Raw genomic sequence first — 57671 nt, 5'->3', positions numbered from 1 at the left:
GAACGCATCTACTTCCCCGTATCGGACAACAAAGAGCCGTTGGTTTATATCGGCAAGGACAAAGAAGTGGACGATCCCAGCTTCATGATTTTCTTCAAGCAAGACGCTACGCCGGATTCCATCAAAGGAAACATGATGTATATGTTGCAGGACTATCTGTTGGACATGTCTATGGATATGTTGAATAACCGCCTGAACGAACTGCGCCAATCGGCCAACCCTCCTTTCATATACGCCAGTGCCGGATATGACGACTTCTTCCTATCTAAGACCAAAGAAGCCTTTACGCTAAGCGCCGGCAGTAAAGCCGAGGGCATAGGCGAAGCCTTGAAAGCCGTATTGACGGAAGTGGAACGTGTCCGCCGTTTCGGTTTCACGGAATCGGAATACGAGCGGGCCCGCGCCAACTACCTGCAACGTCTGGAGTCGGCCTACACCGAACGCGAGAAGAACAAGAACGACGTTTACGTAAGGCAATATGTGCAGCATTTCTTGAATGCCGAGCCCATTCCCGGCATCGAGTTCGAGTACAACACCATGAACCAAGTGGCTCCCAACATCCCGGTAGCTGCAATCAATCAGATAGTTCAGACTCAGTTGGTGGCAGACACCAATCAAGTGGTATTCATTGCCACTCCTGAGAAAGAAGGCATTAAGTATCCTACCAAAGAGGAAGTTGTGGCCCTGCTGAAAGGAATGAAGGATTTCGATGTCACAGCGTATGTGGACAAGGTTTCGAACGAACCGCTTATGAAAGAAGCTCCCAAAGGCGGAAAGATTGTTTCGGAAAAGCAGGATGCCATCTACGGCACTACCGAGCTGACGCTCTCCAACGGAGTGAAAGTGTACGTCAAGAAGACCGATTTCAAGGCTGACGAAATCCGTATGAAAGGATACAGTGCCGGCGGAAACAGCTTGTTTGAAACCAAAGATGCGCTGAACTTCAACCAGCATGTGATGAATGGTGTACTTTCTGCCGGAGGTATCGGCAACTTCAGCAAGGTAGAGCTGACCAAGATGCTTGCCGGAAAGAAGGTTTCCGTCAATGCCGGCGTGGGTGGTACGCAGGAATATGTAAACGGTAACTGTTCGCCTAAAGATTTCGAGACGTTGATGCAGCTCACCTATCTGACTTTCACGGCCCCGCGTAAGGACGAAGAAGCGTTCGCTTCCTTCAAGAGCCGCCTGAAAGCGCAATTGGAAAGTGCGGAAGCCAACCCTTTGTCTTCCATAGGCGACACCCTTAGCAAAGTGATGTACAACAACCATCCGCGCATCATCAACCTGAAACCGGATATGGTGGACAAGATCGACTACGACCGTGTCATCGAGCTTTACAAGGAACGCTTTGCCAATGCAGGCGACTTCAACTTCTACTTTGTGGGCAACATCGACCTTGAAAAGGACAAACCGCTGATTGAACAGTATCTCGGCGCGCTGCCCGCTACCGGTGCCGCAAAAGAGAGCATCCGCGACAACCATGTAGACATACAGAAGGGCAACATCGTAAAAGAGTATGCCAAAGAGCAACAGACGCCCATGGCCACCATCATCATGCTATACAGCGGCCAATGCAAATACAATCTGCGGAACAGCATCCTGATGAGTTTCCTCACGCAGGCCCTCGACCTTGTCTATACGGAGGAAGTGCGCGAGAAGGAAGGCGGTACGTACGGTGTAAACACTCACGGATCGCTGACCAAAGCCCCGAAAGAGCAATTGGTTCTGCAAATCGTCTACCAGACCGACCCTGCCAAGAAAGACCACCTGAACGGCATCATCGACCAGCAACTGCAAAAGGTGGCTGCCGAAGGTCCTACTGCCGAGCATCTGCAAAAGATTAAGGAATATATGCTGAAGAAGTATAAAGACAACCAGAAAGAGAACGGCTACTGGCTGGGCAATCTGGACGAATACTTCAGCACCGGCATAGACAACACCAAGGATTATGAGGCTACGATAAGCGCTGTTACCGCCAAAGACATACAGCAGTTTGCCGCCGACATTCTGAAGCAAGGCAACAAAATCACAGTTATCCTGACTGTGCCCGAAACCAAATAAGCACAGGCAGAGTGTCATAATCCGACTTACGGAAAAGGGTGTATCAAAAAAAAGAATGCCTATGTGATTTCTTTCAGGCACGGATTGCACGGAGACCACGGGTTTAGCTCATAAAACCGCATCAATCAGTGAAGCCCGTGCCTGAATCATATCATGGCAATGCCGGCCATTCAGCCTTTGTCACATCCTCTTTTTACATACCAACTAAATACATATCCCACAATGAACCTCTTTTTAGTATTGCGAAAACACGGAAGGCTGGCCGACAAGCGCAACCCGATGTACGAGAAGAGCCGTTTCGCTAAGTTCTGGATATATCTGATGACCGCTTTCTGGGCAGGCTATCTCATCTTTTTCGGCACGATGCTTGCCTTTGCCATGCAAGGCGAATCCACGGAGCCTTATCACATTCTGAATTCCGGTCTGATGTTCATTCTTGCACTCGACTTTGTCACCCGCATGCCTTTCCAGAAGACACCCACTCAAGAAGTAAAGCCCTACATGCTGTTGCCCATCAAGCGCCGCCGGCTCATCGACTGTCTGCTGCTCCGTTCGGGGCTGGACTTGTTCAATCTCTTCTGGTTCTTTTTCTTCGTACCGTTTGCCGTCATCACCGTCACCCGCTTCTATGGAGTTGCGGGAGTCATCACCTATTTATCAGGTATCTGGCTGCTGATGCTTGTCAACAACTACTGGTACTTGCTCTGCCGCACGCTGATGGGGCAGCGTTTCTGGTGGCTGTTGCTTCCGGTGGGTGTTTACGGAGCCATTGCCGCCGTCATGTTCATACCTGACAATAGCCCGGTGTTCAGCTTCTCCACCGACGTGGGGGAGGGATTCATTCAGGGCAATCCGCTCACTTTTGCCGGTACATTGGCCGTCATAACATGCTTCTACCTGATAAATCGCTACGTGATAGGCCGCATGGTGTACAACGAAATAAACAAGGTGGAAGACACCACCGTGCAAGTGAAGCGTGTATCGGAATATCGCTTCCTCGAACGTTACGGACAAGTGGGCGAATACATGAAACTGGAACTGAAACTACTGCTGCGCAACAAGATATGCAGACGCGCAATCTATTCAGCCGGAGGCGTGGTCATCATGTTCAGCCTGCTTATTGCCTTTACCAATACCTATCAGGGAGGGATGAAAAGTTTCCTCGTGATGTACAACTTCGTCCTTTTCGGCATCCTCTTCCTGAGCACCATCATGGGCTATGAGGGCAACTACATAGACGGGCTGATGAGCCGCAAGGAGAGCATTTACGCTTTGTTGCAGGCCAAATATACCATCTACACCTGCGGGCAGGTTATCCCGCTCCTGCTGATGATACCGGCCATCGTGATGGGAAAGGTCACGCTGCTGACCTGCCTTTCGTGGTTCTTCTTCATCCCGGGGTTTGTCTACTTCTGCATGTTCCAGATGGCTGTCTACAATAATAAGACGGTGGACTTGAACAATAAAATGACTCAACGCAACATAGGAACAGGAATGCAGAACCTCATCTCGTTTGCTGCTTTCGGTGTACCTCTGCTCTTGCTATACACGTTGCAGGCGCTGTTCGACGAAAGCACCGTGGCCGTCATCTTCATCTTTATCGGCATCGCATTCATCGCCACCTCGCGCCTCTGGCTGCGAAACGTCTACCATCGCTTCATGAAACGCCGCTACCGGAATATGGAAGGATTCAGAGACAGCAGACAGAAATAGAAATTCAAGCAAACAAGAACGTTAAAACCCAATAGACCAAATGATACAGATTACAGACCTTCAGAAACGCTTCGGCAGCAAGGTTGCCGTCGACATTAAGAATTATACCATCCATCAGGGCGACATGCTGGGGCTGGTGGGCAACAACGGTGCCGGAAAGACCACCCTCTTCCGCCTCATCCTCGACCTGCTGAAAGCCGACAGAGGAAACGTCACCATCGACGGCACCGACGTAAGCCGGAGCGAAGAGTGGAAAAAAGGCACGGGCGCCTTCATCGACGACGGTTTCCTGATAGACTACCTGACGCCCGAAGAGTATTTCCACTTCATCGGCAAGATGTACGGACTGAAGAAAGAAGAGGTGGACGAACGTCTCCTTCCCTTCGAGCGATTCATGAACGGCGAGGTGCTGGGACAGAAAAAGTTCATCCGCAACTTCTCCATGGGAAACAAACAGAAGGTGGGCATCATCTCGGCCATGCTTCATCATCCGCAACTGCTGATTCTGGATGAGCCGTTCAACTTCCTCGACCCAAGCTCGCAGTCCATCATCAAGCACCTGCTGAAGAAGTATAACGAAGAACATGGTGCCACCGTCATCATCTCCAGCCACAACCTCAACCATACGGTAGACGTGTGTCCGCGCATCGCCCTGCTGGAAAACGGCGTCATCATCCGCGACATCAAGAACGAGCATAACTCTGCCGAAAAGGAACTGGAAGACTACTTCAACATCCGTGTGGAAGAGGAAACCGCCGGGGAAGCGGCGGAGACGACCGGACAGGCGCCGACGCAGGAAACGCAGGCAACGACCGAACAAGCAGATTAAACAATTCACACTCTTAAGACAAAAGAACAAATGAAGAAAATCATCAGCCTCCTCCTGCTCATCTGCCTTGTGCAGAGCGCCCATGCGCAACTCTTGTGGAAAATCTCCGGCAATGGATTGGAAAAGCCGTCGTACATCTTCGGCACCTACCACCTCTCGCCCCTCGGCATCAAAGACAGCATTGCCGCCCTGCCGCAAGCCGTGAACGAAACCACGCAGGTTTACGGCGAAGTAGTGATGAGCGAAATGATGTCGCCCGCTTTCATGCAAAGCATGCAACAGCAGATGATGATGCCCGAGGACAGTACGCTGCAAAGCCTCTTCACGCCCGAACAGTATGAAGAAGTGGGCAAAGTGATTAAAGAGAACATGATGGCGGACATCGCCATGCTGGCGCAGCTGAAGCCGGCCGCCATCAGCCAACAGCTTGCCGTGATACTCTACATGAGACATACGCCGGGCTTCAACCCGCAGGAGCAGCTCGACGCCTACTTTCAGCGACAGGCACAGCAGCAGGGCAAGAAAGTGGGCGGACTGGAAACAGCCCAATCGCAAGTGGACATCCTGTTCAATAGTCAGACATTGAAACGTCAGGCAGAACTTCTGCACTGCATGGCGAGTGACATCGACAGAACCGTGGGACAGGTCAAACGTGTGATTGCAGCCTATCAGAAGCAGGATTTGAATATCGTGCAGCAACTGCTGGCCGAACGTCGCGGCGACGCTTGCGACCCTCTGCCCGGAGAAATGGAAGCATTGATTGACAACCGCAACAAAGCATGGGCAGAGAAGATGCCCGCCATCATGAGCGAGGCCCCCACCCTTTTCGTAGTAGGTGCCGGACACCTGCCCGGCGACAACGGCCTGTTGAACCTGCTGCAACAGCAAGGCTACACGTTGGAGGCGCTGAAGTAATGCGGTGACCTCCCATAACCACCATCCACCAGCCTCGCCGTCGCCTCCACCAACCGGTACTTGCGGCACACCTCGAGTATGATTCTCTGCGGGATGTCCGTCACCATCGGCCGTGTCCTTCCGTCTTCGCCGGTCATGTGCCGAAACGGCAGTTGCGGGTATATGGCGTGCAATATCAGCGCCGAGCGGTCGTAGGCTGTGGGCAATGCACCCCTCATGTCGATGTTTATAAGGCAACTCTTGCGGAATTTCGCCGCACGTATTCTTTTGATAGTTCGATAGGGGGCCATGGTAGTAGTGTTTAACGGTTAGTCGATGAGCGGTTAACGATGGGTGATGAACGGTTAACGATGAGTGGTGAACGGTGAGCGGTGAGTGATAAGTGGTGAGCGGCAAGTGATGAGTGCTTTCTGTTTTTCACTCACCACTCACTAATCGCTCACCACTGACAACTAACCACTAACCGCTAACAACCGCTAACCAAGCGGATTCTCTCCTTGGCCGCCCGAGCCGCCGGGAGTACCGCCGCCCGTGCCGCTACCGCCCGTGCCGCCGGGCGTAGGTTCGGGAATCCCTTTCGCTTTGCGGTAGTCGGCCAGCGAGGCGTAGTTGATTTTGTTTTCCAGTACGCCGCCGTTCTCGTAGCTGATGCCTTGCAGAGTTCTCTCACGCAGTTCTTTGGCGGGGGTGAAGACGATGCGGGGCGATTTTATCATCTGCCCGGCATTGAACTTGTCGATGTCTTCCACGCCCTCACTCTTGAAGGTGAGGCGGAATGTACCCATACCGGGCACGTTCACCGTGTGCCCCTGCTGAAGCTGTTGCGGGATAAAGGCCGCCAGCAGCTCCATGGCTGATTCCAATTCGATGGGTGCCGTGGTGGTGTTTGCCGTTGCGGCACGGGTCAGGGCTTTCTGCGCCAACGGCTTGTCACTGTTGGGGATGGCATACCACTTGGCAGGATCGTTCTTCTTCATCGGGTTCTTTTTCTGTAACAATTTATACTTTACACTCATAATCTGATTCGTTTATTTGGTTGATAATAAAAGGATTGTCTCTTCCCCCGGTGTCCTCACCGGGGACTTGCCGGGCTGTTGTCAAGGCTCGCATATTCGGGGCTGATTGTTTCGTATATTCGAGGCTGCCTGTCTCGCATATACGACGTTGCTTGTCTCGTATATGCGACGTTGACAGTCTCGCATATGCGAGCTTATCGGCCTCGTATATGCGGCATTTCCCGCTTCGCATACTCCTTCCTTTAACATCTGCATGCGCACCTCTTTTCGGTGGAGGCAGGTAGGTTTCAGGCAGGATGCTTGCTTGCAAGAAGCCGGCGCTCGGATTTGTTCTCTTTTCATGAATGTTCGTTTTGTTTGATTAATATTATATGAAAAGTAGGGGAAGCCCACGCGGTCGCTTCGCTCCCTTTATTCTTCTTGGGCCGCCCTCACCCCGAAGCCGAGGCTCCGATGGTTGCCGCTCAGCGGGAACATGTGGCCCGTGGGGAAGCCCAGGTTCCACCCGCCGCCCGTGTAGTACGGCCCCGACCAACAGGTGCCGTCGTAGCCCACCAAGCTCGGCACTGAGCTGCCGTTCCGCCAGCCCGTCCCCGGGAAAAATACGGTTTGGGTCTTACTCGGGTCGCAATAGAAGTTCCAACCGTTGTTCCAAGGTCCTTGCACATTGAACTGAGATGAGTTACTCGTGTTTTGTCCCGTTGTGGTAAAACCTGTAAAGACATTGCTCGGAGGCATTTTATATCCTGCGGGGCAAGGGTCGTAGATGGTCTTTACAACAGGGTTGTCGTTAGCTGTGTAAACAGTGTTGTTCGCACTCCAAAGGTTGGCGTATTTATAATCCATGTAATTATTAGTACAGAACGTGTTAGGCTGGGTGATACCGGAAGTGATGCAGACATCTTCGTATGGGAAGCTGCTTGTTGCAGGAAGCTCGTCGGTGTGGGTTGCCCCCGATGCATCATACCAAGTCTTGTTGATGTTTCCCGCATGCGCCCCCACGAATGGGTCTTTACGTCCCCACTGGAAATAGGTATTATCACCTAAAATAATATTAGTATGTGCTTTCTGTTTCACCGTCACCGTCTCTGTCGTTCCTGCATACCCTTGGGTAGTTTGTTGTTTGAAGCGTACTTTCACCTCCCGTCCGGCATAGTTCTCCCTTCTCTCGTCGCACCAGCCTATGTTCACGGGCAGGATGGTGTAATTATAGTTTTGGAAGTTGGTAATGGTCTTCAAGCCTGTCCCCGGCACATAGTCCGTCACCCAGATGTGCCAGCTCCAGAGTATGGTGTTGGATGCGTCACGCACCGCCACCACAGCATTGCCCTGCTTGATGGTGCTTTGCGCCACCGTGAACGTCAGGAATCCCCCCGACAGCCCCACACCGGTCACAAGGTCCTGCTCGTCCTGCCACACGAGTGTGGCATTGGCAGGCGTGCAGCCCGCATTGCTGCCTATATAAGGATTGGTAATGGCATTTCCCAGATGGTTGATGAAGTTCACCAGCACGTTGGTTCCGGTTGCCGCGGAGGTATAGGCCGAAGGGTTAGGATTGCCATTTTTGATGGCGTTCCCGTACACCAGCGGCAGGCGGTACGTTCCCGGCGCGTTCACTACGTAGCAGTTCGCCGTGTTCTGCACGGCGTCCGCACCGGTGGCGTTCGAGAGGTTCCAGTTCGTCTTCGGCGATGCAGCCCGCAGGTTGTCGTTGTTAGGCTCATACATCACCTTCACCTGTGCCGCGGCCGTGGCCTGGTGCGCCGCCGGGGTGTTACCCCCGGGCCCGCTCTCGGTGAACGTCGTCAGCCACGTCGGTTTAGTATTGCTCCAGTTCAGCCCGTTGTCCGTGGAGTACTCCACCGTCCACGCCATGGGCAGCGTCTTCGTTGCGTCTCCCAGACGTGTCACCTCCAGATAGCTGGATACGGTGTAGTTCTGCGTGCCTCCCGTATGCTCGAAGTCACCCGGGGCGATGACGTTCAGCCTCGGCACCACCGAGATGCTCGACGTGCTGATGCGGTAGGTCACCGTCTTGCCCATAGGCCATGCCTTACCCGCTATGCTTGCCGTGAGCGTGCGCTGCGTGTTCGTAAGCTTGTCGGTGTAGACAACTTCCAGTTGCGCACCTGCGGGCAGCGTCTGCGGGATCATCATGAACGTCGCCGCCGGCTGCGTGATCGGAGCACCGAGCACGTTGGGGTCGGGCGTGGTCACGTTCAGCACCTGCGCAAAGTTGCGTGTGTTGGAGTATGCGCTCCATGTGCTTTCCCCTATGCGGTGCGTCGCCGTGCCGTACACTCCCTTCAGCGTTATCTTCGTCACCGTACCCGGCAGCAGCGGGTTGCCCGTCTCGAAGCGCACGGCCGTCAGCGCGTGCCTGAATGCCAGCGGCGCAGGCGCGTGCAGCACCCCCGCCACGTCCACCGACGAGGCCGTCAGCAGGTCGGTCTGGGCGGCCACGGCCGCCGGAACGGTGTAGCTGAACGCCGGTGCTCCGGGTGTGGTGAAGCCCGTGGTCAGGGTAACGCCCGCGCAGTGGTGAGGGGCGTAGGCGAAGAAAGCCACCCGCTTGTTCGTGCCCGGCCAGTAGTAGGCAGTCGTCCAGCTTTCCGACTTCTTCACCTGCGTGTCGAAGAAGTAGTTAGGCGCAACGGTGTTGTTCCACGTGTCGGCGGACGGATATACGGCGGCGAACACCGTGGCGTCGGCATGCATGGTGGCGGTTGTCACCGGGGCGCCCTTGGTGGTTGCGCCGCCGCTTTCTTCGGAAGCGCCGGCACCGGCTTCCCGTGCCTCATCCGTGGCGATGCCCTCTTCCGTCAGGGTGTGCAGGTACAATTCCTGCCCGCCGTCCGACGTCTCCCCACCGATGGGGGTTATCTCCAAGTGCGGAACGCTGTCGGCAGCGGCACGCGTGGTTGAGGGGGCGTCCCCCGCCCCCTGCGGCGCGGTCACGGCAAACCCGATGGACGTCCCCGCGCGGTGTCCGGTTTCATGTTCGTCCGAGCACGCCGCAAACAGCAGGGCGGACAGCAGCACGACGCCCGGAAGCAACCGGAAGGTCGTGGCCGGGCGGATAATTCTCATTGTTACAATAGTTCTCATAAGCAAGCGTTTATTAGTGGTTAGCGTTTATTAGTGGTTAGCGTTTATCAGTGGTTAGCGTTTATCAGTGGTTAGTGGTTGGCGTTAATTGGCGGCCAGTGGTATTAAGCGGACTGCGGGGGACAGAGGGATTGCGCCCTCCCCGGCCGGATGTATGGGGCCGGTCCAACCCCCGCAGTCCTGTTGATGTGGGTCATATGCCCGTGGAGGGCATCCTCTTACAGGCTAACTTCCTCCTCGGCCAGCTCGTCCCACTCGTCAACCGTAACGGTGAACTTGATCGGGCCGCCCAATACGGGGTCGCCGCCGTTGTTCTGCGTGGGGTCCACGTTCGGGTCGCTCGGGTCGTCGGGGTTGGTCTGGTTAGGGTCTACCTCACCCGCGCCGCCGCTGCCAAGGAACTTCAGCTTGTAGGTGTACTTCTTGCCCGGAAGCCAGTTGGTGCTGACAGGAACGGCGGCGTAGGCATACTTGCCAGACACCTTGGGGAAGATCTGCGTGGTGTTGCCCCCGCTCTTGCTCGAGATCTGGCAGAGCACGGCGATATAAGCGCCATTGGCGGTGCTGCCTCCGTCCCACGCCGTAAGCTGCTGCGGGATCATCAGGAAGTTGTCCTTGGTCACCTTCTTGGCAGAGCCGTCCAGCGTAACCTCGGCATCCAGCTTCGTGCCGTAGTCGGCCGGCGTGGCGGCTGCAGACCATTGGGTCTGGGGCAGCGTGCCCGTCGCAACAGACGTCGGGAAGGTGAAGTTGGCCGTGGAGGGGATGCGGCCCAGCTTGGTGCCCAGCACCTTGATCTCATAGCTTGCCACGGCGGAGGCGTCAATCTCGGCCTTCACCTCGATCTGCGAGAGGATGTGCTTGAAGGTAAGCGCCACGCCCGATGCCTCGTTGGCGGCTTTCGTGCCGGTGTTGTAGGCCACCACGACGTCCTTCTGGTTGGCAACGGCCTGTACGGGCGAGAAGTTGTTGATGGTCTGTGCCGTCGGAGTCACCGACACCGTGGCCACGTCCACCGGCGAGTAGGCGAAGAAGCGCAGCGTGCCGGTGCCCGGCCAGTAGTAGGTCTGTGCCGTGTTCCACTGCGAGCCGGCCTTGTTCACCTGGAGGTCGGTGAAGAAGTTGGCGGGCGCGGCAGCGATGGAGGCGCTCACCTTGAACGAGGCGATGTTGCTCGTGGTGAGGATGGGGCCGCGCGTCACGCTCCCCACGTTGGGGCGGAACTTGATGGCGCCGCCGTTGTCCAGACCGGTGGTCTCGTCCTGCGAGCAGGAGGCAAACGCCAGCAGGCCCGCAGCTAAAAACAATACATTCTTTTTCATGTCGTTGATAATTTAAAATAGTTAATAAAACAATTGATAAAAGGGTTAATAAAACAGTTGATAAACAATCGGCAAGGCAGCCGGTATCCGGCGGCCCCGGCCCATATAATAGGGAACCACATCACATAAGGTCACATCTCCATCTCTATCGTCTCGCCCACCCAGTCGTCCACCGTGGGTTGGAAGCCCCCGCCGCCCGGCTCCACTATGGGGTGCGGCAGCTTCAGCCCGTCGATGACGATGCGCACCTCCATGGGGTTCGGGGCATCGTTCACCTGGCCGCTCACGTCGAACGGGTAAAACTGCTTGCTCCCGTCCGTGAGGATGACGTATATCACCAGCGTGCGGAGCCTGTTGCCCGAGGCCGAAAGCCCGAAGGCGTGGAAGCTTCCCGTGGCCGTGCCGGCGTCGGCATCCGTGCGCCCCTCGAAGGGGATGGTGGTGCGCAGCGCGTCGCGGGTGCCGGAGGCCACCGCCAGGCTGCCCGAGAGTCCCGACAGGGAGAAGCTCATGGCCGAGACGTAGCGCAGGTTCTCGGCGTTACGCACCTCAACCGTGTAGCGCGGGGTCTCCCGCTCGGGGAAGAAGGTCAGCTCCTGGTCGTAAGCGGAGTTGGGTGAGGCTTTCGCGGCAAGCACCTCCACCGCGTTGTCCCTGCCGGCCCAGAGGGGGTCGGCGGGCAGCGCAACGGCCTCGCCCGTGGGGTTGGCATCCGCCGGGCTGCCTTGCAAGCCAAGCGGCTCGAGCAGGTGGGCCTGCCGGGTGTAGGCCTCGAAAGTGCCGTAGCCCCCGGTGCCCCGGAAGAGCACGTTCTCCGTGTCGTTGTTCAGGAACAAGGCCTTGTAGGTGCCGGGGGGGATCTCCACCACGCCGCCAAGGGCGTTGTCGAAGTCGTAGCGCAGCGCCTCGCCACCGCTTTCGGGGTAGAGGTACAGGCTCATGCCGGTGACGGCGGCACCCGGCGCCTTGCGCCAGTCGAAGATGACGCGAACCCTCGACACCGCCGGGTCGGGGTCGCAGAACCCTTTGTGCTCGCAGGATGAGAGCGTGCCGGCGATGAGCGCGGCTACTAAGGCCGCGCAGAGTGCCAGCAACGTGGCGGCCGCCGTGGCGCCGAGCGCCCGCAGGGTGCGGGAAGGGAACGGGTGCTTTCCCGTTTTCATCGTATTATAGGTTTTCATCTCTTGCCTCCTTTCTTTTTGTTTACGTTATCGTGGCCCAGCAGCCACACGAGCGACACCTCGGCCTTCGTGGGGCCGAACCACCGCCGCTGCTTCGTGGCCTGCCACAGGTAGCACTCCCTTTGGTGGGTCTCGCACCAACCCTTGGGCACGTACTCGAAGTACTCGCCGCCAAGGTAGCCGACGCCTATGGTGAAGTCGAGGTTAAGCCTGCGCCCTACCGGAGCGGAGTAGCCGTAGGAGATGCCGCCCCCGTAGCTCCAGCGGTCGCCGAGGTACCCCTTGCCGCCCCACTCGAGGTCGTAGGTAAGCAGCTGCCCGTACACCCCTATGTGGTGCCCCGTCAGCGGCTTGCGCCCGTAGCTCAGCCAGCGCCGCACCTCGAGGTCGCCGCCGTAGATGCGGTGGTAGCGGTGGCGGCGGTCGCTCTTGAGCCACGTGTACATCCAGTTGCCGGCTACGGACCAGCCGCGGCCTAAGTAGAACTCCAGCCCGAGGTTGGGGAGCGCCACGGCGTCGTAGAGCAGGTTGGTCTTCACGGCCATGTAGAAAGGCCTGCGCTCCAGGGGCGCGGGTACGGACTCCGCAGGTTCGGGGGGCAGGATGTAGACGGTGTCCTTGGCGGCTTCCCGAACCTCCTCCGACTCGTACCACACGCGCAGGGTGGAGGCGCGAAGCTCGGGGAAGAAACGGCTCTCCATGTAGCGCCAGGCGTAGCCCCCGCCGAGCATGCCCAGCCGGCGCTTGCGGCCGTCGCCCACCTGGCCGTTGTGCGTGATCCATTCGGGGGTGTGGCGCAGGATGTCGAGCACCTCGTGGCGGTAGGGCATGTACTCGTCGGAGAGCACGAGGCGTTCAAGCCCCTGCCAGTCGATGCCTTGCGGGACGGTGGAGAGCCAGCCGAACTCGTGCGGGAAATAGCCGGAGACCATCCGGCGGATGGCCTCGGCACGACGCTCGGAGAGGCGTTGGTTGAGGGCGGTGCTCCCCTCGGGGGAGGCGCCTGCGGTGACCCGCAGGCCCCGTATGCGCCGTGAGGGGTCTTGCAGCAGGGTTCTGAAACGCTCGGTGAAGGCGCGCACGCGCGCGCCGTTCTCACGGAAATAGGGGTCGAGGCGCGATTCGCCCTGACGGAAATAGACGCGCACGGAATCCGTGCCGCGGCGGATGCCGGGATCCTGCGCCCGGGAATGCCCGGACAGGAGCAGCAGCAACAGGAGGAGGATAAAGGGTCTTTTCATTGCCTGTGAATAAGGGTTATACATCTTTTTCATCTTGCTTGCCCTTGTGCACGGAAAGGGGGAGGAAGCCTGACGGAATCTCCCGAAAAGGCCGTGGGCAAAGGGGCTCAGGGCAGGCCGCCTCTTGCGAAGAGGTGGGAAGGAAAGAGGGAGGGGGCATGGAAGGGGCTTTCCGGGGAGGATTAAAAACAGAAAACCATGCCGTCCGCCTCCGGGGAATGTCCTTCTTACTGGGGGCGGCGGGGAAACTTTTTACCGGCAGGTGCGGGACTTTGCCGGGAGGGGTACGGCGGACGCAAACGTTTGTGTAAACGATATTTGTAAAATATTCGTCCTAAAGCTTGTTAATATGGGATAAAAGTGGTTTATTTGCAGGGACTTACGGGCAAGGCAACACCTCTTCGCAAGAGGTGGGATGTAAAACGTTGTCGGTAAGGCGAATGCCTTGGGGGCTCATGCCCCGATCCTCTCCAGCAGCCCGCGGTTGGCCTCCGCCAGCCGTTCGTCCTTTATCCCTTCGATATATATGAGCGTGGTCTTGGTATCGGTATGACCCAGCGCCTTGGAGATGACGGGCAGGTCGACGCCTTGTTCGTAGGCGATGCTCGCCCAGGAGTGGCGCGCCACGTAGGAGGTGAGGTTCACCCCGATACCCGCCTGCCGGGCAAGCTGCTTCAACGAGCGGTTGTAGCGGCGCAGGGCGCAGGGATAGGAGACAGGGCATATCCGTCCATCCTTCACCTTATATAGTATAGGAAAGAGATAGTCAGTGCCCTCCGCCTTATACTTGGCAAGTATATGGAGCATGCAGGGCTCCAGCGTCACCCTGACCTGCCGGCCAGTTTTGCGGCGTTGGTAGGTCAGCACCCCGTCCTTTACCTGCCGTTTCCTCAAGTGCGCCAGGTCCGTGAAGGGCATGCCCATGGCGTAGAAGGAGAAGAGGAAGAGGTCGAGGGCGGAAGCACCCGGAGCCGATGCGGCCCCTTTCCCGGAGCCTCCCCCGCAGGGAGGGGGAAAGGAGGAAAGGACCAGCCTGCGCATCTCCTCCGCCCCGATGCTACGCTTCACGGTGCGCTCGTTGCCCGTGAACACGCCCTTGAACGGCGCCCTGTCCTTCACGAGCCGCTTTGCCGCCGCCTTGTTGTAGATGGCGCGCAGGGAGCGCAGGTAGCACGAGGAGGTGTTGGGGCATACGCCACCTTCGCGAAGCCAACGCTCGTAGCGGCGCAGGGTCTCGGCATCGAGCGCCGAAAGCGGCACGTCCCTGCCGGAGTTGAAGCGGACGAAAGAGCGCACCGCCGTGCGGTAGTTCTCGGCCGTGGAGCGGCTTAAGCCACGGGATGCCGCACCGGTGAAAACCGAAAGCGTGGGGACGGCGTTCCGCTCTTTACTTGCTCTTGACTTCTTTGTACTGCTCTCCTTTGCAATGCCTGCTCTCTTGAATTTGAATAGGAATCCTAACATCTGTATTATGATTTATGTGATTAGCAGGCAAAAATACGGGGTAGGCCTTGAATAAAAAAGAAACCCGTCGTTGATGTGAGTCACATAAACGACGGGCAACCATGATGTATGGGTATTATATCGGTATCCTCTTCCGTGCTTATCGAAGCTTGAAACGCAAGTGCCCTCCCTGCACCAATTCTTCGTGAGAGATGCGATAGCGCAGCAGCTTCTTGCCGCCCAACTCCATCTCACGGATATAAAGAGAGGTTTCCGAGGGACGCTCGGTTTCTATTACCAACCGGTCGCGCCCACAGAACTTCGGGTCGAGCCGGATGGTCACCTTATCGAATATCGGCGTTGAAAGCGTATAAGCCGGCTCGCCGGGACAGTCGGGATAGAAGCCCATCATGTTGAAAACAGCCCAAGCAGACATCGTGCCTGTATCGTCGTTGCCGGGAATGCCGTCGGGGGCATTCTTGAAATGCTTCTGAAGCAAGCGATGCAACTCCTTCTGCGTGCGCCACTCTTCGCCCTTGAAGTAAGAGAACAGATGGGCGTAGGCAATGTCCGGCTCGTTGGCGGGGTCATAAAGCCCCTCATCGAACACACGTTGCAGCTTGTCGACAAACGGCTTCTTTCCTCCCATGAGCCGTGCCAGCCCTTTGACATCGTGGGGCACATAGAACGTGTAGTTCCAGGCGCATCCTTCGTGGAAACCGGGATTAGGTTCGAAGTTCTCGCCTTGCTTCGGGTCGAAAGGAGCATAAAACTCACCGTCCGGCAAGATGGGGCGGAATGTGCCTGACTGCTTGCTGTAATAGTGCTTGTAGCCCAACGAACGCTCATGAAACAGGCGGGCATCGGCCTGATACCGGCGTGCCTTCTCTTTCTCTCCACGCGCTGCCGCCTCCTTGCCAAGTGCGGTGGCTATGCGTGCAAGGGCATTGTCGGCAATGTAATACTCCAACGCATGCGACACGGAGTTGTCGTATTGTCCGCGCAGCGGAACGTATCCCAAAGACATATAATCGTCGTTGTCCGGACGCAGCAGATTTTCCGCTCCCGGCAAGGTGGCTCCCTTGCGCATGGCTTCGTAGGCAGTTTCAATGTCAAAGTCGCGCAGGCCTTTCAGCCAAGTATCTGCAATGACGGGAATGGAAGGGTCTCCCTCCATGGTGAGCGTTTCGCGGCCATACAGTTCCCATTTGGGCAGCCACCCGTGCTCCCGATACATATCGAGCATGGAGCGCACCATCTGCAACTGTCGTTCGGGATACACCAACGTGAGAAGCTGGTGTACGTTGCGATACGTGTCCCATAAAGAGAAGACGGTATAGCGGTCGCCTTGCGTGGTGAGTACCTTGTCGCTTTCCATGGCCGGATATTGTCCGTTGACATCCTGTAAGATGTTAGGGTGCATCAACGTATGGTAGAGTGCGGTATAGAACACGGTCTTCTGCTCGTCCGTACCTCCTTCCACCAGAATGCGTGACAGGTCATCGTTCCAGCGGCGACGGGCTTCGTTTTGTATTTGTCCGAAGTCTTTGCCTTTCTGCTCGGTCTCCAGATTGAGACGGGCATTCTCCATGCTGACGAACGAAACGGCCATCTGCACCTCAATCTGTTCGCCTTCGCGGGTGTTGAACGTAAGGTATGCGCCGATGTCATCGCCCGCCAGCTCCCTGCCATAGTGGGTATAGAGTTTGTAGCGTCCGTTGTCGGCATCCCATTCGGCTTCCACTCCGCTCATGGGACGTTGCTTCTTCCAGTAGCCCGAAGCCGCCGGCTGCTTGTTGACACGCATCACGAAATAGATGGGAAACACAGCCTGAGGATTATAGCAGAATGTGCCCAACAGCTTCATGCCCTCGAACTCGCAGTCGCTCGTCCGCCGCAGGAAAGCACCGGTTTCGTTGGTAAGCCCCTCACCCAGATTCAGCAACACATGACTCTGCCCGGCGGGGAAAGTGAAGCGGGCCACACCGGTGCGCGGCGTGGCAGTGACCTCGGTCTTCACCCCATAACGGGTCAGGAAGTTGCTGTAATATCCCGGAGAGGCCTGCTCGTCCGTATAACGGCTTCCATATTCCTTATAGTCTACGGAAAGCTCGCCCGTAGTGGGCATCAGCAGCAATGAACCTAAATCAGGGCATCCTACTCCGCTGAGGTTGACATGCGAATATCCGGTAAAGAAGCAGTTGTGATATTCGTAGGGAGTAGACCACCAACGGGCGTCCTTGTCGTATTTATTATCCTCCGAACCCATCACATTGAAAGGTACTACAGACATCATCCCGTTGGGACAAACGGCACCGGGATGAGTGGTGCCGAAGTTGGTGGTGCCTATGAATGGATTGACATAGTCGACAGGACGTTTTCCCGTTGCCGAAATCGTCGCAAATAGGCCGTAAGCAACGATGAGAAAGGATATCAGTCGTTTCATGACAGCGAAATCAAATGCTGGTACGCTTTGTGAACTCTATGATGTCAGAGATATATCCAAAAGCCATCCCTACCACCGTGTCGGCTGCACCGTAGTACACCGCCACTCGTTTGCCGTCTTGCAAGGCTGCACAAGGGAACACCACATTGGGCACATCGCCTTGCAATTCATAGGGGGCAGCCGGTGCAAGCAGATACTCGCGCGTGCGATACAGCACCTTCGCCGGGTTCTCCTTGTCGAGAATGGCTGCGCCCATGGAATAGCGGAAGCCGTTGCAAGTAGTAATTACACCATGATAGAACATCAGCCAGCCTTCGTCCGTAAGGAACGGCACGGAACCTGCCCCTATCTTCGTACATTGCCATGCACTCTCAGGGAAAGGGGTAACCTTCATCACACAACGATGCTCGCCCCAGTATTTCATGTCCGGACTATAACTGATGTAGATATCGCCGAAAGGCGTATGTCCGTTGTCGCTCGGACGGCTCAGCATGGCATAGCGTCCGCCCACCTTCTGCGGAAGCAATACCCCGTTGCGGTTGAAAGGCAGGAAAGCGTTTTCGCACTGGAAGAATTCCTTGAAGTCGAACGTATAGCCTATGCCGATAGTGGGTCCGTGATAACCGTTGCACCACGTAATCCAATAACGGTCTTCAATCCACGTCACACGCGGGTCGTACTTATACTCCGACTCTATCATGTCCGTGTTTCCGGCCTTGAAACGGATAGGCTCGTGATTGATTTCCCAATGGATGCCGTCTTTACTGAACCCGGCAAAGATGTTCATCTGCACCGCCTTGTTGTCGCAACGGAACACACCGGCAAAGCCATCACCAAAAGGTACCACGGCACTATTGAAAATACTGTTGGACGAGGGGATTTGATAACGTCCGATAACGGGATTCTGGGAGTAACGCCACATGACGTCCGTGCATCCTGCCGGACAGTCTTCCCACGGCATGGTAAACTTGCTGTTCATATCAACTGTTTATTGGTTAAGTTAGTAATTAAGATTAATCATATTGCAAGGTATCTTGCCCGAAAGGACGATACCCCTTCTTCAAATCAGGTTTTCGAATCATCATGCGTGAACGGGATGAAGTACGTTATCAGCAACGACGGAATGGCCGCCAGCAACACATAGATAAAAAACTTCTCATAACCCAGCCAGTCACTGAAGAAACCGCTCATCATGCCCGGAAGCATGACGCCTAAGTTCATGATGCCTGATGCAAAGGCATAGTGAGACATCTGATGTTTGCCCGGGGCAATCTGCTGCATCATGAACAACGTCAGCCCCACAAAGCCGAAACCGTAGCCGAAGTATTCTGCCACGATGCCTGCGCCTATCACGTAAAGATTCTCCGGCTGATAGATAGCCAGCAACGTATAAGCCATGAACGGGAAGTTGAACACGATGCAGAGCGAGAACAAGGTCTTCTTCAGCCCGCGCTTCGACACATAGATGCCTGCCAGCAAAGAGCCCAGCACAAAAGCACCCGATCCCAGCACACCGTTGAGCGTACCGATTTCGGTCAGTGAAAGCCCCAGCCCTCCGGCTTCGCGCGAGGCGCGCAGAAACAGCGGGGCTATCTTCATCACAAAACCCTCGGCAAAACGATAAAGGATAATGAAACAGATGTAATAGATAATGTGGCGCTTCGTGAAGAAGTTCTTTATCACCTCCCACAGTTCGCGCATCACTGCGGCACCCGAACGCTTGGTGTGTTCGCTCACCTGCGTGCAAGGCAGCATTTTGGAGTGATACAGTCCGAGCACCACCAGCAGCACGGCAATGACGATGAAGATTATCATCCATGCTTCTTTATAGGCCGGCATATTCTCCTGCACCGACCTGCCTTCCACAGCCCCGAAGCTCTCGGCCAGCATGCCTGCCAATGCCACCAAACCGCCATTGGCCACCAGCTTGGCGATGTTATAAAAAGCCCCCTGCACACCGATGTACCTGGCTTGGTCGGCAGGCGAAAGCTCGGCCATGTACACACCGTCGCAAGCAATATCGTGCGTGGCGCCGCTGATGGCTATGACCGCCATCGTGGAAATGCTGACGGCAAAGAAATAATCGAACTTCAAAGAGAAAGCTACAAGGCCGAACAAGAGTCCGCTCAGCAACTGAGTGACGATAACGAAGAACTTCTTCGTCCGATACATCTCCAGAAAAGGACTCCAAAGAAACTTCAACGTCCAAGGCATCATGATGACCGATGTCCAGAAAGCAATCTGCGTATCGGATATGCCCAAATCCTTGAACATGAACGTAGAAACCAGGTTCACTGCAATGAAAGGCAGTCCCATGGCGAAATAGACGGAAGGTACCCAAGATATCGGGTTTCGAGAATTATTGTGATTCATACCTATTTCACGTGTTATCTGTTATTCATTCTTACAGGCTTATCGCCCATTACCAACTCCAGAGTACCTCCGTCTATTATATCCTGATGTGTAAAGAACGGTTGGACAAGTTCCTTTCCGTTCAGCAACATTTTCTGTACGTACTTGTTCGTGCGGCTGTTGCCGGTGGTTTTCACCGTAAACTTCTTCCCGTCTTTCAGGTTCACCGTAGCCTTGTCAAAGAGTGGGCGGCCGATGGAATAGACCGGACGGCCGGGACATACCTGATAGAATCCCATGGCATTCAGCACATACCACGCCGACATCTGCCCGCAGTCTTCATTGCCGGAAAGACCGTTCGGGTTATTGAAATAAAGCGTCTGCAACACTTCGTCCACCAATTCCTGCGTGCGCCAAGGTTGCCCCACGTAGTTGTAAAAATGAGTGATGTGGTGGCTCGGCTCATTGCCGTGAGCATACTGTCCAATCAAACCGGAGATATCGGCAGACACCAGTTCACCTTCCAAGGAAGAATCTGCCACGAACAAGGAATCCAGCTTGCCGATGAAAGCTTCACGGCCTCCCATCAGTTCTACCAGTCCTTCCACATCGTGGGGCACAAACCAAGTCCACTGCCAAGCAGTACCTTCGCAATAGTCGTCGTTACGGTGATTGGAGGAACGGGGATTGAACGGCGTACGCCAATTGCCTTTACTGTCCAGCCCACGCATAAAACGGGTGGAAGGATCGAAATACTTCACATATCCCTTACTGAAATCGGCATATTTCCGCAGGTTCACCGTGTCGCCCAGTTCACGAGCTAATAGGGAGATGCACCAATCATCATACGCGTATTCCAATGCTTTGGCCACCGCCTCATTGTCTTTGTCGCAAGGCACATAGCCAATCTTGTTCTTCCAGTATTTGGCTTGCGGCATCAGATGCGGCAACACCAAAGGCGGACATTTGATACCGGCCGTGTCATATTCGGCGGTACGCAAGCAACCGCGATATGCCGCCTGCACATCGAAGTCACGATAGCCTTTCATATAGGCATCGGCAATGAGGGAAGCCGCATGATAACCAATCATCGTACCCGTATAATTGCCGGCCAGCTCCCACATGGGGAAAACACCGCCCTCGCGTTCCTTCTGTATCAGCGAACGGATAAAAGCCTGATTCAAATCGGGGTCTATAATTGTCATCAACGGATGGTAGGCACGGAATGTGTCCCACAAAGAGAAGATGGTGTAAACGGGCTGTTCCACACTGCCCTGATGCGCTTTCAAGTCCATACCCAGATAGCGGCCGTCGGCATCCGTAAACAAATTGGGGTGCATGCCGGTATGATAGAGTGCCGTATAGAAGATGGTTCGTTGGTCCTTATCAGCCGTTTCAATGTCTATCTTGGAAAGGTAGTCATTCCATGCTTGGCGTGCCGAACGGCGTACACCGTCAAAATCCCATTCCGGCAATTCGGTTTCCACATTCTTGCGAGCACCATCCATGTCGACAGCCGAGACTCCAACTTTCACCAATACCTGCTCGTCTTTTTTCGTTCGGAACTTCAACAACACCTTAGCAGTAGGCAGAAGAGGACCGCCCTCATCCAACGCCATGGAATCCGTCACCATGGTATAAGTAAACGGTTTGGAGAACTTGGCATAGAAGTTGATGTATTGGTCGAAAGCCCAATAAACGGTCTTCTTACGCCCGCAAATCTCGGTATCACTGACCACTTCCAATTCTATCTCTTCATTTTTCTGACGCTGAAGGCTGTAATCCAAATCCAAGATAAAACCGGATTCTTCCGATTCGGGGAACGTATAACGGTGGATGGCCGCACGCTTGGTGGCTGTCAATTCGGCCTGCACGCCATAACGGTCAAGAAATACGGAATAGTATCCCGGTTCGGCTTTCTCGTTCTCGTGAGAGAAAGCAGAAGCATAAGCCATCTGCTGGCTCTTTTCGCCCATGGCATGATACTCCTGACGGCCTACGGTAGGCATCAGCAACACGTCGCCGTAATCACCGCATCCCGTACCGCTGAGGTGCGTGTGCGAGAAACCGTTGATGGTGGAATCCTCATAATAGTAACCCGAACAGGCATCCCACTGGTAAATACGTGTATCGGGACCGGGTTGAATCATTCCATTGGGAACTACCGCACCGGGATAGGTATGTCCATGTCCGCCCGTACCGATGAAAGGATTTACGTAAGAGGCATAATCTTCTTCCGAAGCAGTGGAGGTACAATTGCATACCGCCATGCCCAACAGCAAGAGGCAACCAGCCTGCAATGCAATCATTTTCATGTTCTTCATGCTTAATTTAAGTTTATAGATATACATATTGTTCTTACACACATAAATGATACAATTTATTCAGCTTGACTACTAATATTAATCATTTACTTTTTTAATTAATTAGCAAAACCACCGCCTTCATGGGGCGCTGTACAAGCACCCACCACCAACTCGTCCATAAAAATCCAACTGCCGACTATACCGTTGGATTTTGCCCGCAGGCGTACATACCGTGCTCTACAATCTCCCTCCCAGACATACGTTTGCAATGTCAACTTCTCGTCTGTCACCGATATTTCAGTTTCTATCCGCTTCAAATCCGTAAATACTTTTCCATCGGCAGAAACCGAGAGTATCACCTCTTTAGGCAACCAGACATACGGCCCTATCAGTTGCATAAAGTCCGCAGCTATCCGACCGATATACTCCTGCCGCTCCAAGTCGACCGTCACCTCTACATCCGAGTTTAGAAATCCCTGCCAACGACGGTCTCCATACGTCCATCCGCCGTGCAACCCGTCCGTCAAAGCCGAATCTCCTCCTGCCTTATATTGCGAGGCGTAAGGGTACGCATATTTTACACTTTTTCCTTTTGCCAGATGATTGTCTACCGTCAAGGCGATGGGGCGTTCGCCCACCTCATTCTTCAGGTCGAACGTATGATAGCCGCAAGACCGCAACCTATCCACCTCGCGCAAAGCAACTTCACGAAAACGCTTCCAGTCTTTCCGGTCGACCGGTGTCCAAGCTACTTCGGACAAAGCCAGTACACGGGGATAAATCATGTATTCCGCATGGTCGGCAGTAGGTATATATTCTGTCCAGACATTGGCCTGCACACCGCGTATGCCGACGGTTTCTTCCCCGGCAAGTTCTTCGGGAATCGGATTGTAAGAATAGACTTTCTGCAAGCTTGTGTAGCCGCCTATCGCCTCCGGCTGTGTGGCAGGCGCATCCTGATAAAAGTCGAAATAGCAATGGCTGCCGGGAGACATCACTGTGTAAAGTCCCCTGCGCACAGCCTCAACACCTTTCGCTTCGTTACGCCAGACCGTAACGCCGGTTTCTTCGGACAATTCTCCACTCAATATTTCATCCCAACCTATCATCTTACGTCCATGCGCTTTCAAGAACGTTTCGATACGACCTATCAAATATCCTTGCAGTTCACTTTCGTCTTTCAATCCTTCTTTCCTGATACGTTCCTGACAATCCGGACACTTTTTCCAATGAGCCGTAGACGCCTCATCGCCACCTCTGTGAATGTATTCTGACGGGAAAAGCTCCATGACCTCCGTCAATACATTTGTCAGGAAAGTATATGTTTCTTCTTTACCCGGACACAATTCCGAACCTGACCGTCCATTGCCACCGCAAGCCAACCGGGGATAGGCTGCAAGCACCTCTTCCGAGTGCGACGGCATCTCGATTTCGGGGATGACCGTAATATGCCGTCGGCGGGCATATTCCACCACCTCGCGGATATCCGCCTGCGTATAGAAACCTCCCTGAGCACCCGGAGCATCTTTTTCACAATAACTCTTTCCGCCTTTCCACCAGCTTTTCCAGTCCGGAAAAGGACGGTAGGCAGTCTGCCGTGTCAGCTCAGGATACTTTTTTATATCTATACGCCAGCCCGCTCCATCTGTCAAATGCCAATGAAAACGATTGATTTTATAATGTGCCAAAGCATCCAGTTGTTTCTTAATGAACTCCTTGGTACGAAAATTACGGGAAACGTCGAAATGCAATCCACGGTAGGGAAAGCGCGGAGCATCTTCTATTTCCACCAAAGGCAGACGCCAGCCTCCCTTTCCGTCCGGTTGCGCCAGTTGCAACAGCGATTGGAAAGCATAGAACAATCCGGCAGATGATGCGGCTTCGGCTTTAATACCTTGCTTGTTCACCGTCAGCCGATACCCTTCTTCACCACAACTTGCCAAACAAGACGCTTCTTGCACAAAAACAATGGGCGATTTCTTACCCCCTTTCTTCAGTTTCCAAGGAGAGTTTTCGAGATAGCGAGCAAAATCATCTTTCTCCTTTGAAGGCAGATTACAGTAGAATGCAACATGCCGGGACACGTCATATCTTCCCGCCTTGACATGCAGGTGACGGGGTTGGGGAATGATGCGCACACTGTCTGAAGGTAGTGCAACGGCATCAATTGCTGTCATAGCAAGAGAAGCAAGAAATATCAAGAATCGTTTCACTGTGATACCAAAATTTAATTCTAAATCCATTTGAAGTTTACTTCCACTCTATCCCTTATTTCCTTTTCAACTCTTTTAATTCGTTCGAAAAAGAATAAGGATAATCTTCCGGCTGTGTGCCCCTATCCTTATTTGGCCGGTTACCCATGTTGAACATCAGCGTTCCGCCATTCAATAAATCCTCATGCTTCAAATAATTCTTCGTATAGTCGCTATCATTGAACCGAAGCGATTCAACATACGGATTATCCGGCGTATTATTGGCTGCGTCGATAATCAATGACTTGCCATTTTCGAAATGAAGTGTGGCTTTCTTAAACAAAGGAGTGCCCAAGACATATTCGTCCGCTCCCGGACAAACCGGATAGAAACCCAACGCCGAGAACACATACCAAGCCGAGGTCTGGCCGTTGTCCTCATCGCCGCAGTAACCGTCAGGGCCTGAAGTGTACATGCGGTCCATCACCTGACGCAACCAATATTGCGCCTTCCAAGGCTGACCGGCATAGTTATACAAATAAATCATGTGCTGAATGGGTTGATTGCCGTGGGCATAGTTACCCATATTCATTACCGTCATCTCACGAATTTCGTGGATGACCTGTCCGTAATAGCTTTCGTCGAACAAGGGCGGAACAATAAAAACCGAGTCGAGCATTTGCACGAACGATTCTTTGCCGCCCATCAACTCTATCAGGCCTTGCGGATCGTGAAATACCGACCACGAATAGTGCCAACTATTGCCCTCGGTAAAAGCATCACCCCACTTCAAAGGTGAGAAAGGCGACTGAAACCGTCCGTCTTTATTACGTCCCCGCATCAGTTTACTCTCCTCGTCGAACACATTCCGATAGTTCATGGCACGCCGGGCAAAGAGTTTTTGTTCTTTCTCAGGCCTATTCAAAGCTTTGGCCATCCGGTAGATGCACCAGTCATTGTAAGCATACTCCAGCGTGCGGGCTGCATTCTCGTTGATCTTCACGTCATAAGGCACATAGCCCAGTTTATTGTAATACTCGTACCCCGAACGGCCGGTAGAAGAGACCTTGGGATGAACATGACCCGTTCCATGAATCAAGCCTTCATAAAGCGTTTGCACATCCTCTACCCTCACTCCTTTCAGGTAAGCATCGGCAAGTACCGAAGCCGAGTTATTGCCAATCATACAATCACGGTGTCCGGGACTGGCCCATTCGGGAAAGAAACCGCTTTCCTTGTAGGTATTGACAAGCCCCTCCTGAATCTTCTTGTTCACCGAGGGATACATCAGGTTCAGGAATGGGAAAAGGGAACGAAAGGTGTCCCAAAAGCCTGTGTCGGTGTACATATACCCCGGTAGTACCTCGCCGTTGTAAGGGCTGTAATGAATCGGATTGCCATCCTCGCCGTACTCGTAGAATGCACGCGGGAAAAGCAAGGAGCGATACAAACAGGAATAGAAGGTACGGTATTGATCGAGGCTGCCTCCTTCTATCACGATTCTGCCCAACACCCTGTTCCACTCATCCTGTCCTTTCCGTACCAATGTATCGAAAGCATCGTTGCCAAGTTCCTTCAGATTCCTGTCGGCTTGCTCAAGGCTGATAAAGGAGGAAGCCACGCGCACATGCACCTTTTCGCCCTTACGGGTTTTGAAGCCGATAATGGCACCGGTATGTGCGGCCTGCTGCTCATCCACGTCTTTGTGCAACGCTCCATTGGCAACCGATGCTTTATACGTAAAAGGCTTGTCGAACTCTATCACGAAATAGTTTCTGAAGTTCGTGGGCACGCCGCCACTGTTGCGGGTGGTATAGCCGATTATCCTATTCCGTTCCGGTAGTATCTTCACATACGAACCCTTGTCAAAGGCATCGACCACAATATAAGAGTGCTCATTTTCGGGAAAGGTGAAGCGAAACAGGGCAGCACGTTCTGTGGGTGTAAACTCGGCCAACACATCATGTTCGGCAAGATACACCTTATAATAATGTGGAAGGGCAACCTCCCCCTTATGGGAGAACCAACTGGCACGTTTCTCTTCGTCAAACTCCGGCCTGCCCACTACCGGCATGATGGAGAATTGCCCATAGTCGTTGATCCAAGGACTGGGCTGGTGGGTCTGCTTGAAGCCTCGGATTTTATGAGCCGTATATACATATTGCCAACCGTCGCCCATCTTGCCAGTCTGAGGCGTCCAGAAGTTCATGCCCCACGGACGGGCTATGGCGGGATAGGTATTTCCGGTGGACAGCTCGAAAGTAGACAATGTGCCCACAAGCGGATTTACATATCGGGTAAAATCTTCAGTGGAATGTGCTCTCAAGGCACAACTTACAAAGCAAATCAAAACGAATAGTTTTCTCATGGCATTATCATTCGGATTATAATAGTCTGTTTAAATCTTATCTCCCATTTCAAATTCAAGAACGCCGCCGCCCATTATCTGTTCGTAGGTAATATGCGTTTTATCATAAACCTTACCGTTAAACTTCGTAGAGCGGATATAACAGTTGGTCTTGCTTACAGCAGGCGCCAATACCGTAAACACCTTTCCGCCGGGCAGATGCAACTTCATCTCCGGATATAGCGGAGTACCTATTTCGCATCTGCCGCTAACCGGATCTACCGGATAAAAACCCATTGCGCTGAACACATACCAAGCAGACATCTGACCGCAATCTTCGTTGCCGCACAAACCGTCCGGCGTGTTCTTATAGAGTTCGTGCATCACCTTGGCTGCATACTCCTGCGTCTTCCACGGCCGGCCGGCAGCATTGAACAGATAGATGACATGATGGCTCGGCTCATTGCCGTGTACGTATTGCCCAATCATGCCGGTACTGAAAATAGGAAGCTCGTCATCGGCAGAAGGGTGGTAGGTGAACATGCTGTCCAGCTTTTGGGCAAAGCGTTCTTTACCTCCTACAAGGGCTATCAATCCATCGACATCATGCTGCACCGACCAGAAATATTGCCAGCCATTGCTTTCGCAAATATGCGGGGTGTAATCATCGGGCGAGAAACCTTCTATGAACCATCCTTTGTCATCGCGCGGCTGCATGAAAGAGGTCTGCGGATTATATACATTCTTATAATTCCCGGCACGCTTATAAAACTCGTCCGCCGTCTGCTTCTGCCCCAACTTCTCTGCCATACGGGCAATGCAATAATCATCGTAAGCATATTCCAGTGTTTTAGAGAGCGACCAGTTTTCCGCATTATAAGCATCCGTCAGATTGTAAGGGACATAGCCCAGTTTCTTATACAATCCGATGCCACGATACGAGTCGATGTTGGCCGTGTTGACACACGCCTCCAAAGCCTGCTCAGGGTCAAAATCGCCAATACCTTTCAAATATGCGTCGGCAATGACCGCCGCAGCATGATAGCCTATCATCATATCCGTCTCGCTGCCATAGAAGTTCCATACGGGAAGGCGCCCGTTCTGCTCATAAAAGGCGAGGAATGATTTCACCATATCGTTCACCCGTTCGGGGGCGATAAACGTATAGAGGGGATGTGCCGCACGGTAAGTGTCCCACAAAGAAAAAGTACTGTAATTGGTCCACCCCACGGCCTGATGGATTTTCCTGTCAGGGCCGTAGTAAGCTCCATCCACATCACAGTAAACAGTAGGAGCCAGCATGGAATGATACAAAGCCGTATAGAACTTGGCTTTCTCATCAGGGTCGTCACAGGTGATTTCTATTTGGGCGAGGTGTTTGTCCCAAGCTTTGCGGGTAGCACCCAAGTACTTGTCGAAATCATCTTCGGGCACTTCGGTTGCCAGATTGCGTGCCGCCCCTTCCATGCTTACTCCGGAAATAGCCGTGCTGACAAGTATCTGTTCGCCGGCCTTGGTTTTGAAATCAAACCGTGCAACGACCGACGTCCCGATTCGCCGGCCATCCTTCAACACAGCCGCTGTGTCGAGCTGCATCGAAATAAAAGGTTTGGAAAAACGGGTGCGGAAGTAGACGCGCTGACCACGAGCCCAACCGTCGGAAAAACGATAACCTTGAATAGTGACCGAATCGACCGCCTCAACATGCGAATCGTTTGTAAAGTCCCAGTTCATGGCTTTCCGCAAGTTCAGGAAAACTGCGGCATCGGCTTCAGGAAAGGTATATCGCTGGATGCCGCAACGCTCCGTAGCCGTCAACTCCACATTGATATTATAATCTTTCAGACGCACTTGATAATATCCGGCACTTGCCGACTCTTCCGAGTGGGAGAACATGGAATGAATGCCTAACGGAGCTTCCGCTTCCCGATAAGGCAAAGTCACCGGCATAAAGGAAATATCATACAGGTCGCCTGCTCCGGTTCCGGAGAGATGCGTATGGCTGAAGCCTGCAATGGTGCTGTCCGGATAAAAATACCCGGAAATCCTGTCCCACCCCGGCAGCCCGTTGTCCGGACTGAGCTGAACCATGCCGAACGGTGCTTGAACACCCGGATAGGTGTTTCCTGTAAAATCAGTACCGATAAAGGGATTCACCAAATCCGCATAAGAAACGGGGTTTGCATCCGGCATCCGGGTTCCACATGCCCAAAGAGACAGAAAGAGGGCAAAGAGACTACAAGCTCTGATCAATTTCATTACATTAAGGGGGTTAACATCTATATTATAACAACTCACTTTATTCTATTGAGTTGTTCATCACATTACTTTATTCGCGCAAACAAAAATAATACAATATTCCGAAACTATGATATAAAGGAAGAAGATAAGCTGTCATGCGACCTAAAAAACAGGTAAAATCTTTTATATCAGACTCGTTTTTACATATCTTTGCCACAAAAAGCCAGAATGAACTATACGACCTATCTTTTCGATTTCGATTACACTCTTGCCGATTCATCCCGAGGCATCGTCACATGTTTTCGCAATGTGCTCACCCGGCATGGCTATACGGAAGTCACGGATGATGTAATCAAGCACACTATCGGAAAGACGCTGGAGGAGTCTTTTTCCATACTTACCGGAGTGACGGATGCCGGACAACTGGCCGGCTTCAAAGCAGAATACCGGAAGGAGGCCGACACGCACATGACGGTGAACACTGTGCTCTTTTTAGAAACCAAATCGGTATTGACGGCACTGAAGGACGGCGGCGTACAACTTGGCATCATCTCCACCAAATACCGTTTCCGCATCAAGGAGCTGCTGGACCAGCATTTCCCGGAAGGCTTCATAGATATCATCGTGGGCGGCGAAGATGTGAAAGAAGCCAAACCATCGCCCGAAGGCTTGCTGTTCGCCATCAAGCAGCTACGCACCACCAAAGCCGAAACATTATACATAGGCGACAGCACCATAGACGCAGAAGCCGCCCAAGCTGCCGGAATAGACTTTGCCGGCGTGACCCACGGAGTGACTACCGCCAAAGAATTGAGCAAATATCCACATCTAAAAATAATGGGCAGCCTGGAGGAACTTTTAGAGGATAAGGAAAAGCAACCGGCTCCATGCGAGGTAGGAAAGCCCATCTACCAGGAAAGCGACACCACCCTCTCGCCCGGAAAGAAAAAAAGAATCAATATCGGCCAGATACTCGTGTTATTGTTCCTCTTCTGTTTGGCTGTAAGAAATCCGACAACAGGCGGAAACGGCATTTTCCTTTTCCCCTTTTTCTTCCTGTTCATGCTATGGAGCATCCTGCGAAAAAGGAGAATACTTCCTGTACGGGTAAGAATCTTTATCAATGCACGTTTTCGTCCTTATATAGTACGGCTACGCGCCCTTCATATCAGGATGATTCGAGGAAAAACAACTCTTCCACTCGACAACGAAACAAGTGTTTGCAGAAATTGTGGAACGACCTATACCGGCAACTATTGTAACCGTTGCGGACAAAGCCGCAACACACCGCGTTACAACGTGAGTAATGCTTTGAGAAACATAGCCGGAAGTTTCTTCAATATCGACAACGGCTTCGGGCGTACCCTCATCGACTTGCTACACCGTCCGGGCTACATGATTCACGATTTCATCGGCGGCAAACGCATTCCTTATTTCCGCCCGTTCCAAACCCTATTCGTGCTTGCCGCAATCTATATCATGACCGTGCAACTGATAGACCCTGACGCACTGAACGGGAAAAATGCCCCCTTACAAGGAGAAGAAAACCATTCTGCCATCACCGATAAGCCCGCACTTTCCGATAATAGCCTGCAAGATGAAAATACCGTTTTCATAGACCGCCTGTTCCAAAAAGACGAGACTGCCGAAACCCGAATCAATCGGTTCGTCCGGCAATCTCCCTTCTTGATGAAAATATGGAATCTGCTGGAAAGCTGGACACACAACAACAAAGCTTTCCGAATCATTGCAACCCTGCCTCTGTTTGCAGTGGCCACCCAATTCGCATTCCGCCGCAAGAAGTACAAGCTGAACTACAATACCACAGAACATGTCTTTATACAAGCCTACATTGCCTGCCAGATACTTTTGCTAAGCATCATCGCAATTCCTTGCTACGGCTATGCCCAAATTGACGATCTGTACGACCTGCCTCTATGGGGCATCTTCGCCTTATATTGCTGGGACTATAAGCAGTTGTATCACTGTAGCTGGTGGAGAAGTTTTTGGCGCACCGCACTGATGTTCGCCTACAGCCTCCTGCTATTGCTACTCATTGCCGCACTGATAACCTCTATAGCTTTTGTAGCCATGTCATGGTTTGAAACCCCATAGCCACACCCCTCTGGAAGGGGAGGGGCTATACTGAGCAGGTCGACAACCTCACCCGGAGGCTTGTGTTTTAAAGTTAAATTTCATTGGTTATCAATCGCTTATCATTGTCTTGTCAGACGCTTGTGTCTGACGGCTCAAACACTTGTGTCTGTCACGGCAAACACAAGTGTCTGTCGGCTTGAACACTTGCCTCTGTCACGACAAAGGATTGCAGCTGTCAAAACAGGAGGAGGGAGGTCGGCCTGAAAGGCTCTCTTCTGCCCAATCCCGCTGTAAACCGGTGCATTCAAGAAATATCTTTCCGACAGGATGCAGCCCCCATCTTTAGCAAAAGCAACCGCCTATACCGAAATCAGGTAGTTTCATGGCAGCAGAGGACACTGAAACTATTTGTCTCACCCCTTGAAACTCAAAAAAGATAACAGAAACATTTGCCCATATCAAATAAAAAAAGTAATTTTGTGCCCGATTATTCCGCACCGGGTTCGACCAAGTGCTTTCTAAGTGATTAGAGACCACCCGACGGAGCTAACTTATACATTATATATAAGACAATGTACGCAATTGTAGAAATCAACGGTCAGCAATTCAAAGCAGAAGCTGGCAAGAAGCTGTTTGTACACCACATTCAGAATGCAGAAAACGGTGCAACAGTAGAATTTGACAGAGTCCTTTTGGTAGACAAAGAAGGCTCTATCACCGTAGGCGCTCCCACAGTAGAAGGCGCAAAGGTGGTTTGCCAAATCGTATCGAACATGGTAAAAGGCGATAAAGTGCTTGTTTTCCACAAGAAAAGAAGAAAAGGTTATCGCAAACTGAACGGTCACCGTCAGCAATTCACAGAGTTAACAATCAAAGAAGTAGTAGCTTAATCAATTAAAAAGTAAGAAGAAAATGGCACATAAAAAAGGTGTCGGTAGTTCTAAGAACGGCCGCGAATCACACAGCAAAAGATTAGGCGTTAAGATATTTGGTGGCGAAACCTGCAAAGCAGGCAACATCATCGTTCGTCAAAGAGGTACTGAATTCCATCCGGGTAACAACATCGGCATGGGTAGCGACCACACTCTTTACGCTTTAGTAGACGGTACTGTAAAATTCAAAGTAGGTAGAGAAGACAGACGCTATGTATCTGTTGTTCCCGCCGAAAATACAGAAGCATAAACTTCTTGAAGAAATAAAGGGAGGGGGATGCAATCCGAAAGATTCGCATCCCTCTTCTTTTTATGCAAAAGACAACACACTGTACGTTTTTTCCTTATCTTTGCACCCGAAAACATTGAAAAGATAAACTATTTCAAAACAGCTTCTTAGAGAACTAAAAAACATATAAGACATGCTTACCATCAAACAAATTACAGACAATACCGATGCAGTGATCAACGGACTGAAGAAAAAACGCTTCAGAGATGCCAAAGAAACCATCAGCCAAGTACTGGCATTCAATGACAAAAGGAAAAGCATACAAGCCGTACTCGATAAGAATCTCTCGGAAGTCAACTCTCTCTCCAAATCCATCGGCATGCTGATGAAAGAGGGCAAAAAAGAAGAGGCTGAAGCTGCTAAAGGACGTGTAGCCACACTGAAAGAGGCCAACAAAGACTTGCAAGCCGACATGGACAAAGCTGCAGAAGACCTACAGGCATTACTCTATACCATTCCTAATGTGCCCTACGAAGAGGTGCCCGAAGGCGCAGGAGCCGAAGACAATGTGGTTGTGAAAACAGGAGGCATGGAAAACGAACTGCCTAAAGATGCCTTGCCCCATTGGGAATTGGCAAAGCAATATGACATCATAGACTTCGACCTCGGAGTAAAAATCACAGGAGCCGGCTTTCCAGTGTACAAGGGCAAAGGAGCCGTCCTGCAACGCGCGCTCATCAACTTCTTTCTGGATGAGGCCCGTGCATCCGGCTATACGGAAATCATGCCTCCCACCGTGGTGAATGCAGCTTCGGGCTATGGCACCGGACAGCTTCCCGACAAGGAAGGACAAATGTATCATTGCGAAACGGACGACCTTTACCTGATTCCTACGGCCGAAGTTCCTGTGACTAATATCTATCGTGATGTTATCCTGGAAGAGAAACAACTGCCCATCAAGAATTGCGCCTATACCCAATGCTTCCGCCGCGAAGCCGGTTCTTACGGAAAGGATGTACGCGGACTGAACCGCCTGCACGAGTTTTCTAAAGTAGAGTTGGTGCGCATCGACAAGCCGGAGCACAGCAAGCAATCCCATCAGGAAATGCTGGAACATGTAGAAGGGCTGCTCAAGAAGTTGGAACTTCCCTACCGCATCCTCCGCCTCTGCGGTGGCGACATGAGCTTCACAGCCGCCATCTGCTACGACTTCGAGGTTTACAGCGAGGCACAGAAACGTTGGCTGGAAGTAAGTTCCGTCTCCAATTTCGACACTTATCAAGCCAATCGCCTGAAATGCCGTTACCGCATAGCCGAAAAGAAAACCGAACTGTGCCATACGCTGAACGGTTCCGCGCTGGCTTTGCCCCGTATCGTCGCCGCCTTATTGGAAAACAATCAGACGCCAGAGGGTATCCGCATACCGAAAGCTCTGATACCCTATTGCGGATTCGAAATTATCAACTAACCCAAGAATCATAAAAGCAAGGCGTTTCTGATACGAAATGCCTTGCAACCTACTTTCAGACATCTGTTATGCGAGAAAGACCTGGTTAATATGACAAGTTTTTTCTTTGAGAATGTCTTTGTAATCCGGAAAAAGGCTACTTTTGTCGCATACAACAAATCTTAACGCCCAATCTCACATGGAACAAAAACAGGTTTTAAGTAACTACATAGGAAAGGTTTTCAACCAGTCCCACTGGCTGGAGTCCACCAAATCGACCTTTATTGTCGTAGACCACAACCTGAATATACTTTACCTGAACGATAAAGAAGTTGGTAAAGACGATAAATGCCTGCAACCGGGAGACTTATTGCGTTGCAACAATGCCATCCACAGCCCCGGAGGTTGCGGAACGTCTGAGTTCTGCCCGGAATGCAAGCTCCGCAATTCCGTAAAAAAAGCACTGACCACTAGCGAAATCATCCATGAAGAAGTGGTGTTGTCAGTAGACAACAACCAAAAACTGATTCTGCAAGAGACTGCTACGCCGTTTGAATTCGAAGATAACAAATATGCCGCTATCTTTGTAATCAACATCTCTGACCGCAAGCAGGAACAAATGTTGGAACGTGTATTCTTCCACGATATGATGAATCTGGTAGGAGCATTAGGAAACTTTGTGAACATCTTGAAAGAAAGCCCTGAGCAAGAGATACTCGATGAAGTAAAACGCCTCACCGACCAATTGATGGACGAACTGTCCACACAGAAAGAGTTGATTTATGCCGAGAACGGCATACTGACTTTACAGAACGGCGACATCACGGTAGAGGAATTCATGTCATACGCTTCTTATTCCCTCTGCCCGATGGCAGAAGCCAAGAACCACAAACTTACCACCTGCAACAACTGCAAGGACGAAACCACCATCCATACCGATATAAAACTGCTGCACCGCATTATTCTGAATATGGTAAAAAATGCAGCAGAAGCTTCTGAAGAAGCCAGCACCATTACCCTCACCGCTTCACCGGATGAAGATGCGGTACTTTTTTCCGTCAATAACTCCGGAGTCATTCCGGAAAAGCTCCGCGGTTCAATCTTCCATTTTGGTCAATCCAGCAAAGGTGAAGGGCGTGGCATAGGCACATACAGCATGAAACTCTTCGGAGAAAACTACCTGAAAGGCAAAGTTTGGTTTACAAGCAACGAGGCCGAAGGAACGACTTTCTTTTTCCGGATACCACTGAAAGCTGTAGATTAATTTGCACTCTTTGCAGAATGTAGAGGTCGGTCGAAGTTATTTACCGACCATCATTCTATAAAAAACATGATGAAAGGAATCTCTTCTTTTCATCATAAAGGATAAAATTCTTAGAATCTCTCTACCACTTACCGCCAACTACAACTACGTTCCCTAAACCCTCTTTTTATCCTTTTTTCGAAGGATTTTATTCGCAAATAGAGCACGTTCTAATAAATAAAACATATCTTTGCACAGAATATCAATCTGACAGGTAATACGTAATTATACCAACAAAAATATTAGATAATGAATAAAATCATTAGCAAAGAACAATTTTCAGAGAAGGTCTTCAAGTTTGAAGTAGAAGCACCGCTCATCGCAAAATCGCGCCGTGCCGGACATTTCGTTATTATCCGCGTAGACGAGAAAGGTGAACGTATGCCGCTCACCATTGCGGACGCCGATATTCCCAAAGGTACAATCACATTAATTGTGCAGAACGTAGGTCTTTCTTCCGCCAAAATGTGCAGGATGAACGAAGGCGGCTACCTCCTTGATGTAGTAGGGCCGTTGGGACAAGCTACCCACATCGAGAACTTCGGTACTGTGGTCTGTGCCGGAGGCGGTGTAGGTGTCGCCCCCATGCTCCCCATCATACAAGCCCTGAAGGAAGCCGGCAATCGGGTAATTTCCGTGTTGGCCGGCCGAAGCAAAGAGCTGATCATCCTTGAGGAAGAAGTCAGAAAATCGTCCGATGAAGTTGTCATCATGACCGATGACGGTTCTTACGGTAGCAAGGGGCTTGTTACCGAAGGTATCGAAAGCGTCATCAAACGCGAGAAGGTGGATAAATGTTTCGCCATCGGACCTGCCATTATGATGAAATTCTGCTGCTTGCTGACCAAGAAATACGAAATACCCACTGATGTGTCCTTGAACACGATTATGGTAGATGGTACCGGCATGTGTGGTGCCTGTCGCATCACCGTAGGAGGGAAAACCCGCTTTGTTTGCGTAGATGGACCGGAATTTGATGGCCATCAGGTAGATTTCGACGAGATGTTCAAGCGCATGGGCTCCTTTAAAGATGTAGAACGTGAAGAGATGAGCCACTTGCAAGACAACACCTGCCAAGCCCTTCCTTCAGATAACAGGAATGACTCTTCAGCTTCTTCATCAAGAATAGCCAACAATACCGGAGCACAGCCCTCCATGGAGGAACTCTTGGATCGCAAAGCTCCTTGGCGCGAAGTTCTTCGCAAAAACTTGAAACCCAAAGAACGTACTGCCATTCCTCGTTGCCCGATGAACGAACTCGATCCTGTGTATCGTGCCACCACCCGCACCGAGGAGGTGAACACCGGATATACAAAAGAACAAGCTATCACGGAAGCTAAACGCTGTTTAGACTGCGCTAACCCTACATGTATGCAAGGTTGTCCGGTCAGCATAAACATTCCTTCCTTTATCAAGAATGTGGAACGTGGAGAATTTCTACAAGCTGCCCGCGTACTGAAACATACTTCTGCCCTACCTGCGGTCTGCGGCCGTGTATGCCCACAAGAAAAGCAATGTGAAAGTCAGTGCATCCATCTGAAGATGAACGAACCTGCTGTAGCCATCGGTAACTTGGAACGCTTCGTAGCCGATTATGAACGCGAAAGCGGAAATATAGCCTTGCCGGAATTGGCTCCCAAAAATGGAATGAAGATAGCCGTAGTTGGTTCAGGCCCTGCCGGTTTGAGTTTTGCAGGCGACATGGTGAAATACGGTTACGATGTCACTGTGTTCGAAGCATTGCATGAAGTGGGCGGTGTACTGAAATACGGCATTCCGGAGTTCCGCTTGCCTAACGAAATTGTAGATGTGGAAATCAACAATTTAGAGAAGATGGGAGTCCGCTTTATAAAAGACTGCATCGTAGGTAAGACCATCAACGTAGAGGATCTGCAAAAAGAAGGATACAAAGGCATCTTTATTGCCAGTGGTGCCGGATTGCCCAACTTTATGGATATCCCCGGAGAAAACAGCGTGAATGTCATGTCAAGTAATGAATACCTGACACGTGTCAATCTGATGAATGCTTCCGATCCGTCAACCGATACACCGCTAAATCCGGCCAAGAGTGTCATCGTAGTAGGCGGCGGAAATACGGCTATGGATTCTTGTCGCACGGCCAAACGCTTGGGAGCTGAGAAGGTACGCATCGTCTACCGACGCAGCGAAGCCGAGATGCCCGCCCGTTTGGAAGAAGTGAAGCATGCCAAAGAAGAAGGCATTGAGTTCCTTACCCTACATAATCCTATCGAGTATATTGCAGATGAAAAAGGTGCAGTGAAGCAAGTCATCTTGCAAAAAATGGAACTGGGCGAACCTGATGCCAGTGGACGCCGTAGTCCGATTGCCATTCCGGGGGAAACTGTTACATTGGATATCGACCTGGCTGTGGTCGCTGTTGGTGTATCCCCTAACCCCATTGTTCCAAAATCCGTCAAAGGATTGGAATTGGGACGCAAAAACACAATTGCCGTGAATGACAATATGCAAACGTCCATTCCCACGATTTTCGCCGGAGGCGATATTGTGCGCGGTGGAGCCACAGTAATCCTCGCGATGGGCGACGGACGACGAGCCGCAGCAGCCATGCACGAGAATTTGAGGAAGTAGTTCGTTCAAATCACGTACCCTTTCCGAAATAAAAGGCATCTTTCGGGTTAATCTGAAAAATTGAGAAGCAATTTACCTGAATTCGGGATAGGCTGTTCCTTTTTTAAAGATGAGGGGCGTATCTTATCGGTCAGATATTCGTTGAATGCAGCGGTTTACAGCGGTCAGGCAGAATAGAAGAGAGCCTTTTACGCCGATCGCCCTCCTCCTGTTTGACAGGTGCAAGCCTTTGTCGTGACAGACGCAAGTGTTCAAGCCGACAGACACAAGTTCCTGACGTGACAGACACAAGTGTTTGAGCCGTCAGACACAAGTGTCCGACAGGGCAGGATTAAACGTCTGATAAACAATGGGCTTTGATTAAAAACACAAGCCGCCGGGGTGAGGTTATTGACCTGTTTCTTATCCCGAACTCAGGTAGCAATTTGAGCTCCTCTCCCGATTCGTACAGATGCCATCTTCCTATAGGGAAATAAAAAAGCCCCGCTTATGCAATAAACACAAGCGGGGCTTTTCTTATTCCTCAAAGAAATTACTTCACCACTACTTTATTCGTAGCAGGATCAGGAAAAATAACTGTCGGCTTAAACGACTTAGCCTCTTCAAAATCCATCAAAGCATACGACATGATTATAACAATGTCGTCAGGCTGAACCTTACGAGCAGCAGCGCCATTCAGGCAAATCTTACCTGAGCCGCGCTCCCCCTTAATGATATAGGTTTCAAAACGTTCGCCATTATTATTGTTGGCAATATACACCTTTTCACCGGCAATCATGTTGGCGGCATCCATCAAGTCCTCGTCAATCGTTATACTGCCCATATAGTTCAAATTAGCCTCGGTGACACGGGCACAATGGATTTTCGACTTCAACACTTCAATCATCATAAGATTGATTTTTTATAGTTTATTATTCTTTGTACTTGATATTATCAATCAAACGCACTTCACCACAAAATACAGTAATGCAACCCACCGCATAAGAAGTATCTTCCCAATTAGTTATCTTCTGCAATGTATTGCCATCTACCAGTTCAAAATATTCCAAACGCAATCCGGGAGCCACTGCAATGGCATCTTCTACAAATTTCTGTGTCTCAGCTACCGTATGCGATGCTGCAAAGGTACGACTTTCAAACAAAGCCTGCGAAATTTTCAAGGCATTTTTACGTTCTTCAGCAGATAAGCGAGCATTTCTACTACTCAAAGCAAGTCCGTCAGCCTCACGAACAATCGGACAACCAACGATTTCCAAAGGATAATTCATCCGACGCACCATTTCACGAATAATCGTTAACTGCTGGAAGTCTTTTTCACCAAAGTATGCTCTATCCGGTTCCACTGCATCGAAAAGCTTACTCACAATCTGGCAAACCCCATTGAAATGTCCCGGACGAAAAGCTCCTTCCATCACGGTATCTAAAGGTGCATAGCTAAATCGACGCGTATCCGGTTCCGGATACATCTCCTCCACCGAAGGAGCAAACACAAATGCCGCACCGCAATCTTCCAACAAACGGCAATCAGCCTCCAATGTACGGGGATATTTTATTAAATCATTCTTATCGTTGAACTGAGTAGGATTTACAAAAACGCTTACTACAGCAACGTCATTCTCGGCCACACAACGCTTCACCAATGAGGCATGACCAGCATGCAAGGCACCCATCGTAGGCACTAAACCCACCCTTTTGCCCCGAACTCTTAAATCCGAAAGAGCAGCCTGCAAGTCCTTGATAGTATGTACTATTTCCATCTTTATCGTTATATAACAACTTTTCGTTCGTAAAAGCGCTGCAAAATAAAGTATTATTTACCACATAAAGAAGAGATATCGTAAATTAATGCAACTACCATCTCACTTCTACGCCTTCCAGACTTCCATTATTTCCGTGACAAACAAGCAGTTAACAAATCATAAGGAATTATAGAATGGTGCAATTTGCTTTATTGCCCGTTTTTTTTTATATCTTTGCAAAATAATTGAGAACATTGTTATTATGATAAAGGCAAATAAGGTTTTATTTATTACACAAGAAATTACCCCTTATGTTTCAGAATCAGAAATGTCTCTTGTAGGCAGGAACCTACCTCAGGCTATTCAAGAAAAAGGCAGAGAAATCAGAACATTTATGCCTAAATGGGGAAACATCAACGAACGTAGGAACCAATTGCATGAAGTGATACGCCTCTCCGGCATGAACCTTATCATCGACGATACCGACCATCCGCTCATCATCAAAGTCGCCTCTATTCAATCTGCACGTATGCAGGTGTATTTCATTGATAACGATGATTATTTTCAAAACCGTATGCAAGTAACCAATGAAAACGGTGAAGAATATGAAGACAATGATGCCCGTACCATCTTCTATGCACGCGGTGTATTGGAAACGGTGAAAAAGCTACGTTGGTGTCCGGACATAATCCACTGCCATGGCTGGATGACCGCATTAGCTCCTCTATACATTAAGAAGGCCTACAAAGACGAACCTTCTTTCAGAGATGCCAAGGTAGTATTTTCTCTCTACGGAGAAGAATTTAAACAACCGTTCCATCCTGATTTCTCCAACAAATTAACCCTGAAAGGCATCACAAAGAAAGATGTCGCCGGATTGAAAGAACCTGTTGATTATACCGCACTTTGTAAATTGGCCACAGACTTTTCTGATGGCATTATCCAACAAAGCGAACACGTCAATGAAGAGGTCATGAACTATGCACGCGAATCCGGAAAAATGATATTAGATTATCAATCGCCCGAGAATTTTGCCGATGCTTGTAATGACTTTTACGACAAAATATGGGAAGCAGAATAATATAAAATAGATTTATACGAAGAGAGATATGAAAGTAAAACATATAGGAATGTTGCTTTTAGCAGGCCTGACTATCTTTGGATGCGATGATACCACCGGCACATTAGGAGTAGGAATGCTACCGGGGGCTGACGGCATGTCAGCACATACCACAACTTTTGATGTAACCACACGTTCCTTTGTCGTAGATTCCGTGTTTGCCAAAACAAGTACCGGCTATGTAGGCAAGTTCTCTGATCTTGATTTCGGATATTATGAGACAAGCTTCCTCACTGAATTGAACTGTACAGAAAACTTCTCTCTTCCTGAAGTTTATAAAATAACTGCACAAGACAGCAATGGAAATCCGACCAAGGCAACCGGTACAATGGCAGGAGACTCCGTCGTATCCGTTCAATTGTCCGTCTTTTATACCAAATGGTTTGGTGATTCTCTGAACGCCTGTAGAATGAGTGTATATGAACTTGACAAAAAACTTGACAAGAATCGTTACACCAACATTGATCCGGAAATGTACTATAATAAAAACAATCCCAAGTCTCTGCTCGGACGCAAAGCCTATTCTGCTCACGACACCTCTGTTCCCGATTCGGTCAGAAAGGCAAAAGACAGCAATGGCAGCCCGCTCTTCTACCCGAATGTTACCTTCCCTTTGGACAAAAAGACATTCGGTGAAGAAAGAATCTTGAAGGTGTATAGACAACATCCCGAATACTTTAAAGATGCCGCCACTTTTATCAATAAAGTTTTCAAAGGAGTATATATAAAGAGTGATTATGGAGATGGCACTATCTTATATGTAGATCATGTAGCTTTGCGAATGCAGTTCCGCTTCCATCATGTTAACGATACAACCGGCTTAGCTCTGAAGAAAAAAGATGGGACTGATTCTTTGTTCTATAGTACACGGACAGTGTTCGCCTCTACCAAAGAAGTGGTTCAGGCCAACCGGTTTCTGAATTCTGACCTGATAAAAGAGAAAGCGGCCGAGACAGCACATACATATATCAAATCTCCTGCCGGCATCTTCACCGAAGCAACCATGCCATACGATGAAATATACAGTAAACTGTCCAATGATACTCTCAATGCCGTGAAGTTGACCTTTACGAACTATAACATAAACAGCAACTATAAATACAGCATGAGTGCTCCCACAGATGTGTTGCTGATACGTAAACAAGATCTTAAAAGCTTCTTCGAAAAGAACAAGATAAGAGACAATGTTACATCATTCACGGTAAGTCACAACGCTTTTGCTACCAATCAATACGTATTCAGCAACATAGCCCGTTTGGTCACCACTTGTATCAATGAGAAGCAATCTGCCAAGAAAGCCGCCAAAGAAAAAGCAGGCGCTTCTTGGGATGAAGCCAAGTGGGAAAACGATTGGAGCCACAATGAGGCTACTAAAGACTGGGATAAAGTATTATTGATTCCTGTATCAATAACCTACGATAACAGTTCCAGAAGCAACAGCAAATCCATCACCGGAATTGAGAATGATTTGAAACCCGGCTATGCCAAGCTAAAAGGTGGTCCGGAAAAGAGTGCCAATGGGCAAGTAAAATCCCCTCTAAAGATTGAAATTACTTATACCAGCTTCAACAAGAAGTAAAAGAGGAACACTCACATAAAGAACTCCTCCCAGCCATAATGAAGTGCACCCCAAAAGTTTATGTCCAACTTATTGGGGGCACTTTATAGATTCTCTCACTGCATAGGAATAAAGAGCTTTCGTTATTCCGTTTTCTTTTTAGCAAGCTTTTTCGTTGTAGATTTTGAAGCGGCAGCTTTAGGTTTCACAGCCTTGGCCGCAGTAGCCTTGACTTTTGTCTCTTTCTTCTTCTCCACCCCTTTGGTTTTTCCTTGTTTAATTTGCGCCTTCTCCAATTCCTCTATCTCGGCACCTTGATTCTTAATGGTGGTCAGCAAGGCATTTAGTTCTTCATTATCAATATCTACCGGATATAGAGAATCTACCCGCTTGATAAAGTCTCCAAGAATATTCATATAATTGGTAAACGCATCATAAGGAGATTCGTAGATGCCACGATTCAAACCGACACCACTTACTTTGGTTGTCATAAACCGGAAATTATTACTTGCTTGTAGATAATCCCAATCCTGCTTAATGCGACGGTCATTACAAAGGTAAACCCGCTCGGCAATGCTATATAGTTTATTGAACGCCTCACGCTGCATCACATTGCCCAACCAACAGCTTGTGTCTCTCTCCTCGTCTACCCAAGACATCGGATAAGGCACATCCAATTGAGATACGGATTTCAGCTTGGTTATGATTTCAGTAGGCGTGGAGAAGGTAATACCTTTTTCCTTAGCACAAACGGGCAAAGCCTTCAGAAATTCCAAAATATTAGAAGATAACGGTTGCGACATGCCCAAAGCAGAAAGTTCCATAAAGACATTGACTACCTGCTCTTCTTGCGGTAAGGCATTGATCCAGCCAATATACTTGTCGGCAAACAGAGGATACTCATTCCATTCGGAATTGGAAAAGCGCAAACTGATATCATCAGATAACTTGAAATCACGCAATAACAGTTTCAAGCCCGGGTTCATGGAACAGTGATATACGTAATGCGGACTCTTCCATCCTAAAACATGCTTGGCACCTTCGGTCAACATTCCTTTAAAGCCCCAAGAAGCCACCATAGCGCCGATCTCATCATTATAAATCAGACCGGAATTACGGATCACCTTCGGGGTTTTACCAAACATTTGTTTCATTTTCGCACTCTGCCGCATCACCTCTTCCTTAAAACAATCTTCGTTGGCCAAAGAAGCAAGTCCGTGAGAATAAGGCTCGGCAAGAAACTCGCAACAACCGGTGTCATTGAGCTGATGCAACAGATCGACAACAGCAGGAGCATAGATTTCTAACTGCTCAAGCGCTACGCCCGAAATGGACAAAGCAACTTTGAATGCTCCACCAGACGTCTTCACCATCTCAATCAATGTGGTCAGTGCCGGTATATAGGATCGTTCGGCAACCTCATTAATACTCGTTTCATTGGCATAATCATCGTAATAATAATGATCGGTACCTATATCAAAAAAGCGATAACGCTTTAAATGAATGATTTGATGTATCTCAAAATAAAGACAGATAGTTCTCATATCCATTAGTTTTTTTGTTATTTACCATAGTTTCTTAACACATCCTCGTAGAGAGCACGAATCTTCAGACCGACTTTCTCCCAAGTAATTCCATCCACCTCTTTCTTTCCTTCTTCCTGCAAATAACGGAAAAGAGCAGAGTTTGTACAAATGGAATAAATAGCATCGGCCATCGCATGAATATCCCAATAATCGGTCTTTATCACTTTATCGAGAATCTCTCCACAACCCGATTGTTTTGAAATGACAGAAGGAGTGCCGCATTGCATAGCCTCAAGCGGTGCAATACCGAAAGGCTCGGAAACGGAAGGCATTACAAACACGTCACTGTTTTTGTACACCTCATACACCTGTTTTCCCTTCATGAAGCCCGGAAAATGAAACCGATCTGCAATACCCCGTTCGGCCGCCAGATTGATCATCGCATTCATCATATCTCCCGAACCGGCCATCACAAAACGAATGTTTCGCGTACGCTTCAAGACAAGAGCCGCAGCTTCTACAAAGTACTCGGGTCCTTTCTGCATTGTGATGCGTCCAAGGAATGTTACCACCTTCTCTTTGGAATGATCAGGGCGAGGGATGTCTTGATACTCCTGTGAAAGCGGATAAACGGCATTATGCATCGCAAACACTTTCTTAGGATTTTGATGATACTCATTAATAACCGTGCGACGAGTGAGTTCGGACACACACATGATGCAATCGGCATAATCCATACCATTCTTTTCCATGGCATAAACTGTGGGATTGACTTTACCGCGTGAACGATCGAAATCGGTGGCATGTACGTGAATACACAGCGGTTTGCCACTCACCATTTTGGCATGCACTCCTGCGGGATAGGTCAACCAATCATGCGCATGAATAATATCAAAATGTTGCTGACGTGCCACCACACCGGCAATAATAGAGAAGTTATTTATCTCTTCATGCAGGTTTCCAGGATACCCCCCGGCGAATTCCATGCAACCGATGTCATTGACATGCAAGTAAGAAAAATCAGCATAAATATGGTTGCGGAAAGACCAGTAATCCTCAGGGGACATCTTACCTATCAGACGAGACTTCAAATAGTTGTAATCAACATCACGCCACACAACAGGCACTTGATTCATACCCACGATTCTCAGGAAGTCTTCTTCCTCTCCAGTGGGCTTGGGCATGCAGAATACTGTTTCCACATCGCCCTGCAGACTTAATCCCTTGGTAATCCCGTAAGAAGCAACAGCAAGACCGCCATATATCTTGGGAGGAAATTCCCATCCAAACATTAAAACTTTCATCCTCAATTCCTCCTTTTATAAATTATACTTAGACAATAGCTTCAAGATGCGCAGGATTTCCGCTGTATTCATGGCAAAAGACACCGCTCCTCTACCTACAAACGGAGGATTACCATCGAAAAGCTCGGGTAATGCTCCGATACAATGGGAGGTCATTTCATCTTCCATTCCAATCAGGTATCTCTCAACAAACGATATACCGCTCATTTTATAAATGCGTAAGTATGCTTCCATATAGAAGCCCATCAACCACGGCCACGCCGTACCTTGATGATAAGCATAGTCTCTTTGTATCTGAGGACCGACATAGTTAGGGTTATATCCACCACTCTTAGGGCTCAACGTGCGCAGGCCTTTCGGAGTCAGCAATTCTTTCGTCACGATGTCCAGCACTTGTTTTTTCTGCACCCTGTCCAAAGGAGAATAGTCGAAAGCTACGGTAAATATCATATTTGGACGAACACTCCAATCCATCATATATCCATCGACATAATCGAACAGATACCCATATTCATTACGGAAGACCTCAACAAAGGAATTGCCGGTCTTTTCTGCCCGGGCATCCAGATTATCGGCAAGGAGTGTGTTTCCACCCTCACGGAGCATATCGGCCGTGAAACGAAGCGCATTATACCATAAAGCATTCACTTCTACAATATATCCTGTACGAGGAGTTACCGGCTTTCCATTGACTGTAGAGTTCATCCACGTCACGGCTTTCTCTGCGCCGTTTGTATAGAGCAGCCCATTCTCATGTAGAAAAAGATTGCTATGCTTACGACCAAGAATATAATTCATGATTTCCTCAAGCAACGCACCATACATCTGCCTACAACGCTCGCGAGACGTCTCCTTGGCGTATTGCTGCAATGCCCATACAGCCCAGAGAAGCACATCCGGATGCTCCATTTCGTAAATCTTGTAAGTCAAAGGCTGTCCGTTGACAAATTGCCGGATAGCTTTTTCCGCTGTTTTCATGACATCCTCAAATTCTTCTTGCTCCTCAACGGCCAACGTCAATCCCGGCAAAGAGATAAACAAATCGCGGGCACGGCATTTAAACCAAGGATAGCCGGCAAGAATGTAGTGCTCGTCTCTCTGCTTGTTATGGAATTGATGCGCCGAGTTTTTCAGGCAGTGATAGAAACTGTCGCGTGGAGTACGGTCGGCCACTTCAGTCTCGAAAGTCTGTTTCAACTTGCGAGGAGATATCTCGGAAATACCGGCAGAAAAAACTACACTCTCTCCTTTCTTGATATCTATTTCGAAATATCCGGGCACATAAAGGTCTTCATTGAAATCATATCCGCGCTCTTGCTCTTTGGGATACTCGATGCCACGATACCAATCGGGCTGGAAGTGGAACTCATTTTTCTTGTTCAGTTGCATGAAAAGTTCCGGATAACCGGGATACATGCAAGTCTTGATACCATTCTCTATCGGCTGAAAATCACGGCTTGCCTGTGCATTTTCATGCGTGTACTCGCGCACGCTGCGAAAAGCAAGGAAAGGCCGAAACCGAAGCGTAGTAGCCGAATGGGCATCAACCAAGGTATAACGAATCAGAATCCGGTTTTCATGATGTACGAAAATCTTTTCTTTACGAAGAATAACACCGCCTACACGATAGGTGGTAGCCGGGATTTTCTCACAATCGAATTCCCGGATATACTTATGTCCGTTGGGGCTGAAGTGATTTCCCTGATACTTGTGCAACCCTAAATTGAACTCCGCACCGTGCTGGATTACAGTCTCATCCAAAGAAGACAGCAGCACATGGTTTTCATCATCCAAATTAGGGACAGGTATCACCAACAGACCATGATATTTGCGCGTGTTACAATCTACAATTGTTGTACAATGATAAGCCCCGGATTTATTTGTCCGAAGAATCTCCCTTGGTAAAGATTCTTGCAGATTAATCATCAAGGTCTTGTCAAATCGTAAATAACTCATAGTTGTGCATTATTTAAAGGTTAATTATTCAGGCAATAGGGCTACAAAGCATATAGTAATTCCCAAAAATACAAATTAAAGCTAACAGCCAAAATAAAAAGTACGTTTTTTTTCGGCTTTCAGTCAAATATTCCGTAGTATTGTAGAAAAAAACAAATCAACTTGATAAACGATGAAAAATGAAATACGAAAAATGGCATTGGCAGCCGTTGTACCGATGTTTCTACTATTCATTCTATACACCCTGAAAGTTCTGGAGGCAGGTATGGATTGGGACTTCACCCGGCTGGGCGTGTACCCAATGGAGAAGTGCGGTGTATTTGGAATTTTCGCACACCCTTTGGTGCATAGCGGGTTCAAGCATCTGCTGGCCAATACAATGCCGTTATTCTTCCTAACGTGGTGTCTTTTCTATTTTTACCGACACATAGCCCCCTACATTTTCTTTTCCATTTGGATAGGTTGCGGTATGTTCACCTTTCTGATAGGCAAGCCGGGATGGCATATCGGCGCCAGCGGCATCATCTACGGATTGGCTTTTTTCCTCTTTTTCAGCGGCATACTGCGCCGGCACGTACCGCTCATCGCCATCGCCCTACTGGTAACATTCTTATATGGCGGCCTGGTGTGGAATATGTTCCCGCAATTTGTCCAAACAAACATTTCTTGGGAAGGGCATATCAGCGGCGCCATAGCAGGAACATTATCTGCCATAGGATTCATACGCCACGGACCGCAACGCCCCGAGCCGCTTGTTGATGAAGAAGAGGAGGAGGAAGAGATTAAAGAAGAAGAGATTACGATGAATGAATAGCACGTTTAAGAAATAATAAAAAAAACAAAAAGAGACACTTGGAGTTTAGCGTACATATTGATAATGCCTACTTTTGTCATCGAACCAGAAGAAAAGAACCATCATGAATACAATGTTCGATACCATCTTGCAACTGCCGCTCTTCCAAGGTCTCGCCCAGGAAGATTTCACCAACATTCTGGGAAAGATAAAACTAAGCTTTACAAAGCACAAAGCCGGTGAAGTCATCGTAAAAGCCGGTGATGTATGCAATAGACTAATATTCATTTTGAAAGGAGAAGTTGCTTCAACTACTTTATCCAAGGATATGTCATACAGTTTCACGGAGTATTTCCAAGCCCCTTGTCTTATAGAACCGCAATCGCCATTCGGCATGAACACGGTTTATGTTTCAACGTTTACAGCCCGGACAGAAATACATACGGTAAGTGTAAGCAAGGATTTTGTCACGACCGAACTCCTCAGATATGAGATATTCCGCCTGAATTATATAAACGTCATCAGTAGTCGCACCCAGAACTTAAACAATCGCCTGTGGACAAGAAATGCCAAAAGTCTTGAAAAGCATATCAAGAATTTTATTTTGTCTCATATTGAGCGTCCGTCAGGAGAGAAAATACTAAAAATTAAGATGGAAGTTCTGGCCCAAGTAATGAACGATACTCGCATGGGGGTATCGAAAACGCTGAACAATATGCAGGAAAAAGGACTGCTTGAACTGCATAGAGGTGAAATCGTTATCCCTGATGCGGAGAAACTCTTATAAGCAGCGCCGTCATCAGATAAAAATTCCACGGATAGCCTGTTCTTACTGACTTGATCCGTGGAATCCATATCAATTTATACCTAAAAGGAAAGCCTTATTCCCACTCTATGGTGCTGGGCGGTTTTGAAGAGATATCATACGTCACACGATTCACTCCTTTCACCTTGTTTATAATATCATTGGATACTTTGCCCAAGAATTCGTAAGGCAAATGTGCCCAATCGGCCGTCATGGCGTCGGTAGAGGTAACGGCACGCAAAGCCACGGCACGCTCGTAAGTACGTTCGTCGCCCATAACCCCCACACTCTGCACGGGCAGCAGGATAACACCTGCCTGCCATACCTGATGGTAAAGCGAGGTTTCGTTGCCATCGGCATCTTTCACTTTCCAATCACGCAAGCCCTGAATAAAAATATCATCGGCCTCTTGCAGCGTGCGTACTTTCTCGCGTGTGATATCGCCCAGAATACGAACAGCCAGTCCCGGCCCGGGGAAAGGATGGCGGGTAATCAAATGTTCGGGCATGCCCAATTCGCGCCCCACACGGCGAACTTCGTCTTTAAAGAGCCATTGCAACGGCTCGCACAACCTAAGATTCATCTCTTCGGGCAGGCCTCCCACATTGTGATGGCTCTTGATTGTCTTACCCGTAATGTTCAGGCTTTCGATACGGTCGGGATAGATGGTGCCTTGCGCCAACCAGCGGGCATCGGTAATTTTATGCGCTTCGGCATCGAACACTTCGATAAAATCGCGTCCGATAATCTTACGTTTCTTCTCAGGGTCGGTGACGCCTTCCAAATCTTTGAAAAACTTTTCGCTGGCATCTACTCCAATCACGTTCAGACCCAGGCACTCATAATCGTGCATCACATTCTTGAACTCGTCTTTACGGAGCAAACCGTGGTCCACGAAGATACATGTCAGATTCTTACCGATGGCACGATTCAGCAATACGGCAGCCACAGAGGAATCCACACCGCCGCTAAGTCCCAAGATGACACGGTCGTTGCCAAGCTGCGCTTTCAACTCTGCCACCGTGGTATCTACAAACGAGGCCGCACTCCAGCTCTGGCTACATCCGCAAATCTCCACAACGAAGTTACGCAACATCTGCGTACCGTCTTCGGAATGGAATACTTCCGGATGAAACTGCACGCCCCATACATCTTCTCCCTGTATCTGATAAGCGGCAATCGCCACTTTATCCGTAGAGGCTATGACCTTGAAGTTATCGGGAATAGCTGTAATCGTATCTCCATGACTCATCCAAACCTGTGTGTTCTGCTTAACCCCTTTGAACAGGACATTTGCCGGGTCGAACAAACTGAGATGCGCCCGCCCGTATTCGCGGGTTCCTGCAGGTTCTACCCTTCCGCCGTTGCTATAAGAAATGAACTGCGCACCGTAACAGATGCCCAAAATGGGGTATTTCCCACGAATTCCACTCAAATCTACCTTGAACGCACTCTCGTCATAAACAGAAAAGGGGCTACCCGAAAGGATAACTCCTTTTACACTCGCATCTCCATATGGAAATTTGTTGTAAGGTACAATTTCGCAATAGACATTCAGTTCGCGCAGACGGCGACCTATAAGTTGCGTGGTTTGCGAACCAAAATCAAGAATTACAATTTTTTCTTGCATATCAAATCGTTATGGTTTTCTTTATGAAGTGCAAAAGTAAGAAAAAAAACATAACCTAATAATATAACCCTCCCAAAATATGATACCTGCTCGCTTGCAGAAGAGGACGGGGATTTTCAGGCGGCAACTTCTCCTGCCGCTGCTGCGGAAGTGTCCGAAGCTTGCGCAGCGACTCCGGACGGACTTGTAGCCGACTGCCTGCCGATTGCCTGCTGACTCGCAGTCGGCAAGCAGTCCGGAAAGCGGCAAAAAGCGGGATAACATGCAGCCTATTAGCGAGTTATCGTGCGGGTCTCTCCTCGCGCGCGCGAGAGAAGAAAAGAATAGAGAAGAAGAGAAAAGAAAATACCTCCTCCATATAATTCCTCCTCTTAAGGTGGAGGAGGTGGAGGAACGCCACACCGTATGCGTCGTAACGTGAGGGCGCAACGGTTGCAAGGTGTGAGATTGCAGACGGTGAAGTGCGGGCTTACGGGTGACGAAGTGCGGGCTTACGAACGACGAAGTGCGGAGTTGCGGACGACGAAGTGCGGAGGGGGGGGGAGGGAGATAAAAGTCGTGCCCTATACACTCTCCACACGAAAAGCGTATAGGGCACGACAGATTAAAATAAGTCCTGACGGACCTTGCGTCAGGAATGGAGCACCGCTATGCAGGAGTGAATTTACTTTTTCTCTTTCAACAAATCACGGATTTCCGTCAGCAGCACCTCTTCTTTCGTCGGTGCAGGAGAAGCAGCCGGAGCTTCTTCCTTCTTCTTCTTTTCGCCCAACTTGGCAATTAATTTTATAAACAAGAAGATAGAGAAAGCGATGATCAGAAAGTCGAAGGTTGCCTGCAAAAAGTTGCCATAATTCAACGTTACGGCAGCAACCTCTTCTCCATTCACCATCTCGGCAGATTTCATCACCCACTTCAAGTCCGTAAAATTCACGCCACCTACCAGCAACCCGATAGGAGGCATAATCACATCAGCTACTATGGAAGAAACAATCTTCCCGAACGCTCCGCCAATGATTACACCGACAGCCATGTCTACCACATTTCCCTTCATGGCAAAGGCCTTAAACTCCTGCAAAAATGAACTTTTTCCCATCTTTTCAATTATTTAATTATGATTTTCAATGCGAATATAAAAACAATTTCGTACTTTTGCACCGCAAAATAAAAAAAATGCATTTTTAATGTGAGAGATATTTGAACAAATATTATAAGAACCTTTAAAAGTTTAAACAAAATGGTTAAAGTAGGTATTAATGGATTCGGACGTATCGGACGTTTCGTATTCCGCGCTGCACAGAAAAGAAACGATATTCAAATCGTTGGTATTAACGACCTTTGCCCGGTAGATTACCTGGCATACATGCTGAAGTACGACACAATGCACGGACAGTTCGACGGAACGATCGAGGCTGACGTAGAAAAGAGCCAGCTGATCGTAAACGGCAAAGCTATTCGCATCACAGCAGAGAAGAACCCTGCTGATTTGAAATGGAATGAAGTAGGTGCAGAATATGTAGTAGAATCCACAGGTTTGTTCCTGTCCAAAGAGAAAGCTCAAGCTCACATCGAAGCCGGTGCAAAATACGTTGTAATGTCTGCTCCTTCCAAGGACGACACTCCGATGTTTGTTTGCGGTGTTAACGAGAAGACTTACGTCAAGGGTACTCAATTCGTATCTAACGCTTCTTGTACCACCAACTGCTTGGCTCCTATCGCTAAAGTATTGAACGACAAATGGGGCATCACTGACGGTTTGATGACTACCGTTCACTCTACAACTGCTACTCAGAAGACAGTTGACGGTCCTTCCATGAAAGACTGGAGAGGTGGTCGCGCTGCTTCAGGCAACATCATCCCCTCTTCTACCGGTGCTGCTAAAGCTGTAGGTAAAGTAATCCCTTCACTGAACGGCAAATTGACCGGTATGTCAATGCGTGTTCCGACTTTGGATGTATCTGTAGTTGACTTGACTGTAAACTTGGCTAAGCCTGCTACTTACGCTGAAATCTGCGCTGCCATGAAGGAAGCTTCTGAAGGCGAATTGAAGGGCATCCTTGGTTACACTGAAGATGCAGTTGTTTCTTCCGACTTCTTGGGTGACGCTCGTACTTCAATCTTCGACGCTAAAGCAGGTATCGCCCTGACTGATACATTCGTTAAGGTTGTATCTTGGTATGACAATGAAATCGGTTATTCTAACAAGGTTCTTGACCTGGTTGCCCACATGGCATCTGTTAACGGTTAATATACAGTTAGAAAATAATAAAAAAATGGTGGCTTCTATAGAAGTCGCCATTTTTTTTTGCAATTTTGCGAACTATTCATTAGAAAAACCGACCGCCATGAGAAAGAATATACTAACTTTTATATTACTCTGTTTTATGAACAACCTATCATCACAAAATATATTTTTTGAGCCATACTCCACGTTGCACGGAGTTGTTCCCTTCAACAAGATAAAAACAGAAGATTACCAACCTGCCATAAACGAAGGCATCCGCAGACAAAATGCAGAAATAGAAGCCATCATTACAAACCCCGAAACTCCAACTTTTGCCAACACCGTGCTGGCTTACGAGAAATCCGGCGAGATGCTTCAACGCGTCAGCACCGTATTCGGTAATCTGCTCAGTGCAGAGACCAACGACGAGTTGCAGGAACTTGCCAAGGCAATCATGCCTCTGATGAGCGAACATGCCAACAATATCAGCATGAACGAAAAACTGTTTGCGCGCATCAAGATCGTTTATGAGCAACGCAACAAAGAAGCTTTGTCCACCGAACAACAGAAACTGCTGGAAGAGGTTTACAATGGTTTTGTACGCAACGGGGCAAACCTGCAAGGAGAAGCCAAAGAGAAATACCGTGCTTTATCCAAGGAACTCAGCCTGCTTACATTGCAATTCAGTGACAACAACCTGAAAGAGACAAACTCCTATCGAATGGTCATCACTGATAAATCACAGTTGGCAGGCCTGCCGGAAAGTTCAATAGAAGCAGCCAAAGAAGCAGCAACTGAAGGTTGGATATTCACCCTGCAAGCCCCAAGCTATGGTCCCTTCATGATGTATGCCGACAACCGTCAGCTACGTCGTGAACTTTACATGGCCTACAACACTAAATGTACCCATGACAATGCTTACAACAATCTGGAGATTGTAAAAAAACTAGTCAATGTCCGTTTGGAGATAGCGCGTTTATTGGGCTACGACAACTTCGCCGCATACAACCTGCAGGAACGCATGGCTCAAAACAGCGATGCCGTGTACAAACTACTTAACCAGCTACTGGAAGCGTATAGCCCCACAGCCAAACAAGAGTATGCAGAGGTACAGGCATTGGCACACCAAGAGCAAGGAGACAGTTTCACCTTGATGCCATGGGATTGGGCCTACTATTCCCACAAGCTGAAGAATAAGAAGTTCAACATCAACGACGAGATGCTACGTTCCTATTTCGAGTTAAGCAAGGTAAAGGAAGGCGTCTTCGGATTAGCAACCCGTTTGTATGGCATCACTTTCAAGAAAAATCCTACAATCCCCGTTTACCACAAAGACGTGGATGCCTACGAAGTATTCGACAAGGATGGTAAGTTCCTTGCTGTGCTCTATACAGATTTTCACCCCAGAGCAAGCAAACGTGCGGGCGCATGGATGACAAGCTACAAGGGGCAATGGATATCCGAGAACAGCGACGAGAATAGTCGCCCGCATATATCCATCGTGATGAACTTCACCAAACCTACAGCCGAAAAGCCCGCTTTGCTCACTTTCGATGAAGTAGAGACATTCTTGCATGAGTTTGGCCACAGCCTGCATGGCATATTTGCCAATACCACTTACGAAAGTTTAAGCGGAACCAACGTTTATTGGGATTTTGTGGAGCTCCCTTCTCAAATCATGGAAAACTTCGCCATCGAGAAAGACTTCTTGCATACCTTTGCCCGCCACTACCAAACCGGAGAATTGATACCCGACGAATTGGTACAGCGCATCACAGACTCCGCAAACTTCAATGTTGCCAATGCCTGCCTGAGACAAGTCAGCTTTGGTTTGCTCGATATGGGATGGTACACACGTAATACTCCTTTCGACGGCGATGTGAAAACATACGAAAAGAAAGCGTGGGAAAAAGCGCAAATACTTCCTGTAGTTGAGGAAGCCTGCATGAGTACACAATTCTCCCACATCTTTGCCGGAGGATACTCTGCCGGGTATTACAGCTACAAATGGGCGGAGGTATTGGATGCCGATGCATTCTCTCTGTTCAAGCAAAAAGGTATCTTCAATCAAGAAGTAGCCGATTCTTTCCGCGAGAACATCCTCTCAAAAGGCGGCATAGAACATCCTATGACGCTCTACAAGCGGTTCCGTGGACAAGAACCTACAATCGAAGCATTATTAATCAGAAATGGCATAAGAAAATGATAAACAGAACAAGACACATCGGCTGCATTCTGTTTGTTCTCTCTCTGCTTCCTATGCTGAGTGGATGCAACAACAAGGATGACGTCATAGAAGTTTTCACCGGTAAGACATGGAAACTCAGTCGTTTGACTAACGAAGGCAGCAGCGCACAATTTTATCCCGGCCTGTGGCAAGACGAGAAAGCCGCCAACAGCAGCAAAGAAGCATTAAAGGTAGAAGATAACTTCACCCTGATTTTCGAAGGTTCCGAACTGAACGGTGAACTAATGGGAGCAAGAATCAGCGGACAAGGCATCCGCTCGAGTTTCAGCGGTAGCTGGAGCGCCAATGGAAAGTCGCAGACGGTGACACTCCACCCGGATATAAAAGGTTCTGAAAGCGATGCCTTAGCCAACGCGTTCATCAAGGGACTGAAAACCGTCTATCAATACGAAGGGAATGCTAATTCTTTAACTCTCTTTTTTAAAGACGGAAACACAATTCGGGTAATGGGATTCTCCCGTAAAAGATAAGCATAAGAAATCATGGACGATTCTGCAAAAGATAAACAAGAAGCATTGGACAAACGTTACATACGCATGGCAAGCATCTGGGCTGAAAACTCATACTGCAAACGACGCCAAGTGGGAGCACTCATTGTAAAAGACAAAATGATTATCTCTGACGGTTACAACGGTACTCCTTCCGGTTTCGAGAACGTATGTGAAGACGAGGATAATATCACCAAGCCCTATGTGCTTCATGCGGAAGCCAACGCCATCACCAAGATTGCCCGTTCAAACAACAGCAGCGACGGCGCCACGATGTATGTCACCGCCTCTCCCTGCATAGAATGTTCCAAACTAATTATTCAAGCGGGCATCAAACGGGTGGTCTATTCCGAGAAATACCGTTTGGAAGATGGCATCGAACTGTTGAAACGAGCAGGGATTGAAGTGGTATTTATTGGAAACGATTAATGGACAGTGATTAGCGGTTAGTGATAAGCGACGGAAGCAGAACGATGGGCAGACAAATCGCAAATCGTAAGCAATAAAGCCACAAACAGCAAACCGCAGATTGAAAGTAGTAAGTTGCAAACAACAAAATAGTAAATAAACATCATGGGTACAAAAAACACTTCCCGCTTTATGCCGCTTATCATAGCAATCAGCGTAGTAGTGGGAATCCTTATCGGAACGTTTTATGCAAGACATTTTGCCGGCAACAAACTGGGCATCATAAACAGTTCGTCCAACAAGCTGAATGCACTGTTGCGTGTCATCGACGACCAATATGTCGATACCGTCAACATGACCGACTTGGTAGAGAAAGCCATGCCACAGATATTGGCCGAACTTGACCCCCATTCCACCTATATTCCGGCACAAAAGTTGGAAGAAGTCAATTCCGAACTCGAAGGTAGCTTCAGCGGCATCGGCATTCAGTTTACTATTCAAGAAGACACGATACACGTAAACAGTGTCATTCCGGGTGGCCCTTCCGAGAAAGTAGGCTTGATGGCCGGCGACCGGATTGTGATGGTCAATGACAGCATCTTTGTGGGTAAAGGAGTAACCAACGAAAAAGCGATGCGTAATCTGAAAGGACCCAAAGGCAGCCAAGTGAAGCTGGGCGTAAAACGCGGCACAGAAAAGGATCTGCTTTCTTTCACCATCACCCGCGGCGATATCCCTCAAAACACCATCGATGCCGCCTATATGATAGACAAAGACTTTGGTTACATACAAATCGGCAAGTTCGGACGCACCACACATGCGGAGTTGCTGAATGCCATTGCACAATTAAGCCATGAAAAATGCAAAGGGCTGATTATTGATTTACGCGACAATACCGGAGGCTATATGGAGGCCGCCACGCGCATGGTTAATGAATTTCTTCCGGAAGGGAAGCTGATTGTATATACTCACGGCCGCAAATATCCCCGTATGGAAGAGTATGCCAACGGTACAGGTAGTTGCCAGAAGATGCCATTGGTGGTGCTGGTGAACGAAGGCTCGGCTTCTGCCAGTGAAATCTTTGCAGGAGCCATTCAGGACAATGACCGAGGCACCATTGTGGGACGCCGTTCTTTCGGAAAGGGACTGGTGCAACAACCTATTGACTTCAGTGACGGTTCGGCCATCCGTCTGACCATTGCCCGCTACTACACCCCCTCCGGTCGCTGCATACAACGTCCGTACGAGAACGGGAAAGACAGCAGGTATGAGATGGACTGGATTACCCGCTACGAGCATGGTGAATTTTTCTCAAAAGACAGTATCAAAATGGACGAAAGTCTGCGCTACTCCACAGGCTTGGGAAGAGTGGTATATGGCGGTGGTGGCATCATGCCGGACATCTTTGTGCCACAAGATACTACCGGTGTGTCTTCTTACATGATAGAGGTCAGCAACAAAGGACTGATTCTGCAATTCAGTTTCCAATACACAGACCGTAACCGCTCTAAGCTGAGCGAATACGAAAATGAGGAAAGTTTGTTGAAGTATCTCCGCCACCAAGGCATTATAGAACAGTTCGTGCGTTTTGCCGATTCCAAAGGCATAAAAAGACGCAATCTTCTCATCAACAAGTCTTACAAGTTGCTGGAAAGAAGTCTGTATGGCAACATCATTTATAACATTCTGGGCAGGGAATCCTACATCCGTTATATCAACCAAAGCGACCCGACCGTTAAAAAAGCATTGGAAGTTCTGGAAAACGGCGAGGCTTTTCCAAAAGCTCCGGAAAAAGAATCTCCAATCATGGAGGAGAAAAAGCATGATGGAAAGAAAAAAAGAACTGCGCAAACAGGTAGCTTTATTAAAAGCGCAACACCAAGTTTCCGCTACGCATCAGTCTGCTGAAATACTTGCCGCCCTCGAAACACATCCGGCTTTCAGAGCGGCAAATACCGTACTGCTCTACCACTCTCTGAAAGATGAAGTGGATACGCATGACTTTATCCGGAAATGGAGCCACGTCAAGCAAATACTGCTTCCGGTAGTTGCAGGAGATGATTTGGAGTTGCGGCTGTACACCGGGCCGGAAGATCTTGCACCGGGTGCATACGGTATCGAAGAACCTACGGGAGAACCTTTCACCCGCTACGAGAGCATCGACTTCGTTCTGATTCCCGGCGTAGCATTCGATCGCAATGGTAATCGGCTGGGACGCGGAAAAGGATATTATGACCGCCTCCTGCCGCGCATTCCCTCTGCCTACAAAGCGGGCATCTGCTTCCCCTATCAGCTTGTAGAAGAAGTTCCGGCCGAACCGTTCGATGTCCGCATGGACGAGATCATCACATTGCAAGGCTGAAGGCATGAGTTACCCTCACGGAGATGCGGCTTGCCATCCGCATCTTCATTTTCAGAATGGCAAAATGAATGCCATTGACAGATTGAGACCTCTGCAAAACCTTACCCCATTCTCTATCATTCTTGTTTTTGAGCAATATTGGCTCACCTGCAGTCTATATTTTTGATTTTTAGGCTGTA

Annotated in this window: 41 protein-coding genes (1 of these 41 running past the window's edge); 20 read left to right on the top strand and 21 right to left on the bottom strand. The window is 49.5% G+C overall.

Going from position 1 to position 57671, the window contains the following annotated elements; all coding sequences use genetic code 11:
* The 4 genes from EV202_RS11725 to EV202_RS11710 form a co-directional block, all read left to right on the top strand.
* Positions 1 to 2061: the 3' portion of a M16 family metallopeptidase gene (locus tag EV202_RS11725; protein WP_131927180.1), read on the top strand. Its footprint begins 789 nt before the window's first position; only the last 2061 of its 2850 coding nucleotides appear in the window; the start codon falls outside the window, past its left edge; its stop codon occupies positions 2059 to 2061.
* A gap of 222 nt (positions 2062 to 2283) precedes the next feature.
* Positions 2284 to 3774 (top strand): DUF5687 family protein, encoded by a 1491-nt coding sequence (locus EV202_RS11720; RefSeq protein ID WP_131927179.1) that lies wholly within the window; start codon positions 2284 to 2286, stop codon positions 3772 to 3774.
* Positions 3775 to 3814: 40 nt separating this feature from the next.
* Positions 3815 to 4603, top strand: coding sequence for an ABC transporter ATP-binding protein (locus EV202_RS11715; protein ID WP_131927178.1), 789 nt, complete (start codon positions 3815 to 3817; stop codon positions 4601 to 4603).
* 30 nt (positions 4604 to 4633) lie between these two features.
* Positions 4634 to 5518, top strand: coding sequence for a TraB/GumN family protein (locus EV202_RS11710; protein ID WP_131927177.1), 885 nt, complete (start codon positions 4634 to 4636; stop codon positions 5516 to 5518).
* Here the strand turns inward: EV202_RS11710 and EV202_RS11705 are convergent.
* From EV202_RS11705 to EV202_RS11640, 14 genes are all read right to left on the bottom strand, one after another.
* Positions 5494 to 5808, bottom strand: coding sequence for a hypothetical protein (locus EV202_RS11705; protein ID WP_131927176.1), 315 nt, complete (start codon positions 5806 to 5808; stop codon positions 5494 to 5496). The two genes, EV202_RS11710 and EV202_RS11705, sit on opposite strands and share 25 nt — an antisense overlap.
* A gap of 186 nt (positions 5809 to 5994) precedes the next feature.
* Positions 5995 to 6534 carry an HU family DNA-binding protein gene (locus tag EV202_RS11700; RefSeq protein WP_131927175.1) on the bottom strand — a complete coding sequence of 180 codons (540 nt, stop codon included), beginning with the start codon at positions 6532 to 6534 and terminating at the stop codon, positions 5995 to 5997.
* 411 nt (positions 6535 to 6945) lie between these two features.
* The gene (locus EV202_RS11695) at positions 6946 to 9642 is read right to left on the bottom strand and encodes a fimbrillin family protein (protein ID WP_131927174.1); all 2697 of its coding nucleotides are present in this window, start codon (positions 9640 to 9642) and stop codon (positions 6946 to 6948) included.
* A gap of 218 nt (positions 9643 to 9860) precedes the next feature.
* A complete protein-coding gene (locus tag EV202_RS11690) occupies positions 9861 to 10964 on the bottom strand; it encodes a fimbrillin family protein (RefSeq protein WP_106068253.1) in 1104 nt (367 codons plus the stop codon).
* A 131-nt stretch (positions 10965 to 11095) separates the two neighbouring features.
* Complete coding sequence (locus tag EV202_RS11685; RefSeq protein ID WP_131927173.1) at positions 11096 to 12145, bottom strand: DUF5119 domain-containing protein; 1050 nt, start codon at positions 12143 to 12145, stop codon at positions 11096 to 11098.
* Positions 12142 to 13419, bottom strand: a complete 1278-nt coding sequence (locus EV202_RS11680; protein WP_234878292.1) for a DUF3575 domain-containing protein — start codon at positions 13417 to 13419, stop codon at positions 12142 to 12144. The genes EV202_RS11685 and EV202_RS11680 overlap by 4 nt, the downstream gene beginning before the upstream one ends.
* Positions 13420 to 13839: 420 nt before the next feature.
* The gene (locus EV202_RS11675; RefSeq protein ID WP_131927172.1) at positions 13840 to 14850 is read right to left on the bottom strand and encodes a tyrosine-type recombinase/integrase; all 1011 of its coding nucleotides are present in this window, start codon (positions 14848 to 14850) and stop codon (positions 13840 to 13842) included.
* Between the two features lie 139 nt (positions 14851 to 14989).
* Entirely contained in the window at positions 14990 to 17275 is a 2286-nt protein-coding gene (locus EV202_RS11670) for a GH92 family glycosyl hydrolase (protein ID WP_131927171.1), read from the bottom strand.
* 10 nt (positions 17276 to 17285) lie between these two features.
* Complete coding sequence (locus EV202_RS11665) at positions 17286 to 18254, bottom strand: glycoside hydrolase family 130 protein (protein WP_131927170.1); 969 nt, start codon at positions 18252 to 18254, stop codon at positions 17286 to 17288.
* Between the two features lie 86 nt (positions 18255 to 18340).
* Positions 18341 to 19648, bottom strand: coding sequence for an MFS transporter (locus EV202_RS11660; RefSeq protein ID WP_131927169.1), 1308 nt, complete (start codon positions 19646 to 19648; stop codon positions 18341 to 18343).
* A 14-nt stretch (positions 19649 to 19662) separates the two neighbouring features.
* A complete protein-coding gene (locus EV202_RS11655; protein WP_207903445.1) occupies positions 19663 to 21951 on the bottom strand; it encodes a GH92 family glycosyl hydrolase in 2289 nt (762 codons plus the stop codon).
* Positions 21952 to 22049: 98 nt separating this feature from the next.
* Positions 22050 to 24176 carry a glycoside hydrolase family 20 protein gene (locus EV202_RS11650; protein ID WP_234878291.1) on the bottom strand — a complete coding sequence of 709 codons (2127 nt, stop codon included), beginning with the start codon at positions 24174 to 24176 and terminating at the stop codon, positions 22050 to 22052.
* A 25-nt stretch (positions 24177 to 24201) separates the two neighbouring features.
* Positions 24202 to 26493 (bottom strand): GH92 family glycosyl hydrolase, encoded by a 2292-nt coding sequence (locus EV202_RS11645; protein ID WP_106068913.1) that lies wholly within the window; start codon positions 26491 to 26493, stop codon positions 24202 to 24204.
* A 30-nt stretch (positions 26494 to 26523) separates the two neighbouring features.
* Complete coding sequence (locus tag EV202_RS11640; protein WP_106068912.1) at positions 26524 to 28731, bottom strand: GH92 family glycosyl hydrolase; 2208 nt, start codon at positions 28729 to 28731, stop codon at positions 26524 to 26526.
* A 210-nt stretch (positions 28732 to 28941) separates the two neighbouring features.
* Between EV202_RS11640 and EV202_RS11635 the strand changes: the two genes are divergently transcribed.
* From EV202_RS11635 to EV202_RS11605, 6 genes are all read left to right on the top strand, one after another.
* On the top strand, positions 28942 to 30828 hold the full coding sequence (locus EV202_RS11635; RefSeq protein ID WP_131927168.1) for an HAD-IA family hydrolase: 1887 nt from the start codon (positions 28942 to 28944) through the stop codon (positions 30826 to 30828).
* A 554-nt stretch (positions 30829 to 31382) separates the two neighbouring features.
* Positions 31383 to 31700 (top strand): 50S ribosomal protein L21, encoded by a 318-nt coding sequence (gene rplU / locus EV202_RS11625; protein ID WP_106068908.1) that lies wholly within the window; start codon positions 31383 to 31385, stop codon positions 31698 to 31700.
* Positions 31701 to 31722: 22 nt separating this feature from the next.
* The gene (gene rpmA, locus EV202_RS11620; RefSeq protein WP_106068907.1) at positions 31723 to 31992 is read left to right on the top strand and encodes a 50S ribosomal protein L27; all 270 of its coding nucleotides are present in this window, start codon (positions 31723 to 31725) and stop codon (positions 31990 to 31992) included.
* Positions 31993 to 32164: 172 nt separating this feature from the next.
* Entirely contained in the window at positions 32165 to 33439 is a 1275-nt protein-coding gene (gene serS, locus EV202_RS11615; protein WP_131927166.1) for a serine--tRNA ligase, read from the top strand.
* Between the two features lie 178 nt (positions 33440 to 33617).
* On the top strand, positions 33618 to 34682 hold the full coding sequence (locus EV202_RS11610) for a sensor histidine kinase (protein ID WP_131927165.1): 1065 nt from the start codon (positions 33618 to 33620) through the stop codon (positions 34680 to 34682).
* 288 nt (positions 34683 to 34970) lie between these two features.
* Positions 34971 to 37331, top strand: coding sequence for a bifunctional dihydroorotate dehydrogenase B NAD binding subunit/NADPH-dependent glutamate synthase (locus tag EV202_RS11605; protein WP_106068904.1), 2361 nt, complete (start codon positions 34971 to 34973; stop codon positions 37329 to 37331).
* Between the two features lie 532 nt (positions 37332 to 37863).
* On the opposite strand, the gene panD is transcribed toward EV202_RS11605, so the two are convergent.
* Together panD and panC are read right to left on the bottom strand one after the other, a co-directional pair.
* Positions 37864 to 38220 carry an aspartate 1-decarboxylase gene (gene panD / locus EV202_RS11600; RefSeq protein WP_106068903.1) on the bottom strand — a complete coding sequence of 119 codons (357 nt, stop codon included), beginning with the start codon at positions 38218 to 38220 and terminating at the stop codon, positions 37864 to 37866.
* Positions 38221 to 38242: 22 nt separating this feature from the next.
* Positions 38243 to 39088 (bottom strand): pantoate--beta-alanine ligase, encoded by an 846-nt coding sequence (gene panC / locus EV202_RS11595; RefSeq protein ID WP_106068902.1) that lies wholly within the window; start codon positions 39086 to 39088, stop codon positions 38243 to 38245.
* A 244-nt stretch (positions 39089 to 39332) separates the two neighbouring features.
* On the opposite strand from panC, the gene EV202_RS11590 reads away from it, so the two are divergent.
* Both EV202_RS11590 and EV202_RS11585 read left to right on the top strand, forming a co-directional pair.
* Positions 39333 to 40151, top strand: a complete 819-nt coding sequence (locus EV202_RS11590; protein ID WP_106068901.1) for a glycogen/starch synthase — start codon at positions 39333 to 39335, stop codon at positions 40149 to 40151.
* A 28-nt stretch (positions 40152 to 40179) separates the two neighbouring features.
* Positions 40180 to 41769, top strand: coding sequence for a DUF4270 domain-containing protein (locus EV202_RS11585; protein WP_106068900.1), 1590 nt, complete (start codon positions 40180 to 40182; stop codon positions 41767 to 41769).
* A 122-nt stretch (positions 41770 to 41891) separates the two neighbouring features.
* Here the strand turns inward: EV202_RS11585 and EV202_RS11580 are convergent, their stop codons facing one another.
* The 3 genes from EV202_RS11580 to EV202_RS11570 are packed head-to-tail and all read right to left on the bottom strand — an operon-like array spanning position 41892 to position 46534.
* Positions 41892 to 43292: a glycoside hydrolase family 57 protein gene (locus EV202_RS11580; RefSeq protein ID WP_106070474.1), complete on the bottom strand. Its 1401-nt coding sequence runs from the start codon at positions 43290 to 43292 to the stop codon at positions 41892 to 41894.
* A gap of 17 nt (positions 43293 to 43309) precedes the next feature.
* Positions 43310 to 44578: a glycosyltransferase family 4 protein gene (locus EV202_RS11575; protein WP_106068899.1), complete on the bottom strand. Its 1269-nt coding sequence runs from the start codon at positions 44576 to 44578 to the stop codon at positions 43310 to 43312.
* 15 nt (positions 44579 to 44593) lie between these two features.
* A complete protein-coding gene (locus EV202_RS11570) occupies positions 44594 to 46534 on the bottom strand; it encodes a glycogen debranching enzyme N-terminal domain-containing protein (protein WP_106068898.1) in 1941 nt (646 codons plus the stop codon).
* Between the two features lie 172 nt (positions 46535 to 46706).
* Between EV202_RS11570 and EV202_RS11560 the strand changes: the two genes are divergently transcribed.
* Together EV202_RS11560 and EV202_RS11555 are read left to right on the top strand one after the other, a co-directional pair.
* Positions 46707 to 47348, top strand: coding sequence for a rhomboid family intramembrane serine protease (locus tag EV202_RS11560; RefSeq protein ID WP_131927164.1), 642 nt, complete (start codon positions 46707 to 46709; stop codon positions 47346 to 47348).
* Between the two features lie 103 nt (positions 47349 to 47451).
* Positions 47452 to 48114 (top strand): Crp/Fnr family transcriptional regulator, encoded by a 663-nt coding sequence (locus tag EV202_RS11555; protein WP_131927163.1) that lies wholly within the window; start codon positions 47452 to 47454, stop codon positions 48112 to 48114.
* Between the two features lie 94 nt (positions 48115 to 48208).
* Here the strand turns inward: EV202_RS11555 and guaA are convergent, their stop codons facing one another.
* A complete protein-coding gene (gene guaA / locus EV202_RS11550) occupies positions 48209 to 49762 on the bottom strand; it encodes a glutamine-hydrolyzing GMP synthase (protein ID WP_106068895.1) in 1554 nt (517 codons plus the stop codon).
* A 664-nt stretch (positions 49763 to 50426) separates the two neighbouring features.
* Positions 50427 to 50858, bottom strand: a complete 432-nt coding sequence (gene mscL / locus EV202_RS11545; RefSeq protein WP_106068894.1) for a large-conductance mechanosensitive channel protein MscL — start codon at positions 50856 to 50858, stop codon at positions 50427 to 50429.
* Positions 50859 to 50999: 141 nt separating this feature from the next.
* On the opposite strand from mscL, the gene gap reads away from it, so the two are divergent.
* From gap to EV202_RS11515, 6 genes are all read left to right on the top strand, one after another.
* On the top strand, positions 51000 to 52010 hold the full coding sequence (gene gap, locus EV202_RS11540; RefSeq protein WP_131927162.1) for a type I glyceraldehyde-3-phosphate dehydrogenase: 1011 nt from the start codon (positions 51000 to 51002) through the stop codon (positions 52008 to 52010).
* Positions 52011 to 52107: 97 nt separating this feature from the next.
* Positions 52108 to 54192: a M3 family metallopeptidase gene (locus EV202_RS11535; protein WP_394364524.1), complete on the top strand. Its 2085-nt coding sequence runs from the start codon at positions 52108 to 52110 to the stop codon at positions 54190 to 54192.
* Positions 54189 to 54704, top strand: a complete 516-nt coding sequence (locus EV202_RS11530; RefSeq protein ID WP_106068891.1) for a DUF4847 family protein — start codon at positions 54189 to 54191, stop codon at positions 54702 to 54704. Before EV202_RS11535 ends, EV202_RS11530 begins: the two co-directional genes overlap by 4 nt.
* Before the next feature lie 12 nt (positions 54705 to 54716).
* A complete protein-coding gene (locus EV202_RS11525; RefSeq protein WP_106068890.1) occupies positions 54717 to 55151 on the top strand; it encodes a dCMP deaminase family protein in 435 nt (144 codons plus the stop codon).
* A 144-nt stretch (positions 55152 to 55295) separates the two neighbouring features.
* On the top strand, positions 55296 to 57038 hold the full coding sequence (locus tag EV202_RS11520; RefSeq protein ID WP_131927161.1) for a S41 family peptidase: 1743 nt from the start codon (positions 55296 to 55298) through the stop codon (positions 57036 to 57038).
* Positions 56956 to 57492 (top strand): 5-formyltetrahydrofolate cyclo-ligase, encoded by a 537-nt coding sequence (locus tag EV202_RS11515; RefSeq protein ID WP_131927184.1) that lies wholly within the window; start codon positions 56956 to 56958, stop codon positions 57490 to 57492. The genes EV202_RS11520 and EV202_RS11515 overlap by 83 nt, the downstream gene beginning before the upstream one ends.
* The last annotated feature ends 179 nt before the right edge of the window (positions 57493 to 57671 follow it).

The organism is Prevotella heparinolytica (assembly GCF_004342845.1).
Lineage (GTDB): Bacteria > Bacteroidota > Bacteroidia > Bacteroidales > Bacteroidaceae > Bacteroides > Bacteroides heparinolyticus.
This window is presented reverse-complemented; position numbering and strand designations above follow the sequence as displayed.

Coding starts and splice junctions, on each gene's coding strand:
- EV202_RS11715 (WP_131927178.1), top strand. CDS start 3,815: ATGATACAGATTACAGACCTTCAGAAACGCTTCGGCAGCAAGGTTGCC.
- EV202_RS11695 (WP_131927174.1), bottom strand. CDS start 9,642: ATGAGAACTATTGTAACAATGAGAATTATCCGCCCGGCCACGACCTTC.
- EV202_RS11700 (WP_131927175.1), bottom strand. CDS start 6,534: ATGAGTGTAAAGTATAAATTGTTACAGAAAAAGAACCCGATGAAGAAG.
- serS (WP_131927166.1), top strand. CDS start 32,165: ATGCTTACCATCAAACAAATTACAGACAATACCGATGCAGTGATCAAC.
- EV202_RS11535 (WP_394364524.1), top strand. CDS start 52,108: ATGAGAAAGAATATACTAACTTTTATATTACTCTGTTTTATGAACAAC.
- guaA (WP_106068895.1), bottom strand. CDS start 49,762: ATGCAAGAAAAAATTGTAATTCTTGATTTTGGTTCGCAAACCACGCAA.
- EV202_RS11710 (WP_131927177.1), top strand. CDS start 4,634: ATGAAGAAAATCATCAGCCTCCTCCTGCTCATCTGCCTTGTGCAGAGC.
- EV202_RS11690 (WP_106068253.1), bottom strand. CDS start 10,964: ATGAAAAAGAATGTATTGTTTTTAGCTGCGGGCCTGCTGGCGTTTGCC.
- EV202_RS11635 (WP_131927168.1), top strand. CDS start 28,942: ATGAACTATACGACCTATCTTTTCGATTTCGATTACACTCTTGCCGAT.
- EV202_RS11580 (WP_106070474.1), bottom strand. CDS start 43,292: ATGAGAACTATCTGTCTTTATTTTGAGATACATCAAATCATTCATTTA.
- EV202_RS11610 (WP_131927165.1), top strand. CDS start 33,618: ATGGAACAAAAACAGGTTTTAAGTAACTACATAGGAAAGGTTTTCAAC.
- EV202_RS11575 (WP_106068899.1), bottom strand. CDS start 44,578: ATGAAAGTTTTAATGTTTGGATGGGAATTTCCTCCCAAGATATATGGC.
- EV202_RS11560 (WP_131927164.1), top strand. CDS start 46,707: ATGAAAAATGAAATACGAAAAATGGCATTGGCAGCCGTTGTACCGATG.
- panD (WP_106068903.1), bottom strand. CDS start 38,220: ATGATGATTGAAGTGTTGAAGTCGAAAATCCATTGTGCCCGTGTCACC.
- EV202_RS11670 (WP_131927171.1), bottom strand. CDS start 17,275: ATGAAACGACTGATATCCTTTCTCATCGTTGCTTACGGCCTATTTGCG.
- rpmA (WP_106068907.1), top strand. CDS start 31,723: ATGGCACATAAAAAAGGTGTCGGTAGTTCTAAGAACGGCCGCGAATCA.
- EV202_RS11525 (WP_106068890.1), top strand. CDS start 54,717: ATGGACGATTCTGCAAAAGATAAACAAGAAGCATTGGACAAACGTTAC.
- panC (WP_106068902.1), bottom strand. CDS start 39,088: ATGGAAATAGTACATACTATCAAGGACTTGCAGGCTGCTCTTTCGGAT.
- EV202_RS11665 (WP_131927170.1), bottom strand. CDS start 18,254: ATGAACAGCAAGTTTACCATGCCGTGGGAAGACTGTCCGGCAGGATGC.
- EV202_RS11570 (WP_106068898.1), bottom strand. CDS start 46,534: ATGAGTTATTTACGATTTGACAAGACCTTGATGATTAATCTGCAAGAA.
- gap (WP_131927162.1), top strand. CDS start 51,000: ATGGTTAAAGTAGGTATTAATGGATTCGGACGTATCGGACGTTTCGTA.
- EV202_RS11640 (WP_106068912.1), bottom strand. CDS start 28,731: ATGAAATTGATCAGAGCTTGTAGTCTCTTTGCCCTCTTTCTGTCTCTT.
- EV202_RS11555 (WP_131927163.1), top strand. CDS start 47,452: ATGAATACAATGTTCGATACCATCTTGCAACTGCCGCTCTTCCAAGGT.
- EV202_RS11675 (WP_131927172.1), bottom strand. CDS start 14,850: ATGTTAGGATTCCTATTCAAATTCAAGAGAGCAGGCATTGCAAAGGAG.
- EV202_RS11520 (WP_131927161.1), top strand. CDS start 55,296: ATGGGTACAAAAAACACTTCCCGCTTTATGCCGCTTATCATAGCAATC.
- rplU (WP_106068908.1), top strand. CDS start 31,383: ATGTACGCAATTGTAGAAATCAACGGTCAGCAATTCAAAGCAGAAGCT.
- EV202_RS11585 (WP_106068900.1), top strand. CDS start 40,180: ATGAAAGTAAAACATATAGGAATGTTGCTTTTAGCAGGCCTGACTATC.
- EV202_RS11660 (WP_131927169.1), bottom strand. CDS start 19,648: ATGAATCACAATAATTCTCGAAACCCGATATCTTGGGTACCTTCCGTC.
- EV202_RS11605 (WP_106068904.1), top strand. CDS start 34,971: ATGAATAAAATCATTAGCAAAGAACAATTTTCAGAGAAGGTCTTCAAG.
- EV202_RS11530 (WP_106068891.1), top strand. CDS start 54,189: ATGATAAACAGAACAAGACACATCGGCTGCATTCTGTTTGTTCTCTCT.
- EV202_RS11515 (WP_131927184.1), top strand. CDS start 56,956: ATGGAAAGAAAAAAAGAACTGCGCAAACAGGTAGCTTTATTAAAAGCG.
- EV202_RS11650 (WP_234878291.1), bottom strand. CDS start 24,176: ATGGATTTAGAATTAAATTTTGGTATCACAGTGAAACGATTCTTGATA.
- EV202_RS11645 (WP_106068913.1), bottom strand. CDS start 26,493: ATGAGAAAACTATTCGTTTTGATTTGCTTTGTAAGTTGTGCCTTGAGA.
- EV202_RS11680 (WP_234878292.1), bottom strand. CDS start 13,419: ATGAAAAAGATGTATAACCCTTATTCACAGGCAATGAAAAGACCCTTT.
- EV202_RS11685 (WP_131927173.1), bottom strand. CDS start 12,145: ATGAAAACCTATAATACGATGAAAACGGGAAAGCACCCGTTCCCTTCC.
- EV202_RS11705 (WP_131927176.1), bottom strand. CDS start 5,808: ATGGCCCCCTATCGAACTATCAAAAGAATACGTGCGGCGAAATTCCGC.
- EV202_RS11655 (WP_207903445.1), bottom strand. CDS start 21,951: ATGAAGAACATGAAAATGATTGCATTGCAGGCTGGTTGCCTCTTGCTG.
- mscL (WP_106068894.1), bottom strand. CDS start 50,858: ATGGGAAAAAGTTCATTTTTGCAGGAGTTTAAGGCCTTTGCCATGAAG.
- EV202_RS11720 (WP_131927179.1), top strand. CDS start 2,284: ATGAACCTCTTTTTAGTATTGCGAAAACACGGAAGGCTGGCCGACAAG.
- EV202_RS11590 (WP_106068901.1), top strand. CDS start 39,333: ATGATAAAGGCAAATAAGGTTTTATTTATTACACAAGAAATTACCCCT.